The organism is Mesorhizobium sp. B2-5-7, from assembly GCF_006440875.1.
GTDB lineage: Bacteria > Pseudomonadota > Alphaproteobacteria > Rhizobiales > Rhizobiaceae > Mesorhizobium > Mesorhizobium australicum.
This window is the reverse complement of record NZ_VFUO01000003.1, coordinates 682,851-737,699: the sequence shown is the minus strand read 5'-3', so window position 1 is coordinate 737,699 and position 54,849 is coordinate 682,851. Positions and strand designations below refer to the sequence as shown.

Below are 54,849 nucleotides of genomic sequence, written 5' to 3'. Positions count from 1 at the left end.
CGACCTGGCTCGGGCTTGTTATTTCAAGCCAGGGTGATGCCTCGTCCTGACCGATTGAGGCTTGTGATGAGTTTTCAGCGGCGGTGCGTCTGAGGACCGGCTTCCCCCACTCCGTCGCTGCTTCGCAGCGCCACCTCTCCCCCCTCCGGAGGGAGAGGAAAGGAGCCTGGGGCAATCGAGCAACTCCTCCCCCTTTACGCCTGACGCGGGAGAGGGGGAGCTCTAAATATGCAGCGCGTGGCCCAGCGCCTTGAGCGCGGCTTCCGGAAACCCTTCGCCTTGCGTCGGATGGGCATGGATCGTCCCTGCGATGTCCTCCAGCCTGGCGCCCATTTCCAGCGCCAGCCCAAACACCGCCGACAGTTCCGACACACCCTGACCGACGGCCTGGATGCCGAGCACCAGGTGATTGTCGGCGCGCGCCACGACGCGGACGAACCCGTCTTCGCCGAGCTTGGTCATGGCGCGGCCATTGGCGGCGAAGGGGAACAGGCCGATCTTGATCTCGCCGCCCTGCGCCTTGGCCTCTTCGGGCGACAGACCCGCCGTCACCAGCTCGGGATCGGTGAAGCAGACAGCCGGGATCGAGCGCTTGTCCCAGCCGCGCTTGTGGCCGGCGACGATCTCCGCGACCATTTCGCCTTGCGCCATCGCCCGGTGCGCCAGCATCGGCTCCCCGGTGACGTCACCGATGGCGAAGACGCCGCGCATCGAGGTCCGGCACTGGTCGTCGATCCGTATGAACTTTCCGGCCCTGTCGAGATCGATCTGGTCGAGTCCCCAGCCTTCCGTCACCGGCTTGCGGCCGACCGTCACCAGCACCTTGTCCGCGGCGACCTTGGTGCTCTTGCCATCCGATGTCTCGACCAGCAGGGCATCGCCGTTTGTCGACAGCCCTTTGGCCTTGGCGCCCAGCATCACCTCGACGCCGAGCGCGGAGAGCCGCTTGACGACAGGCCGGGTCAGCTCGGCGTCATACTGCGCCAGCACGCGCGGCAAGGCTTCGACCACGGTGACCCCCGCACCCATCTTGGCGAAGGCCATGCCGAGTTCGAGCCCGATATAGCCGCCACCGACGACAGCGAGTTTCCTGGGAACCTCACTCAGGGCCAGCGCGTCGGTGGACGAGATCACAGGCCCGCCGAAGGGAAGAAAAGACAACTCGACCGGCGCCGAGCCGGTGGCGATGACGATCGTCTCGGCCCGGATCACCTGGCTTCCGGTCTCGGTCTCGACCTCGACGGTCTTGCCATCGCGAAACCTCGCCCAGCCATGCACGGTCTTCACCCCGGCCTTCTTCAGCAGGCCGGCGACACCGCTGTTGAGCCGGCTGACGATCCCGTCCTTCCAGGCGATGGTTCTGGCCAGGTCGAGCACCGGTGCGGTGACCGAAATGCCGAGCGGGCTGTTGCCGCCGGCCATGTGCGAGACCTTCTCGAACTCCTCCGCCGCATGGATCAGCGCCTTGGACGGGATGCAGCCGACATTGAGGCAGGTGCCGCCGGGCTTCGCAGCCTCGACAATCACGGTGTCGACGCCGAGCTGCCCGGCGCGGATGGCGCAGACATAACCCCCCGGGCCGGCGCCGACGACGAGCAGCTTGCAGGAGATTTCCTTCATGTTGGCAGCTTCCTTGTCGTGAGAGCCGTCAACGTCCTCCCATCCAACCCAGCGCTGCCCCTCATCCGCCTGCCGGCACCTTCTCCCCGTATAGTTACGGGGAGAAGGGATTGGCCGCGATGTTGGCGCCCTCGTCTGCAACGCTGCCGATTGGCGAAACCATGGATAACGGCGTCTTTCTCCCCGTCACTATACGGGGAGAAATGCCCGGCAGGGCAATGAGGGGCGGCGCGGCGCCCGCCAATGGAAACTCGAGAACGCATCACATCTCCCTCAATCCACGAAAATCAGCGCCGGCGTCTCCAGCAGCGCCTTGATCCGCTGGATGAACACCGCCGCGTCCCAGCCATCGATGACGCGGTGGTCGAAGCTCGACGACAGGTTCATCATCTTGCGCGGGATGAACTGGGTGCCGTCCCAAACCGGCCGCACCATCATCTTGTTGACGCCGATGATCGCCACTTCGGGGTGGTTGATCACAGGCGTCGTCGCCACGCCACCCATGGCGCCGAGCGAGGTGATGGTGATGGTCGAGCCGGACAGCTCGTCCCGTGTCGCCGTGCCTGACTTCGCGGCCTCGGCCAGCCTGGCCACCTCGGTGGCACAGTCCCAGACGTCGCGCGCCTCGGCATGCTTGACGACAGGCACCACCAGGCCCGACGGTGTCTGCGCGGCAATGCCGATATGGATGCCGCCATGCTGGTGGATGATACCAGCCTCGTCGTCGAACAGGGAATTGAGCTGGGGCTGGTCCGCGATCGCCTTGACCATCGCCCGCATCAGGAACGGCAGCAAGGTCAGCTTCGGCCTCTCCGCGCCGCCCTTGGCAACACGCTTTTCCTTGTTGAGCGCGGCGCGCAATTCCTCGAGCGCCGTGACGTCGATCTCCTCGACATAGGTGATGTGCGGGATGCGCGACTTCGACAGCGTCATCTTCTCGGCGATCTTGCGCCGCAGGCCGACCAGTTTGATGTCCTCGACGGTGTCGTCGCGGGCGAGGCCCGGCCCCCTGGCCGCTTGCGGCCCGCGCGCCAGGAACGCCTCCAGGTCCTCGTGGCCGATGCGGCCGACCGGACCGGTCCCCGCCACCTGCCTGAGATCGATGCCCGCCTCTTTCGCCCGCAAGCGGACAGCGGGGGAGGCCAACGGCTTTTCGCCTTCCGGACGCGGCGCGCCCGAAGCCGAGGAGCGCGTCACGGTTTTCGGCGCCGACGACGACGATGCGGGTTTCGCCGGTGTCTCGGCGGGTTTTGCCGGCTTGGGCGGCGAAGCGGCTTCGGGCTTCGGGCTCGGCAGCCTGACGGGCGGCTCGGCCCCGGTCGCCGGTTCAGCCTCCTTGCCGGGTTTCACATTGCCATCGCCCGCCACTTTCAGCCGCACGATCGGTGAACCGATCGCCACCGTGTCGCCGATCTCGGCGCCCAGCCACAGGATTTCGCCATCGACGGGCGACGGGATTTCGACCGTCGCCTTGTCGGTCATCACGGCGGCGAGCACCGTGTCCTCGCGCACGATGTCGCCGATCTTGACATGCCATTCGACGAGCTCGGCCTCGGCGACACCCTCGCCGACATCGGGCAGCTTGATGATGTGTTCGCCCATCTCAGGCCTCCCCCACTCTAGGCTTCCAATGTTTCAAGCAAAGCGCGGCCGACACGCGCGGGACCGGGAAAATACTCCCACTCCTGCGCATGCGGATAGGGCGTGTCCCAGCCGGCGACGCGGGCCACCGGCGCCTCGAGGTGATAGAAGCAGTTTTCCTGCACCAGCGCCGACAGTTCGGCGCCGAAGCCCGAGGTCAGCGTCGCCTCATGCACGACGACGCAGCGCCCGGTCTTCTTGACCGAGGCCACGATCGTGTCGAGATCGAGCGGCAGCAGCGTCCTCAGATCGATGATCTCGGCGTCGATGCCGGTCTCCTCGGCGGCCGCTTGGGCGACATAGACCATGGTGCCGTAGGCGAGCACCGTGACCGCCGCGCCCGCCCTGCGGATGGCGGCCTTGCCCAGCGGTACGGTGTAGTGGCCGTCGGCGACCTCGCCGAGCTCGTGCTTCGACCATGGCGTCACCGGCCGGTCGTGATGGCCGTCGAACGGGCCGTTGTAGAGCCGCTTCGGCTCGAGGAAGATCACCGGATCGGGGTCCTCGATCGCCGCGATCAAAAGCCCCTTGGCATCATGCGGGTTGGATGGAACCACCGTCTTCAGGCCCGACACATGGGTGAACAAGGCTTCCGGGCTCTGGCTATGCGTCTGGCCGCCGAAAATGCCGCCGCCGGTCGGCATACGGACAACGATCGGGCAGGTGAAGTCGCCATTCGAGCGGTAGCGCAGCCTCGCCGCTTCCTGCGTCAACTGGTCGTAGGCCGGATACATGTAGTCGGCAAACTGAATTTCCACGCAGGGCTTCAAACCATAGGCGGCCATGCCGATGGCCGAGCCGACAATGCCGGATTCGTTGATCGGCGCGTCGAAGCAGCGGCTCTTGCCATATTTGGCCTGCAGCCCGTGCGTGACGCGAAAAACGCCGCCGAAGAAGCCGACATCCTCGCCGAACACGACGACCTTGTCGTCGCGCTCCATCGACACGTCCATGGCGTCGCGGATGGCCTCGATCATGGTCCGTCTTGGCATGGCTCAGACTCCCGCCTGCTGGCGCTGGCGCCTGAGATGCGGCGGCATCTCGGCAAACACACCCTCGAACATCTCGCGTGTCGACGGCTTGCCGCCGGCATGCAGCGTGCCGTGGCTTTCCGCTTCCTTCTGCGCCGCGATCACCGTGTCGAGGATTTCGGCCTCGGCCTGCGCATGCCGTTCGTCCGACCAGACACCGAGTTTGATGAGATGGTTCTTCAGCCGCACGACCGGGTCGCCGAGCGGCCAGGCGTCGGACTCGGTCTTCGGCCGGTAGGCGGAGGGATCGTCCGAGCTCGAATGGGCGCCGGCGCGGTAGGTGACATATTCGACCAGCGTCGGCCCGAGGTTGTCCCGCGCCCTTGTCGCCGCCCATTTGGCCACCGCGTGCACGGCCAGATAATCATTGCCGTCGACGCGCAGCGACGGGATGCCGAAGCCGAGCCCCCGGGCCGCGAAGGTGCCGGAGCCGCCGCGCGCGATGCCCTGAAAAGTCGAGATCGCCCACTGGTTGTTGACGACATTGAGCACGACCGGCGCCTTGTAGGTGGAGGCGAACACCAGCGCCGAATGGAAATCGGATTCCGCTGTCGAGCCGTCGCCGATCCAGGCCGCGGCGATCCTGGAATCGTTGGAGATCGCCGACGCCATCGCCCAGCCGACCGCCTGGATGTACTGCGTGGCCAGATTGCCCGAGATCGAGAAGAAGCCGTGCTCCTTCGACGAATACATGATCGGCAGCTGCCGGCCCTTCAGCGGATCGGCCTCGTTGGAATAGATCTGGTTCATCATCGTGACCATCGGATAGCCGTCGGCGATCAGCAGACCGGCCTGGCGATAGGTCGGGAAATTCATGTCGCCGGGCGCGAGCGCCTTGCGGAAGGCGCAGCTCACCGCTTCCTCGCCGAGATGCTGCATGTAGAAGGAGGTCTTGCCCTGGCGCTGCGCCATCTGCATGCGCGCATCGAAGGTGCGCAGCGTCATCATGTTGCGCAGGCCTTCCAGCAATTCCTCGCTGGACAGCAGCCCGGCCCACGGCCCGACGGCCTCGCCATTGCGGTTCAGCACCCGGATGATCGAAAAGGCCATGTCGCGGATGGTGCGCGGATCGACGTCGATATCGGGGCGTGGCACGGAGCCGGCCTCGGCGATGGTCACATTGGAGAAATCAGGCGTCCCGCCCGGCCGCACTTCCGGCTCCGGAACGTGAAACCGCAACATCCCAGCATCGGCCATGACCTCAAGTCCTCCAATGTTGCCTGGCAGGGATATTTGCATATCCGCGCCGCCAGTGCGAACGCGTCGGGGTGTCGGTTCCGGCCGCGCCGGCCGATCCGGCGTCCCCCGCTCAAGATGAAGATATGTCCGCGAAATTTCTTGTCGATGTTGGGCGGCCGCACGCAATTTGGCGCATGGTTGTGCCGTGTTTGTCGCCAGATAAGGTGATTGGCTGGCAAGACTTGGTTCCATGCCTCCTTTTGTGCCTCCGCAAGCAGGGAAAATTGGGGGTTCGCCATCCTTGGCGCCCTTCCTCTCCCCCGTCGATCGCGGGAGAGGTGGCGAGCGAAGCTCGACGGAGTTGGGGGTCGACCTGGCTCGGGGGTCATCTCGAGTCGGGACGACGCCTCGCCCTGAATGAGGCTCTGTGATGAGTGCCAGTGCCGGCGGATTTGAGGACGGGCTTCCCCCACTCCGTCCCGGCTGCGCCGGGCCACCTCTCCCCCCTCCGGAGGGAGAGGAATGGGCCAAGGTTGGCGATCCGAGCAGGAAGACGTTCACTCCATCCCAGCATCATGCTAACCACCCTGCATGGCACAGAAGAAAGCTTTCGAGGTTGACGGTTGGCTGGCGCGGCCTGATCCGCGCATCTCGATCGTCCTGCTTTATGGCCCCGATCGCGGCCTTGTCTCCGAGCGGGCGAAGGCATTTGCCGGAAAGACCGGCCTGCCGCTCGACGACCCGTTCTCGGTGGTCAGGCTCGAGGGTTCGGAGGTCGATCGCGACGAGGGCCGCCTCCTCGACGAGGCCCGCACCGTGCCGATGTTTTCCGACCGGCGGCTGCTCTGGGTGCGCAATGCCAGCGGCCAGAAGGCGCTGGCCGACGACGTCAAGGCACTGACGGCGGAGCCGGTGCGCGACGCCATCATTCTCATTGAGGCCGGCGATCTGAAGAAAGGCGTCGGGCTGCGCGCCGTGGTCGAGGGCGCGGACAATGCCATGGCGCTGCCTTGCTACGCCGATGAGGCCCGTGACATCGACACGGTCATCGACGACGAACTGCGCAAGGCCGGCATGGCGATGACATTGGAGGCCAGACAGGCGCTGCGCCGCAATCTCGGTGGCGACCGGCTGGCCTCGCGCGGCGAGATCGAAAAACTCGTCCTCTACGCCCACGGCCAGAAGGAGATCGGGCTGGAAGAGGTGAGAGCCATGTCCGGCGACGTGTCCGGCGCCTCTTACGACGACGCCGTCGACGCGCTGCTCGAAGGCAAGGTCGGCGACTTCGACACCGCTTTTACGCGCCACTGCCAGGGCGGCGGGCAGCCCTTCCAGGTGCTGTCCTCGGCGATGCGGCAGCTGCAGCAGATCCAGGTCATGCGCGGCCAGATGGAGACGGGCGGCCGCAACGCCGCTTCCGTCGTTGCCGCCGCGCGGCCGCCGGTCTTTTTCTCCAGGCGCAAGCTGGTGGAGAAGACCCTCGACCGCTGGAACAGCGAAGCGCTCGGCCGCGCGCTGACCCGGTTGCATCAGGCCGTGCTGCAGACGCGGCGACGCCCGGACCTGTCCGTCGCGCTCGCAAGGCAGGCGCTGCTCGGCATCGCGGTGGAAAGCGCGAGGCTGGGGCAGCGGTAGAGAAATTGGCCGCCGGCGTTGCAAGAAAGGCGCCGGCGTCGCACACCCAGCCTCTTCTCCCCATCTCTATACGGGGAGAAGGTCCCGGCAGGGGGACGAGGGGCGGCGCCGACCGCCGGGAACAACGCTGTACCGCATAATTTGCCGGCTAAACGTTAATCCTGCTTCAGCCGCCTGCACAGCTCGTCGAGCTGTTCCAGGCTGCGATAGGCGACCCGCAGCACCCCGCCCTTGCCCTTGTGGTCGACCGTCACGATCATGCCGGTCGTGTCGGTGAGCAGCTTTTCCAGCGCCAGCGTGTCGGCGTCTTTTTCGGCGGTAGGCGCGGCTGGTTTGGTGCCGTTGGAACTGGCGCCGGCCGGCATCTGCGCCAGCGCTTCGGCCTGGCGCACCGAAAGTCCCTCTTCGACGATGCGCTTGGCGAGACCGGCCGGATCCTCCGCCGTCACCAGCGTGCGGGCGTGGCCCGCCGACAGTGCGCCGTCGACCAGCATGTCGCGGATCACGTCGGGAAGCTTCAACAATCTCAACGTGTTGGCGACATGGCTGCGGCTCTTGCCGATGACCTGGCCGAGATCGGCCTGGGTGTAGCCATGGTCGTCGATGAGCTGCTGGTAACCCTGCGCTTCTTCGACCGGATTGAGGTCGGCGCGCTGCACGTTCTCGATGATCGCCAGTTCCAGCGCGGTGCGGTCGTTGACGTCGCGGATGATGACCGGGATCTCGGTCAGCCCGGCGCGCTGCGCCGCCCGCCAGCGCCGCTCGCCGGCAATGATCTCGTAGCGGCCGGCCTGCGTCGGCGAAGGCCGCGCCACGACCGGCTGCACCACGCCATGTTCGCGGATCGACTGGGCAAGGTCGGTCAGTTCGGCATCGCCGAAATGCCGGCGCGGATTTTTCGGATTGGCGCTGATGAACTCGATCGGCACCTTGCCGTCGGCGCTCATGCCGGGCTTTTCCGGGGCCGCCGGGCGATCGATCTCGCCGATCAGTGCTGCCAGCCCGCGACCCAGTCTTTTCCTCGAGAGATCTTCGCTCATCTTTATTCCACGTCTATTTCGGCTCGTTTCGGTATCGAATCAGCTGTAATGTGCGTCGGTTCTAATCAAGCGGCGCGCAATTTGCGCTCGCGGCGGATCACTTCGGACGCCAGCTGCAGATAGGCCTGGCTGCCCGAGCATTTCAGGTCATAGAGAATGGCCGGCTTGCCATAGGAGGGGGCTTCGGACACCCGCACATTGCGCGGAATGATCGTTTCGTAGACCTTGTCGCCCATATGCTCGCGCACGTCCTGCACCACCTGGTTGGCGAGATTGTTGCGACCGTCATACATGGTCAGCACGATACCCTGGATGGTAAGGTCCGGATTGATCGAGCGACGCACCTGCTCGACGGTTTCGAGCAACTGGCTGAGACCCTCCAGCGCGAAGAACTCGCATTGCAGCGGCACGAGAACGGAATCGGCCGCGGCCATTGAATTCAAAGTCAAAAGATTGAGCGAGGGCGGGCAATCGATCAGCACATAGCCGAAGGGTGCCCCGCGCTCGGTCGCGGCACGCAGCGCGTTGCGCAGCTTGAGCACCCGGTCGGGTGCCGAGGCGATCTCCATCTCGATGCCGAGCAGGTCCAGCGTCGAAGGCACGATGGAAAGGCCTGGCACCGCGGTCGGAATGGCGGCGGCTTCCAGATCCAGTTCGCCCGTCAGCACGTCGTAGGACGAGACCGTCCGGTCCTTGCGGTCGATGCCGAGGCCGGTGCTGGCATTGCCTTGCGGGTCGAGGTCGACGATCAGCACTTTCTCGCCGATTGCCGCCAGCGCGGTGGCCAAATTGATGGCGGTGGTGGTCTTGCCGACACCGCCCTTCTGGTTGGCTACGGTGATGATTCGAGGGCCGTTCTTCATCATGGGTCTATGCCAGAAATTCATCTTGGGTCGCCGAACACTCAGACCGGTCTCGGTTCAGACAGGTCGCACATTGGACAATTCGAGGATGACGCCGCTGGCGTCGGTCACGCTTGGATGTTCTACCAGATCGAAGGTCCACCGGTTAACGCTTTCTTGCACTTCGGCGCGATAATCCCGGCCTTTGTGGAACAGCGCCCGCGCGCCCGAGGCCAGCCATGGGGCCGACAGGTCCAGCAGCACCGAAAGCGGTGCCAGCGCCCGTGCGGTGACGATTTCCGGCTTCGAAACAAGCACATGGCTGTCCTCGATGCGGCGCGCCACGACCCGCGCCGGCAGACCGAACTGCCCGACGACCGTCTGCAAAAACGACGCTTTCTTGCGGTTGCTTTCGACCAGATCGATGCTGGCGCCCGGGCGGTCGCCGAGCAGAAAGGCCATGACAAGCCCGGGAAATCCGCCACCAGAACCGATGTCGACCCAATGCATGGCATCGGGCTCTATCCCGGCGAGTTGCGCGCTGTCCAGAATGTGGCGCTGCCAGACATCGCCCGAGGTCGACTGCGCCACGAGATTGATGCTGCGGTTCCATTTCTGGAACATCGCTTCGAACGCCACCAGGCGATCGAATGTTTCACGTGAAACCGGGCCGGCTGCCTCCTGCAGCCGCTCACGGGAGAATGAACTCACGCAACGTCCCTCTGCTCGGCTTTCGGCACCGATTCCCAATGGCGGACATGCGCGACGATGATCGCCAACGCTGCCGGCGTCATGCCTTCCATGCGCTGCGCTTCCGCGATGGAGCGCGGCCGCCGCGCGTGCATCTTCTGCTGCAGCTCATTGGACAGGCCGGGCACGCCGGCAAAATCGATGCTGTCCGGAATCAGCCTGCTCTCTTCACGCCGGATCTGAGCGACATCCGTGCTCTGGCGATCCACATAAACCGAATATTTCGCTTCCGTTTCGAGACGCTCCGCGGTCTTGGTATCGACGTGGTGAAATTTCGGTTCGACCCCAGCCAGCCAGGCCACATCGACAGCGGGATAGGCCAGCAGTTCAAAGCCGGACCGGCGCACGCCGTCGCGATTGATCTCCAAACCGTGCCGTGCCGCCTCGTTCGGCGTCATGGTCAATGAAAGCGCCATCTCACGCGCTTCATCCAGCCGCTCCATGACATCGCCATAACGCTGCATCCGCGCAGCCGAGGCGATCCCCAGCGTCTGCGCCAGCGGCGTCAGCCGCTCATCGGCGTTGTCGGCGCGCAGCGAGAGCCGGAACTCGGCCCTCGACGTGAACATCCGATAGGGTTCACTGATGCCGCGACTGGTCAAATCGTCGACCATCACACCGATATAGGCCTGGGTGCGGCTGAGCACGATCGGTGCTCCGCCCGCCGCCCGCCGCGCCGCATTGAGGCCGGCGAGCACGCCCTGGCCGGCGGCCTCTTCATAACCGGTCGTGCCGTTGATCTGCCCGGCCAGAAAAAGCCCGGCAACGCGCCTGGTTTCAAGTGTGGGATGCAGTTCGCGCGGATCGACATGATCATATTCGATGGCATAGCCAGGCTGCAGCATGGCCGCATGCTCCAAACCGGGAATAGTCTTCAATATCTCCAGCTGAACGTCTTCCGGCAGCGAGGTCGAAATGCCGTTGGGATAGACGGTGTGGTCGTCGAGCCCCTCCGGCTCGAGGAAGATCTGGTGCCCGTCCCGGTCGCCGAACTTGACGATCTTGTCCTCGATCGACGGGCAATAGCGCGGCCCAACCCCTTCGATCGAGCCGGAATACATGGCCGAGCGGCCAAGATTGGCGCGGATCAGCTCATGCGTGGCTGTCGTCGTGCGGGTGATGCCGCAATCGATCTGCGGCGTCCCGATACGGTCGGTCATCAGCGAGAATGGCACGGGATTCTCGTCCGCCGCCTGGCTTTCCAGCGACGCCCAATCGATGGTTCGTCCGTCCAGTCGCGGCGGCGTGCCGGTCTTGAGCCGCCCGAGCTTGAAGCCGGCGCGGTCCATCGTTGCCGACAGCCCCATGCTGGCCTTCTCGTTCATGCGGCCCGCGACGATCTTCTTTTCACCGATGTGAATGAGGCCGCGCAGGAAGGTTCCCGTCGTCAGCACCACGGCGCCGCAGGCAAGCCGGCGGCCGTCAGCCAGGAGAACCGCTACGATATTTCCATCGGAGATCTCGAAATCGAGAACTTCGCCCTCCACGACCTCGAGATCGTTCTGCTGCCGAATCGCTTCCTGCATGGCAAGGCGATAGAGTTTTCTGTCGGCCTGTGTGCGCGGGCCGCGCACCGCCGGACCCTTGCGGCGGTTGAGCAGGCGGAACTGGATGCCGGCTGCGTCCGCCACACGGCCCATCAGCCCGTCCATGGCGTCGATCTCGCGCACCAGATGCCCCTTGCCGAGCCCGCCGATGGCAGGGTTGCACGACATCACGCCGATCGTGTCGAAACGCAGCGTCACCAGCGCGGTGCTCGCGCCAGCGCGCGCAGCGGCGCTGGCCGCCTCGCAACCCGCATGGCCGCCGCCCACCACAACCACATCATAGTGATCGGTCATTCCATATAGGTCCCGGACTCGAAGAAGATGAGCGACACATGTCCCCGCGAGGCGGGACTGTCAAGAAAACTTCCACGCAGGCGTTTCACGTGAAACAGCCAAACCCCGCTTCTAGCGGCGTTTCACCGTTTGATTGTTTCACGTGAGTCAACACGAGCTTCGGCAGCCATAATGTTTCACGTGAGTCATTTTCCAATGCAGAACTGGGAAAAGATCACGTCGAGCAAGTCTTCGACCTCCACCGCACCCACTATCCGTCCCAGGCGATCCGCTGCCAGGCGCAGCTCTTCGGCGCGCAATTCCTGAGGCATGCGTTCATCGGCGGCGCGGTGCAGATGCCGGTTCGCCGCGTCGAGCAACTCGACATGGCGTAGCCGTGACGGCAGCACATCGCCGCTAACGCCGGCCGCCTCGGCAGCGCGGCGACCGATCTCCGCCAGCAATCCATCCACACCCGTCCCGTCGACCACCGATATACCAAACTCGTAGAGCCCAGCTGCATCCTGGGTCGCTCCCTTACCGAGCAGGTCGAGCTTGGTGCCGACGCGCAATGCCGGTGTCGACATTGGCAGCGGGCCGGCGTCCTTGGGGTCCGCGGCGTCCTCGAGCAGCAGCAGCAGATCGGCGCAATCCGCCTTGGCTCTTGCCTTCTCGATGCCGATCGCCTCGATTTTGCCAGGCGCTTCCCGCAACCCGGCCGTGTCGGTCAACCTAACGCGCAAGCCCCGGAGATCCAGCACCACCTCCAGCAAATCTCGGGTGGTGCCGGGCTCATCCGTTACAATAGCGGCATCGCGCCGCGCCAAGGCATTGAACAGGCTGGACTTGCCGGCATTGGGCGCGCCAAGAATGACGACCTCGAAGCCGTCGCGGATGATCTCGGCGGCATGGAAGCCGGCAATGTGGCGGTCGATCTCCGATATCATCGACCTCACGTCGGACCAAACCGTATCCGAAACGGAACCCGGTACATCGTCTTCATCGGCGAAGTCGATCTCGGCCTCGATCATGGCCCGCGCATGGATCAGGCGCCGACGCCAGCCGAGGTAGAGCGCGCTCTGCGCGCCCCCGGCGTTCTGGATGGCAAAACGCCGCTGCGCCTCGGTTTCAGCATTGACTAGGTCGGCCAGCGCCTCCGTCTCGACCAGATCGACCTTGCCGTTGAAGAAGGCGCGGCGCGTGAATTCTCCGGGCTCGGCATGCCTGACGCCGTCGAAATCAGCGATCGTTTCCAGCATCCTGGCCACCACGGCGCGCCCGCCATGAACATGGAACTCGGCGACATCCTCGCCGGTGAAGCTCGCCGGACCGGGAAAGAACAGAACCAAGCCGTTATCGAGCACGGTTCCATCCGGAGCCCTGAATCTCCGCAGAACCGCAGCCCGCGCCTTAACCATGCCGCCAACGATCGTTTCGATCACGAATCGAGTCTGCGGGCCGGATATGCGCAGCACCGCGACTCCGGCCGGAAGCCGGCCGCTCGACAGCGCCACGATCGAATCGCCTGAAATCATTTGCCCGCTCTACCGAACCGCCCTAGCTTTCGCTTCATCACCGCCCCGGATTGCTCCTGAAAGTTGGCCATTGTGACATTGCCCGCGCAAAACCTGCTTGCCGACGAGGCCAGCCCCTATCTGCAGCAGCACAGCGGCAACCCCGTACATTGGCGGGGATGGTCACCGGCATCGCTGGAAGAGGCAAAGGCGCTGGACAGGCCTATCCTGCTCTCCATCGGCTATGCCGCCTGCCATTGGTGCCATGTCATGGCCCATGAAAGCTTCGAGAACGACGATGTCGCCGCCGTCATGAACCGTCTGTTCGTCAATATCAAGGTGGACCGCGAGGAGCGACCCGACATTGACCAGATCTATATGGCGGCCCTGTCCTCGATGGGCGAGCAGGGCGGCTGGCCGCTGACCATGTTCCTGACCCCCGACGGCAAGCCGTTCTGGGGCGGCACCTATTTCCCGCGCGAGCCGCGCTATGGCCGTCCGGGGTTCATCCAGGTGATGGAAGCGGTCGACAAGGCATGGCGCGAGAAGCGGGCAAGCCTGCACCAGAGCGCCGACGGCCTGACCTCGCATGTCGAGGCGCGGCTCTCGGCCACGCATTCCAAGGCACTTCTCGATCGCGATATGCTGTCCGACCTTGCCGGCCGCGTCAGTGGCATGATCGACCGCGACCGCGGCGGGCTCGCCGGCGCGCCGAAATTCCCGAACGCGCCGTTCATGCAGACGCTGTGGCTGTCCTGGCTGCGGGACGGCAATGCCGCGCATCGCGACGACGTCCTCGTCAGCCTCGAGCATATGCTGAGCGGCGGCATCTACGATCACATTGGCGGCGGGCTCAGCCGCTACTCGACGGACGCCGAATGGCTGGTGCCGCATTTCGAGAAGATGCTCTACGACAATGCGCAGCTCATCCGCTTCTGCAACTGGGCCCTCGCGGCGACCGGCAATGATTTGTTCCGGGTCCGAATCGAGGACACGGTCGACTGGCTGCTGCGCGAAATGCGTGTCGAAGGCGGCGCCTTCGCCGCCAGCCTCGATGCCGATAGCGATGGCGAGGAAGGCCTGTTCTACACCTGGAGCAGGGAGGAGGTCGAATCTGTTCTGGGAGACGATTCAGCCTTGTTTTTCAACTACTTCACCCTTTCCAGCCCGCCCGGATGGGAAGGCAAGCCGGTGCTCCATCAGACCCTCTCCCAGCAGGCGCTTGGTGTTGCCGACCGGGAACGGCTTGTCCCGCTCAAGGCAAGGCTTCTCGCTGTCCGGGAACAACGCGTCAGGCCGGGCCTGGACGCAAAGACCCTTACCGACTGGAACGGCCTGATGATCGCCGCCCTTGCCGAGGCGGGTCGTTCGCTGGCGCGGCCGGATTGGATCGAGGCCGCGGCCAAGGCCTTTGCCCATATCGGCAAAGCCGGCCGCGACGGTCGCTTGCCGCATTCCATGCTTGGCGTCCGGAAACTGTTTCCCGCACTGTCGAGCGACTATGCCGCCATGGCCAACGCGGCGATCTCGCTGTTCGAGGCCACTGAGGACTGGAGCTATGTCGAGCAGGCCAGCCAGTTCCTTGGACAGCTCGACCGTTGGCACGCCGACGTGGAAGGCACGGGCTATTATCTGACTGCCTCGGACAGCACCGACGTGCCGATCCGCATCCGGGGCGATGTCGACGAGGCCATCCTGTCGGCCACCAGCCAGATCATCGAGGCGCAGGTCCGGCTGGCTTCTATTACCGGCAACCTCGACTTGCAGGAGAAGGCGTGGAAAACGGCCGAGCATGCCGCCGGCCGCGCTGCGCACCAGGCCTATGGCCAGACGGGAATCGTCAATGCCTGCGCGCTTGCCCTCGAGCCGCTGAAACTGGTCATCGTCGACGGCCTGGAGGATCCGAAGCTCATTCCGGTGGCGAATCGAAACCCGGATCCGCGTCGCGTCGATATCGTCGTGCCAATCGGTACGGCGGCGAATCGACCCTTGCTCCCCGGCGGGATCCTGCCTCCGACCAACCGGCACGGCGCCTGGTTGTGCACCGGCCAGGTCTGCCTGCCGGTGGTTACGGATGTTGACGAATTGGAAGGATTGTTGCGGCGAAAGTGATTCGTCATCCTCGGGCTTGATCCGAGGATGACGAAGATAAGGCTCTGCCGCGCCTCGATTACGTGTTCATCGAATCGAAGAAATCGCCATTGGTCTTGGTCTGCTTCAGCTTGTCGATCAGGAACTCGATCGCGTCGGTGGTTCCCATCGGCGCCAGGATGCGGCGCAGCACGAAGATCTTCTGCAGGTCCTGGCGCGACACCAGCAGGTCTTCCTTGCGGGTGCCGGATTTGAGGATGTCGATGGCCGGATAGATGCGCTTGTCCGCCACCTTGCGGTCGAGCTGGATTTCGCAGTTGCCGGTGCCCTTGAACTCTTCGAAGATGACTTCGTCCATGCGGCTGCCGGTGTCGATCAGCGCGGTGGCGATGATGGTGAGCGAGCCGCCTTCCTCGATGTTGCGCGCGGCGCCGAAGAAACGCTTCGGGCGCTGCAGCGCATTGGCGTCGACACCACCGGTCAGCACCTTGCCGGAGGACGGCACGACGGTGTTGTAGGCGCGGCCCAGGCGAGTGATCGAATCCAGAAGGATCACCACATCGCGGCCGTGCTCGACCAGCCGCTTGGCCTTCTCGATGACCATTTCGGCGACCTGGACGTGGCGCACCGCCGGCTCGTCGAAGGTCGAGGAGATGACTTCGCCTTTGACCGAACGCTGCATATCGGTGACTTCCTCGGGCCGCTCGTCGATCAGCAGCACGATCAGGTAGCATTCCGGATGATTGGCGGTGATCGAGTGCGCGATGTTCTGCAACAGCACCGTCTTGCCGGTGCGCGGCTGTGCGTTGATCAGCGCGCGCTGGCCCTTGCCGATCGGCGCCACCAGGTCGATGACGCGAGGCGAGATGTCCTTGCCGGGCGGATTGTCGACCTCCATCTTCAGCCGCGAGGTCGGGTAGAGCGGCGTCAGATTGTCGAAGTGGATCTTGTGGCGGATCTTCTCGGGATCGTCGAAATTGATCGTGTTGACCTTGAGCAGCGCGAAATAGCGCTCGCCCTCCTTCGGGCTGCGGATCGGCCCTTCGACCGTATCGCCGGTCTTCAGCGAAAAGCGCCGGATCTGCGACGGCGAGATGTAGATGTCGTCGGGACCTGGCAGATAATTGGCATTGGCGGAGCGCAGGAAGCCGAAACCGTCCTGCAGCACCTCGACCACGCCGTCACCGATGATCTCGATGTCCTGGGCGGCGAGCTTCTTCAGGATCGCGAACATCAGTTCCTGCTTGCGCATGACGCTGGCGTTCTCGACCTCGAGCGATTCGGCATAAGCGATCAGCTCTGGCGGCTTCTTGTTCTTGAACTCGGTGAGTTTCATTTCTTGCATTAGACGGACTCTGGGTAGGCTTTGGGGGAAAGATCGGCGGGATGCGACAAATGCCGGGCGCGGCCGAAAGCAATGACGGGCGGCGCATGACGGGAAGGAAGACCCGTCTTGTATCGTCGGTCGGCTGAAAGAGCAAGCCGCCTTTTGAGCGGGTCCGATGAAGCCTCAGAAGGGCTTCACGACGACCAGGATCACGATTGCGATCATCAGCAATGTGGGGATCTCATTGACGATCCGCCAGTGCCTTGCCGGCTTTTCGTTGCGGTCCTCGGCGAATTTGCGCACCGCGCCGGCCAGATAGCCGTGAATGCCCGACAAAATCAGCACCAGGCCGATCTTGGCATGCAACCAGCCGCCCTGGAACGCAAAGATCTTCCAGGCCAGCCACAGCCCGAACACCCAGGTGAGGATCATCGCCGGATTGATGATGCCGCGCAGCAGGCGCCGCTCCATCACTTTGAAAGTCTCCGACTGCACGGAGCCTTTCTGCGCATCGACGTGATAGACGAACAGCCGCGGCAGATAAAGCATCCCGGCCATCCAGGAGATGACGGCGAGGATATGGATCGCCTTTGCCCAGGGGTAGAAGCTTTCCGGCGCGAAGAAAAACAAAAGCGCGGTGAGAACGATCAGGACAGCGATGCCAACGACCATGCGCTTCATCGCCTGGCCGGTGCTGTTGGTGTTATCTCTGTCAGCCATCAGCGTGCCGCGCTCCGAACCTGTTTCACCATCGCCTCGACATGCGCCACCGGCGTCTCCGGCGTGATGCCGTGGCCGAGATTGAAGACCAGCGGCCCATTCCCCAGCGCCTGGAGGATCGCCTCGACGCCATCGGCCAACGCTTGCCCGCCGGCGACCAGCCGCAAGGGATCGAGATTGCCCTGGACGGCGCCTTGCCGCTGCAACGCCTTCGCGGCCTCCAGCGGCACCGTCCAGTCGATGCCCAGTCCCGTCACGCCGGTCTTCTCGCGATAGCTCTGGTAGCGGGCGCCGGCGCCCTTGGGAAAACCGATGATCGGCACATCGGGATGGACCGCCCGAACCTGCCTGACGATCTCGGCCACCGGCTCGACGCAGAAGCGTTCGAACGAGGCATCGTCGAGCACCCCCGACCAGGAATCGAAAATCTGCACGACATCCGCCCCGGCCTCGATCTGCCGGATCAGATAGGACGCCGAATGGTCGGCGAGCACTTTCAGCAGCTGCCGAAACGCCGCCGGCGCGCGGTAGGCGAACAGCCGCGCCGGTGCCTGGTCCGGGGTGCCGTGGCCGGCGATCATATAGGTCGCCACCGTCCACGGCGCGCCGCAAAAGCCGATCAGCGTCGTCTCGTCGGGCAATTTCGCCCGCAGCCGGCGAAGCGTCTCGTAGACCGGTTCGAGATTCACGTGAAACACATCGCTTTCCAGCGCCGGAATCTCGGCCGCCGAAATCGGCGTCAGCAGCGGCCCACGCCCTTCCTCGAAGCGCACGTCGCGACCAAGCGCATGGGGAACGACAAGGATGTCCGAAAACACGATCGAAGCGTCGAAGCCAAAGCGCTCGATCGGCTGCAGCGTCACTTCCACGGCAAGCTCGGGATCGTAGCAGAGATCAAGGAACGAGCCGGCCCGTCTTCGCGTCTCACGATATTCCGGCAGATAGCGCCCGGCCTGTCGCATCATCCAGAGCGGAGGAGGAAACACCGCCTCGCCTTTCAGCACATCCAGCATGATCCGTCTTGCAGGCATCGAGCGCTCGCCTCTCCCGGCTTCCTCTTAATCAAATATCTTATTTTTAAAGAGTCTTCTGATTCTAAGAGTCTGTTGGTTGTGGTGGTTGTCACCTGTCCCGCTTTGGCCACCAAAACGCCAGCAAGCATATTGTCGCGCACTCCCGATCGCGGCTGGCAGGGTTCTGGGGACAATCAGGAATCCGCCACTGGAGTCAATGCGCTAGGTCAGATGCTCTCGAGACCTGCCCTGTGGACGAGCAAAAGGCAAAATGCTTCGTCCACGGACTTGTCCCCAGCCGCCAGGAGAAGCTGACAGCGCACCGAATTGTGGACAAACCGGCATCTGATACAGTCGCCTCCGGCCGGCCCGTCGGCCCGTCCGATCTTATCCACATCCGCCCACAGCCCCAGGTGATCCCTGTGAACAAACCCCAGAGCTTCTTCCACCTGCATCTGATTTCCGATGCCACGGGCGAAACCCTGCTCGCCGCCGGCCGCGCGGCTTCAGCGCAATACAAGGATGCACGCGCCATCGAGCACATCTACCCGCTCATCCGCACCGAAAAGCAGATAGCCAAGGTCTTCGAGGACATAGAGGAGGAGCCGGGCATCATCCTTTACACGGTGGTCGACCAGAAGCTGGCACGCGGCATCGACGAACGCTGCGCGGCCATGGGCCTGCCCTGCGTGTCCGTGCTGGAGCCGGTGCTGACGGTCTTCCAGTCCTATTTGGGGACGCCGGCCGGCCGCCGCGTCGGCGCCCAGCATGTTCTCGACGCCGAATATTTCCGGCGCATCGATGCGCTCAACTTCACCATGGACCATGATGACGGCCAGCTGCCGGCAAACATGGATGACGCCGATGTCGTGCTGATCGGCATATCGCGCACCTCGAAGACGCCGACCAGCATCTATCTCGCCAACCGCGGCATCAAGACCGCCAACATACCGATCGTGCTCGGCGTGCCGGTGCCAGAAAGCCTGATCAACGCCAGGGCGCCGCTGGTCGTCGGGCTGATCGCCACCGCCGAGCGCATCTCGCATGTGCGCCAGAACCGCATCCTCGGCAATTCGAGCACCTATGTGCCAACCGAGTATGTCGACCGCGCCGCCATCAACGAGGAACTCGCCTATGCCCGCCAGATCTGCACCCGCCACGGCTGGCCGATGATCGACGTAAGCCGCCGCTCGATCGAGGAAACGGCGGCGGCGATCGTTGCCCTGCGGGGGAAGACGCGATAGATCAGCCAAGAGGTTTTCCGAGGCTTGCCGCGGAAGGTTAGCGCCGCCCCTCACCTGCCTGCCGGCATCCTCTCCCCGTATAGAGACGGGGAGAGGGGGCCTGTCATCGATGGCTTCGCCAATCACCAGCGTGGCCGAAAAGAGGGCCCGCGTTGAAGCTGCCCTTTCTCCCCGTCTCTATACGGGGAGAAATGTCCGGCAGGACAATGAGGGGCGGCGCTAACTTTACAAAGTAAAACAGCTCACACTCCAACCGCGCCTGTGTCTGCGCCCGAGTGCAAAATGACAGAAAAAATCATCCTCGCTTCAGGCAGCCCGTTCCGCAAGGCGATGCTGGTCGATGCCGGTGTCGACATCGAGGCGGTTCCCGCGACGCTGGACGAGCGGGCGCTCGAGGCGCCGTTGCAGGACAGCGGCGCCTCGCCCGAGGACGTCGCCCTGGTGCTCGCCGAAGCCAAGGCCACCGAAGTCAGCGAGCGCCGGCCCGGGGCACTGGTGCTTGGCTGCGACCAGACGCTGTCCTTGGGTGACGAGGTCTTCCACAAGCCGGCCGACATGGAGGGCGCGCGCCGCCATCTCCTGGCGTTGTCGGGCAAGACCCATCAGCTCAACAGCGCCGCCGTTCTGGTGCGCGACGGCAAGGTGCTGTGGGGCCATGTCGGCATCGCCTCGATGACCATGCGCAAGCTCGACCCCGCCTTCATCGGCCGGCATCTGGCCCGGGTCGGCGTCAAGGCATTGTCGAGTGTCGGCGCCTACCAGGTCGAGGGCGAAGGCATCCAGCTGTTCGAAAAAATCGAAGGCGACCATTTTACCATTGTCGGCCTGCCGCTGCTGCCGTTGCTGGCGGAGCTGCGCGCACTGGGAGCCATCGATGGCTGAAACCCCGAAAAAGGCCTTCGTCACCGGCCACCCCATAAAACATTCGCGCTCGCCGAAGATCCACGGTCACTGGCTGGCCAAGCACGGCATTGACGGCACTTATCAGGCGATCGATGTCGCGCCCGAAAACTTCGCCGAATTCCTGGCGACGCTGCAGGCAAACGGTTATCGTGGCGGCAACGTCACCATCCCGCACAAGGAGGCGGCTTTTGCCGGGGTCGCGCGCCGCGACCATGCGGCCGACGAGATCGGCGCCGTCAACACGCTCTGGTTCGAGGACGGCACTTTGTGGGGCGGCAACACCGACGGCCATGGCTTTGCCGCCAATCTCGACGACCACGCTCCGGGCTGGGCGGCCAACGGCCCGGCCGTGGTGCTGGGTGCCGGGGGGGCCGCCCGTGCCGTCATCCATGCGCTGAAGGCGCGCGGCCTCCGTGATATCCGCATCGTCAATCGCACGCTCGCCCGGGCAATCGAATTGCGCGACCGCTTTGGCGCCGGGGTGTCCGCGCATCCCCTGGCGGCGACCGGCGAATTGCTGCGCGACGCCGGCCTGCTGGTCAACACCACGGCGCTGGGCATGCAGGGCAACGGGGATCTGGCCGCCGACCCCAGGGGTCTGCCCGCCCACGCCGTGGTCAACGACATCGTCTATGTGCCGCTCGAGACCCCACTGCTCGCTGCCGCGCGGGCACGGGGGCTGAAGACGGTCGACGGGCTCGGCATGCTGCTCAACCAGGCGGTGCCCGGCTTCGAACGCTGGTTCGGCGTCAGGCCGAAGGTGACGGCTGAACTGCGCGCACTCATCGTTGCCGATCTGGTGCCCAAATCCCGAGTGCCGAAATCATGATCGTGCTCGGCCTCACCGGCTCGATCGGCATGGGCAAGTCGACCACGGCCAGGATGTTCGCCGAGGCAGGCGTTCCGGTGCATGATTCCGACGAGACGGTGCACCGCCTCTATGCCGGCAAGGCGGCCCCGCTGGTCGAGGCCGCCTTTCCCGGCACCACGGTTGGCGGAAGCGTCGACCGCGCAAAACTCGGCGCTCGCGTGCTCGGCGATGCCGCGGCGCTGAAAAAACTCGAAGCCATCATCCACCCGCTGGTCCGTGCCGATGCCGATGCCTTCCTGGCCAGGCATCGTGAAGCGGGCGAATCGCTCGTGGTCCTCGACATCCCGCTGCTGTTCGAAACCGGCGGCCGTGGCCGCGTCGACAAGGTCGTCGTGGTGACGGCGCCGGCCGAAGTCCAGCGCCAGCGCGTGCTGGCGCGGCCCGGCATGAGCGAGGAAAAACTGGCGTCGATTCTGGCGAGGCAGGTGCCGGATGCCGAAAAGCGCCGGCTGGCCGATTTCGTCATCGACACCGGCGAGGGGCTGGCCGCCGCGCGTGCGGCGGTTGCTTCGATTGTTGCCGAAATCAAGGATAAGTCGGGCTGCTGACGGCAGGCCGTCAGCATTGCCCATTGCCATTTTGTTCCGGTCTGGCGATTCTGCTCCCAGGAGCGACCTGATTCGATGCGTGAGATCATTTTCGATACGGAAACCACCGGCCTCGATTCGCGTGACGACCGCGTGATCGAGCTTGGCGGCGTCGAGCTGGTCAATCGCTTTCCGACCGGCAGGACCTTCCATCATTATATCAACCCGCAAGGCCGCGCGATCCATGCCGAGGCGCAGTCCGTGCACGGCATCAGCGCGGCCGATCTCGCGGGCAAGCCGAGCTTCGCCGAAATTGCCGAGGAATGGCTGAAATTCACGGAAGGCGCCAAGCTGGTCGCCCACAACGCCACCTTCGATATCGGCTTCCTCAATGTCGAATTCGGGCGGCTCGGCCACCCGCCTGTCGATAACGGGCTTGTCGTCGACACGCTGGCCCTGGCGCGCCGCAAGCACCCGATGGGACCCAATTCGCTCGACGCGCTGTGCCGGCGCTACGGCATCGACAATACCAAGCGCACCAAGCACGGCGCCCTGCTCGATTCCGAATTGCTGGCAGAAGTCTATATCGAGCTGATCGGCGGCAAGCAGGCCGCATTGATCCTCGACAGCGCCACCGCGCCGGCCCAGGGCGGCAACAATGTCAGGCATATCGAGATCATCGTTGCCGAGCGTCCGGCGCCGCTGCTGCCCCGCCTGACCGAAGCGGAGCGCGCGGCGCACGCTGCCATGGTCGCGACGCTCGGCGAAAAGGCGCTGTGGCTGAAAACCTCCCCCCAGGAAGCAGCCCAGGCGCTGTCCTCATAAAGCCGTCCGAGGAGTGGTCTCAGTAGGGCCATTCCCCCCGGCCCAGCGCGGCAACGGCCGCGATGATGCGTGCAAAAGCCTCCGCCGCGGCCGGCACGGTCGTGCGGGCGCGCAGGAAACTGTGCACGAGGCGGGGCTCCTCGTGCCACCAGGCCTTGCCGCCGGCCTCCAGGATATGGTCGCGATAGACTTCGCCGTCCGACGACAGCGGATCGCATTCGGCCGTGATGATCACCGTTGGCGGCAGGTCGGAAAAGTCGCGGTCGCGCAGCGGCGAGAAGGTCGGATCGCCGGGCGATTGCTTCCGGGCTGAGCGGACGTCGCGGTAGAAGGCGGCGTCGCTTGTCGACAGCAGCGGCGCATCGGCGTGTTCCACGTAGGAGCCGATCGCCTCGTTGCCGCCGAGGTCGGGATAGATCAGCACCTGGCCGATCGCGGCGCGCGGATGGCGACGCGTGGCCTGTGCCACCGCCGCCGCCAGATTGCCGCCCGCGCTTTCACCGCAGAGCACGAGCGGCGGCTCGCTGGTCGCCGCCGCCCATTCCAAAGCCACCAGCGCATCGTCGAAGGCGGCGGGGTGGAGATGCTCGGGCGCCAGCCGGTAATCGACCGACACAACGTCGAAGCCGGTGCCGGCACAGATTTCGGCGCAGATGTCGTCATGGCTTTCGAGCCCGCCGAGGATGAAACCGCCGCCGTGGAAATAGAGCACTGTCGCACGCGGTGTGGAGCCGGCGAGCCGGTAACGGCGAACCGGGACATCATGGTTCGAAGCGCCGACCAGGCTGTCGGTGGCCTTGACCCCGGGCGGTCGGCCCTGGTGGAAGGCCCGGCACATCCTGGCATAGACCGCGCGCTGCTTGTCGATCGGCAGGCCGGCAATCTCCGGCGGGTACCAGGCGTTGACGCTGTCGATATAGGCCCAGAGCGCCGGGTCGAGCCATGGTCCGTATTTGCCGCGGCTGGTCATTTCAATCCGAGGGGTACGTCAAAGCTCGGCATACAGACGGGCGGCGTTTTCAAAAGTGAAGCGCAGGGGTACCGAGCCTTCGACCTGCCAGACGGTGACCGGCTCGCCGGCCAGCAGCCGGCAGGCGCCGTCGGTGTCGGTAACCGCGCCGCCATAGAGCCGGTTGGCAAGGTTGAGGATGCCGGTCTGGTGCATGGCCGCGCTGCCGCTGCCGCAGGCATCCTTGACCAAAAGCACGCGAAAGCCCCTTGCCACGGCATCCCTGACCGACGCGTCGATGCAGGCCTCGGTCCACACGCCAGCCATGACGAGCCATTCGATGCCGGAAGCCTTGAGCCGGTCGCCAGCCGGACCGGAGCGGAAGGCGCTGGCCTCGGCCTTGATCAGCAGCGCCTCGCCATTCGCCGGCGCCACCTCGTGGCAGATTTCGGTCAGCGGATCGCTCTTGTCGGAAAAGGCCGACTTGCCGTCTTCGCCGACCGGATGAAAGGGCCGGTCCTGGCTGTCGAGATCGACGATATAGGCCCAGTGATGAAGCGGCACATGGTTTTGACGCGCCGCCGCCTGCAGGCGCTGGACGTTGGCGAGGATCTTTTCATAGCCCTCGACGAGGTAGCGCTTGTCCCGCCGGTGCTCTTCCTGCAGGTCGATGAACACAGCGGCCACCGTGTCGGGGCGGATGGAAATGGGGGCTTTCATGCGGATAGGGTCCGGGCCAACACGGTTCCTTTCAGCGCGCTGGCGCAGGCCCTGGCGATTGGCCGGCGCCTCCCCACCTTCGTCATCCACGGGCGGAGCAGGAGCGAAGCTCCGTCGCGGAGACCCGAGGATCCATGCCGTGACGTTGATCGACTGGTGCAACGGAGCAGAATTCGGACCATTGCTGCGCTTCTGTGTCGCGGAGCGGATCCTAGGGTCTGCGCCGCGTCGCTTCGCTCCTTGCTCCGCCCTAGGATGACGAAGCGAGAGGCGTGGCGGCTAATCTCGAATGCTGGCAGTACCGCGTGTAGGCCAGCGGCGGAGACCACCATCAAATCTCTTTCTCCAGAAACTCATCCTCATACGGAAAGCGCGACAGAAGCTCGGTGCCGGTCTCGGTGATCAGGATTTCGTCCTCCAGCTTGACGCCCTCGCGGCCGCCCTTCTCGCCAATATAACTTTCCACGCTCACCACCATGCCTGGCACGATATGGCCGTCACGGCCATAGGTCTCGTAATCCATGGCATGCGCGATGAACGGTGTCTCGCCATGCATGCCGACGCCGTGCATGACCGAGGTGTAGCGCTGGTCGACGAAGCGGTCCGGAATTTTCCACGCCTTCTCGGCGATCTCGCGGAACGCCATGCCGGGCTTCACGATCGAAATATTGTGCTGAACCTGATCGTGCGCCATGCGGTAGAGCGATTTCTGATAAGGCGTCGGTCTGCCCGGCCCGCAGCGGAAGGTGCGCGAAAAATCCGAATAATAACCGTAACAGCCGATCGTGTCGGTATCGAGCGCCAGCAATTCGCCGGGCCTGATCTTGCGGCCGCTGGCCTCGTTGAACCAGGGATTGGTGCGCTGGCCCGAGGTCAGTAGCCGCGTCTCGATGAATTCGCCGCCCTGGCGGATGACCTCGCCATACATGATGGCGAACAGATCGTTTTCGGAAACGCCGGGCTTGATCGCCTCGCGCACCGCATAGACGGCCGCTTCCGCGCCGGCCATCGATACCTGCAGGCATTTGACTTCCTCCGGCGTCTTGACGGCGCGCACCGCCAGGATCTCGCCCTGGCAATCGCGGACCTCGCAGCCGCGCTTCTCCAGCGCCAGCGCCTGCAGATGGCTGCACCGGTCGAGCCCCAGCTTCATCGAGCCGCCGCCATGCTGCTTCAGCAGTTCGGCGATCTCGTCGGCGAAGGGACCGGCGGTCTCGTCGTCGCGGCCCGAGACCGACGACCAGACGAGCTTGGAAGGACGCGCCTCGTCGATCGTGTCGAGCACCATGGAGACATGGTAGCTCTGCGGATATTCGAACAGCACGATCGGACCGTCGGTCGGAATGAAGAAATAACGGGTCGAGTTGCGCAGGAAATAGCCGAACATGTTGCGTGAGCCGGTGGCATAGCGCTGGTTGTAGGGGTCGAACAAAACGACGCCGCCATAGCCGGCCTCGCGCATCCAGCCGCGCAGTTTGTTGAGCCGGCCTTTGCGCAGGGCATCGGCATCGATGAAGGACGGCTCGGTGTCCGACAGCCACATGCCGCCGGCCGGATCGGCCGCCGCCGGGTGGCGCATGCGGTCCTTGAAGTCAACGTCCTCGGTGCTGTCGGGGTCGAAAACGACGATGCTCATGGTGTCTGGCCTTTGGCTGGGTGTAGGGCCAGAGCATGGCGCAGGAGGATCGGGGCAATTGTGCGGAAAACCGCGTGGGTTGTGCGGGATACCGCTGCACGACAGAGGGGGCGCTGTCCCGCCAACGCCTCCCGCGTCAACGCTCGCCCTAATGCCTTCTCGCCATCTTCGGCGCATGGCCATGCTCCTCTCGAAAAGCCCGGGCAAAGCTCGACATCGAGGCAAAGCCGCAGGCCAGCGCCACGTCTCGCACGGCAAGCGTCGAATGCGCCAGCAGGTCGGCGGCGCGTTTCAGCCTGAGCCGTCGGTAATAGCCATTGGGCGAGATGGCGAGTTCGGAGCGGAAGGAGCGCTCGAGCTTGTCGGAGGAAACGCCGAGCTTCGCCGTCAGCTCGGCCATGCCGAGCTTCTCCTCCACCGCGTCTTCCATGATGGCAATGGCCGACAGCACCAGCTCGTTCTGCACGCCGGTGCGCAGGCGCAGCGGCATCAGCTTGCGGTCGACGCTCGAGCGCAATTGGCTGTGCACGAACCATTCGGCGACGCCCGCGGCAAGCTCGGCGCCGTAGTCGCGGGTGACGATCTCCAGCATCATGTCGAGGCTGCCGACGCCGCCGGCCGAGGTAAAACGCTTGCGGTCGATGACGTAGAGATCGCGGCGCAGCTCGATGTTGGGGAACGCCTCGGTGAAGGCGGCCTGGCTGGTCCAGTGCAAGGTGCAGGCATGGCCGTCGAGCAGGCCCGCGCGGGCGAGGAAGAACGCCGCGTCCGCGACCGCGCCGATATGAGCGCCGGCGCGCAGGCTGCGGCGGATCCAGCTCGCGGCGTCCTCGGCGACGAGATGGTCGGCGTCGCCGCCCGAGCAGACCACGATGCGGTCGACCTTGGGCGCTGCCTCGGCGTAAAAGCCTGGCTGGATGACGACGCCGTTCGAGGCCTCGACCGTCCCTTGGGTCGCCCCGACGATGATCCAGCGGTAGCATTCCCGCTTCGCCAGTATGTTGGCGGCGCGCAGTGGCTCGATGACGGAACTGAACGCCATCATCGGAAAGCCGGGGAACACCAGCACCGCGAAGGTGAGCGGGGCGTCCGTGGGTTTGGGTGGTTCGCGTGTGGCCATGACGTCCGGAGCCGGGAGGATCGGGGGCTACAATTCGGGCAGATGGGCTTCGGGGTCAACGGTGTTCGGCCAAAGGCGAAGGGGCGAACGCAAGCGCTCAGTCCAGATACCGGGACACGCGCGCCTTCAGAAGCGCGATCAGCTCCGGGTCCATGAATTCATAATCGTCGGGGATATCGAGGCAGATCACCTTGGCCGCCTTCAGGCTGGCCTTGAATTGCTTCCGCAGTTTCGTCCGGTGGGTTTTCTCCATGACAAAGATGATGTCCGCCCAGCCGACGAGCTCGTGCGTCAGCGGCGTGTCGGCGTCATGATTGGTGCCAGCCGAGGCGACTTCGATGTCGCGCCGCGTGGAAAACACCTGTTCGGCGGTCGGGCTGCGCAAGCGGTTCTGGCTGCAGACGAAGAGGACGTTTTTCAAGGTTTAGCGCGCCAAGTCCGCCACCACGGCGTCGAGCACGATCATGCCGGCCGGCGTGGCGCGCAGGCGGGCGTTGCCGATCGGCGCCACCAGGCCCTCGCCCTGCAGCACCGACAGGCGAGCGCTCGACAGCTCGCGCCCGGAAAAGGCCTCGTAGCGCGAGAGGTCGATGCCTTCGGCGAGCCTCAGCCCCATCAAAAGAAATTCGTCCGCCTCTTCGGAGCGCGTCAGCAGCTCGCCGCCGGTGATGCCATGGCCCTTGGCCTCGACCAGATTGGCCCAGGTCTCCGGCATCCGTTCGGCGATGGTCACCACACGGTGGCCGTTCTCCACGAAGCGGCCATGCGCGCCGGGGCCGACGCCGACATATTCGCCGTAGCGCCAATAGGTCAGATTGTGCCGGCTCTCGGCCCCCGGCCTGGCGTGGTTGGAGATCTCGTAGGCCGGCAGGCCGTGCGCCGACGTGATTTCCTGCGTCAGTGCATAGAGATCGGCGGCGTGGTCGTTGTCGGGAACGACGAATTTCTTCGCCGCGTGCAGCGCATGGAAGGGCGTGCCTTCCTCGATGGTCAGCTGGTAGAGCGACAGGTGGTCGGCGGCATGGCCGATCGCCTGTTCGAGTTCCGCCTGCCAATCCTCCGGCGTCTGCCCAGGCCGCGCATAGATCAGGTCGAAGGACAGGCGCGGAAAGATTTCGCGCGCGAGCCCGATGGCGTGCAAGGCTTCGCTTACATTGTGCAGCCGGCCGAGAAAGCGCAAATCCTTGTCGTTCAGCGCCTGCACGCCGAGCGAGACGCGGTTGACACCGGCGGCGCGGTAACCGCGAAACCGCTCCGCCTCGACCGAGGACGGGTTGGCCTCGAGCGTCACCTCGATGCCGTCAGGCACTGTCCAATTCCTGGCCACGGCGTCCAGAACCCTGGCCACGGTTTCCGGCTTCATCAGCGACGGCGTGCCGCCGCCGAGGAAGATGCTGGTCACTTCGCGTGGCCCGGTGCGCTGGCGCATCGTCGCCAACTCGGCCTCGAAGGCGGCGGCGAAGCGCTCCTGGTCGACCGGCTGGTGGCGGACATGGCTGTTGAAGTCGCAATAGGGGCACTTGGCCGCGCAGAACGGCCAATGGACATAGACGCCGAAGCCGGGACCGCGGTCGAGCGCCATGGTGGTGCCGGGTCCGATCATGTCGAGCCAGGCCTCACCGAACCAAGCCGGGCTTGGGCGAATTTCTGGAAGGCGCGGGCGCGGTGCGACAGCGCCGTCGCCTGGCCGGGTTTCCACCCGTGCTTTTCCTCCGCGCTCATCTCGCCGAAGGTCTTGTCGAAGCCATTGGGCAAAAACACCGGATCGTAGCCGAAGCCGAGCTCGCCGCGCGGCGGCCAGACCAGCGTGCCCTCGGCCTCGCCGCGATAATATTCGGCCTCGCCGTCGGGAAAGGCGAGGCAGATGACGGCGACAAAGCGGCCCGTGCGCCGTTCGGGCGTGGCCGCGCCGACTTCCTGCATCGCCACTTCGGTGCGCTGCATGGCCATGGCGAAATCGCGCGAACCGTCCGGAGTCTCGGCCCAGTTCGCGGTATAGACGCCGGGCGCGCCGTCGAGCGCGTCGACACAGAGGCCGGAATCGTCCGAGAGTGCCGGCAGGCCAGTCGCCTTTGCGGCGGCAAAGGCCTTGATGTAGGCGTTTTCCTCGAAGGTGGTGCCGGTTTCGTCCGGTTCGGGCAGGCCATACGCCTTGGCCGATTTCGCCTCGAAACCGAACGGCCCCATCAGCTCGGCGAATTCGCGCAGCTTGCCTTCATTGTGGCTGGCGACGACGATCTTCTTGCCATCAAGCGTATGGAGGTTTGGCGAATGCATCAAAGGCCCCAGATTCTCGGCTCGGCGAACTCGATCGAATTGCCCGAAGGGTCGCGTATATAGATCGAACGGCCGCCTTGCGGCCATTCGAATTCGCTTTCGACGGCGATTTTCTTCGCCAAGAGATGGGCTTTCCAGCCGTCGATTTCAGCGGCGTTTGCGGCAAAGCACAGATGGCCTTCGCCGACCGTGCCGTGCGGCGGCACCTTCAGCCGCGCATCGGACGCCGGCGGAATCTTGGTCGCCTCGGCGTTGAAGATCAGCAGCACGCCCGGGCCACAGCGGAAGAAAAGGTGGCGGCCGTCGACCTTGCCGAGGAGAGTGAGGCCGAGGATATCGGTGTAGAAGACCTCTGCTTCAGCGAGGTCGGTGACGTAGAGGGCGGATTCAAGAATGGCAGAGGGAGTCAGGAGGCACCCCCCTCTGGCCTGCCGGCCATCTCCCCCGCAAGGGGGGAGATTGGCGGCGTGAGCGCCGGCTCATGGTATTCTATGCTGATTATTGGCGAAGCTCTCGACAACATCCGATCTCCCCCTTTGCGGGGGAGATGCCCGGCAGGGCAGAGGGGGGTGCCCAGGCTCCGCATGAATAAACTAAGCCACCGCCATCTGCTGCAGGCTGACCAACCGGGAAATGCCCTTCTTGGCCAGGCCCATCAAGGCCGCGAACTGCTCTTCGGAGAAAGGCTCGCCCTCGGCGGTGCCCTGGATCTCGACGATGCCGCCCTTGCCGGTCATGACGAAATTGGCGTCGGTGCCGGCCGAGGAATCCTCGATATAGTCGAGATCGATGACCGGCTGGCCGTCATGGATGCCGCAGGAAATTGCCGCGACATGATCCTTCAGCACTTTCGAAACACTGGCCATCTGCCGCGCTTCCATCCAGCGCAGGCAGTCATACAGCGCCACCCAGCCGCCGGTGATCGAAGCGGTGCGGGTGCCGCCATCGGCCTGGATGACGTCGCAGTCGACGGTGATCTGCTGTTCGCCCAGCGCCTGCAGGTCGACCACGGCGCGTAGCGAACGGCCGATCAGCCGCTGGATCTCCAGCGTGCGGCCGCCCTGCTTGCCGGCGGAGGCCTCGCGGCGCATGCGCTCGCCGGTCGAGCGCGGCAGCATGCCATATTCGGCCGTCACCCAGCCCTTGCCGGAATTGCGCATCCAGCCAGGCACCTTTTCCTCAAGGCTGGCGGTGCACAGGACATGCGTGTCGCCGAACTTCACCAGGCACGAGCCTTCGGCATGCTTGGAGACGCCGCGCTCGAAGGATATGGCGCGCATTTCGTCGAATTGGCGTTTGGAGGGGCGCATTCGGCCTGCTTTCTTGTCATTTTTTGAATCGTGGCCGGCTTGTAGCCCCACCAAGCCCATGGCGCAAAGGAAAATGGCCGAGCGATCCGACACAGACACCGGGTTGCGCGCGGCCCACCGAAGTCTATATCCTTGAACCGGAGGTTTTTAGCCGAATGACCAAGGCAGTCGATCCCGCCTCGCAGTCGCTGGCTCTTCAGTCGCTCGACATGCGCTCGCGCGACATCTTCCGGCGCATCGTCGATTCCTATCTGCGGGACGGCGAACCCGTGGGCTCGCGCAGCCTGTCGCGCATCCTGCCGTCCTCGCTGTCGCCCGCCACCATCCGCAACGTGATGAGCGACCTCGAGCATCTCGGGCTGATCTACGCGCCGCACATCTCGGCCGGGCGCCTGCCGACCCAGGCTGGCCTGCGTTTCTTCGTCGATGCCTTCATGGAGCTTGGCGACCTCTCCGACGAGGAGCGCCGCACCATCGAGGCGCAGGTGCGGGCCTCCGGCTCCGGCGCGACGCTGGAGCATATGCTGACCGAGGCCAGCCAGATGCTGTCGGGCATGTCGCGCGGCGCCGGCCTGGTGCTGGCGGCCAAGAACGAGGTGGCGCTCAAGCATATCGAATTCATCCAGCTGGAGCCGACCAAGGCGCTTGCCGTGCTGGTATCGCAGAATGGCGATGTCGAAAACCGTGTCGTCGAGCTGCCCGCCGGCATCACCGTCTCGCAACTGCACGAGGCCTCGAATTTCCTCAATGCGCATATCCGTGGCCGCACGCTGGCCGAGGCGCGCACCGAGATCGCCCGCATCAAGGAAGAGACGAGAGCCGCCCTCGACACGCTGTCGCAGGACCTCGTCGAGAAGGGGCTTGCGGTGTGGGCGGGGGCCGAAAGCGGCCTGCCGGCGCGGCTCATCGTGCGCGGCCGCGCCAATCTGCTGGAAAACGTCACCGCCCAGGCCGACATCGAACTCTTGCGCCACCTGTTCGAGGACATGGAGACGCAGGACGGGCTGATCCAATTGCTCGACCTCGCCGAGCAGGGATCGGGCGTGCGCATCTTCATCGGCTCGGAAAACAAGCTGTTCTCGCTGTCGGGCTCGTCGCTGGTGGTGGCGCCCTATCGCGACAAGGACGCCCGCGTCGTCGGCGCGCTCGGCGTCATCGGCCCGACAAGGCTGAACTATGCCCGCATCGTGCCGATGGTGGATTATACGGCACAGCTGATTTCCCGCATGCTGAGGTAAGGAATCCAGGAATTATTGCCTTGGCTTCCATGCCGGAATTCGACCGCGAACGACTTTCCTGGCGGGACCGTAAATCCAGACAGGCTGCAAAGGAGAAAAAGAATGGCGCTGGAATCGTTCAAGGCCCAGATCAGTCTGTTGCTCGAGGAGATGGTCAACCAGCCGGAGGACCAGCACGAAATTCAGGAACAGCTGCGCGAAAAACTGCGCGAGATGCGCGCCATGGGCCTGCCATTGCCGGCCGATCTCGTTGAATTGGAAAAACGCCTGGACGACGATTTTTACGCAGCCGGGACATGATCCGAGAGGTTTTGCGCATCGTGCGCAACGGAACCCACGGGCAAACCGATCGTTGCTTTCCTTCATGACGGATTGGAGGAAGTGATGCGATTGGCCGGACTGGCGATGTCCGCACTGTTTGTCACGACCGCGGCGCTGGCCCAGCAAGCCGACCAGCCTGTGCTCAAAGGCCCGGCCGCCTTCGGCGACTGGAGCGCCGACAGGCCCGGCGTGCGCCGGCTGATCAAGCGGGAAGACCTGCCGAAACCCTATGTCACCAAATCCGCGTCCAACAGCGCCGGCGTGATCGACATGCCGGCGGACGCAAAGCCGCATTTGCCGCCGGGGTTTTCGGCCGAGTTAATCGCCTCGGGGATCGACAATCCGCGCGTCGTGCGCATCGCACCCAACGGCGACCTGTTCGTTGCCGACAGCAAGGCCAACCAGGTTCGGGTCTATCGCCTGGCAAAGGGCAGCGCGAAAGCCGCGGAGAAAAGCATCTTTGCCGGCGGTCTCAACCGGCCCTATGGCATTGCCTTCTATCCCCCTGGCAAGGACCCGCAATGGGTCTACGTCGCCAACAGCGACAGCATCGTGCGTTTTGCCTACGGCAATGGCGACCTGAAGGCCTCGGGCGAGCCGCAAACCATCGTCGCCGACATTCCTTCGACCCACCACTGGACCCGCGACATCGCCTTCTCGCCCGACGGCAAGACACTTTATCTTTCCGTCGGCTCCGGCTCGAATGTCGCCGAGGACATGGGCAAGAGGCCCAGGGGCGGGCTCGACTCCTGGGTCAAGGCTAAGCCGCTCGGCGCCAGTTGGGGTTCCGAGGCGGGCCGGGCCGAGGTCCGGGCCTTCGATCCCGACGGCAAGAACGGCCGCACAGTCGCCACCGGCTTGCGCAACTGTTCGGGCATGACCGTCCAGCCGGCGACCGGCGCGCTATGGTGTGTCGTCAACGAGCGCGACGGGCTCGGCGACAATGTGCCCGCCGAATACGCGACATCGGTCAGGGAAGGCGCCTTCTATGGCTGGCCCTGGTATTATATCGGCGACAATGAGGACCCGCGCCACAAGGGCGAGCGGTCCGATCTCGCCGGCAAGGCTGACAGTCCCGACGTGCTGATGCAGGCGCATTCGGCGCCGCTCAACATCGCCTTCTACGATGGCAAGGATTTGCCCGCCGACACCGGCTTTCCCCAGGCGTATCGAGGCGACGCCTTCGTTGCCCTGCACGGTTCGTGGAACCGCGGCAACAGGACCGGCTACAAGGTGGTCCGGCTTCTGTTCAAGGACGGCAAGCCAACCGGCGAATACGAGGATTTCATGACCGGCTTCGTCGTTTCCAATGGCGAGGTGTGGGGCCGCCCGGTCGGCGTTGCGGCGGCCGGCGACGGATCCTTGATCGTCTCCGAGGACGGCAACGGCACGATCTGGCGCGTGACTTATAGTGGCGACCGCTCCTGACCCTTGCTTGCGAACCGGGCCATTGCCGTCTGGTGCAAGCGAATCCCGCGCTCAGGGCGTTCTCCTGGAGGCCGCCTCATGCGACAACGGGCGCGACCGCCCTTGGACGCCAACGCCAATGACCCTCACCGGATTCTTCGCCTATAGCGCCGCTCTTGGTATCGCCGCCGCCATTCCTGGCCCCGGCATCACCGCGCTGGTCGCGCGTGCGCTGGGCTCGGGCTTTCGCTCGTCGCTGGCCATGTCCTTCGGACTCATGCTGGGCGATCTCACCTACCTGACCGCCGTGGTGCTGGGCCTCGCCTTCGTCGCGCAGGAATTCGGCATGGTTTTCCTGGCCATCAAATGGGCCGGCGTCGCCTACCTGGCTTTCCTCGGCTGGCGCTTCTGGACCGCCGGCATCACACCCGAAACCATCGAAGCCAGGAAGGGAAAGGGCGGCTTGCTGTCGAGCTTCGTCGCCGGCCTCACCGTGACGCTCGGCAACCCCAAGACGATGATCTTCTACCTCGCCATCACGCCGACCATCGTCGACCTGAAGACGATCACGCTTGCCGATTACGGCATTCTCGTCGCGCTGACGGTCGTCGTCCTGTTCGTCGTGCTGGTGCCTTACCTGGCGCTGGCGGCCAAGGCGCGCTGGTTCCTGAAGTCGCCGCGCGCGCTGAAGGTGCTGAACCGCACCGCCGGCGCCTTCATGGTTGGCGCAGCGGCGGCGATCGCCGCTCGTCAGTAGGTCGTTTCGGCCAAACCATTCCCTGCCCCGGCTGTTTCGGGAAATGCTTTTCCGAGGGCCAGGCGTTTTCAGCACGCGCCCCACTCGGATATTTTCCAGCCGCAGCCTATCTTGCGCGGTTGAAAGCCCTATTCTGTCGGCTACTGCCAATTGCCTGAAATCCAGGGAGCGAAACCAATGAACAAGCCCGTCACTTCAGCCCGCGTACCCGGCCGCGGCCGTATCTACGATTCCATCACCGACACGATCGGCGACACACCCCTGGTACGGCTCGACAAGTTCGCCAAGGAGAAGGGCATCGTCGCCAATCTGGTCGCCAAGCTCGAATTCTTCAATCCGATCGCCTCGGTCAAGGACCGTATCGGCGTGGCGATGATCGAGGCGCTGGAAGCGGCCGGCAAGATTGCCCCCGGCAAGACCACGCTGATCGAACCGACATCCGGCAACACCGGCATCGCGCTCGCCTTCGCCGCCGCCGCCAAGGGCTACAAGCTGATCCTGACCATGCCGGAGACGATGTCGGTCGAGCGCCGCAAGATGCTGGCGCTGCTCGGCGCCGAGCTGGTGCTGACCGAAGGCCCGAAAGGCATGAAGGGCGCCATCGCCAAGGCCGACGAACTGGCCGCGACGATCCCCAACGCCATCATTCCGCAGCAGTTCGAAAACCCGGCCAATCCAGAGATCCATCGCAAGACGACGGCGGAGGAAATCTGGAACGACACCCAGGGCGGGATCGACATCTTCATCGCCGGCATCGGCACTGGCGGCACCATCACCGGCGTCGGCCAGGTCTTGAAGAAGCGCAAGCCCGCGCTGCATGTCGTCGCCGTCGAGCCGGATGCTTCGCCGGTGCTGTCGGGCGGCCAGCCCGGCCCGCACAAGATCCAGGGCATCGGCGCCGGCTTCGCGCCAAAAATCCTCGACACCACGGTCTATGACGAGATCGTCAAGGTCTCGAACGAGGATTCGGTCGCCAATGCGCGCCTCATCGCCCGCCTCGAAGGCGTGCCGGTCGGCATCTCGTCGGGCGCGGCCCTGCAGGCGGCCATCGTCGTCGGCTCGCGCCCGGAGAACAAGGGCAAGACCCTGGTCGTGGTCATCCCCGATTTCGCCGAGCGGTATCTGTCGACGATCCTGTTCGAGGGGCTGGGGGCTTAGGCTTCGATACCCAAGAACAGCAGCGCTGGCGGGCCAGCGCCCTCAGGGGGGAGATTGGCAGTTTCAGCCCCGCGTCCTTTCTTCAGCGCCAAAATTGACGAAAACGTTCGTGACATCCGATCTCCCCCCTTGAGGGGGAGATGTCCGGCAGGACAGAGGGGGGCGCTGGCCCGCTAGCGTGGCTTGTTTTGCGTCCTGAGCCAGAAAAACCTGCCGTGGAGTCCTTACCCGACTTGAGTAGCCCCTGCTTCCGGTGCAAATCTCGAGCGCGCCCTGGTTCGGGCCGGGGGAGGATTTCATGTACAAGCTCTACACGCGTCCGGGCAGCGGCGGCTTTGTCGTCGAGGCGGCGCTGGCGCTGATCGATGCGCCTTTCCAGCAGATCGACGTGCTGAAGAGCGAGGCGCCCGATCCGGCCTTCCTCGCCATCAGCCCGTTGAACCAGGTGCCGGTGCTGACCTTGCCGGACGGACGCTCGGTCACCGAATCGGCGGCGATCTGCATCCTGCTCGCCGAGCGCCACCCGCAAGCCGGCCTGGCACCGACCGCCGATGAACCGGCGCGCGCGGAGTTCCTGCGCTGGATGGCGTTCATGTCCTCGGTGCTCTACCCGGCGATGCTGCGGCTCTACTACGCCCATCGCTACACGACGGATGCCGAGGGCACGAAGGCGGTGAAACAGGCGGCGGTCGCCGAGATGGACCGCGGGTTTGCCGTCGTCGATGCAGCCTTGCGCAACCGCGACTGGCTCGCCGGCGATCAGATGTCGCTGGCCGACATCTATCTCGTCATGCTGGTGGCCTGGCATCCCGACGTCGACATGGCGCGGGCGGCCTGGCCCGGTATCGAACGCCTGTGGGCGCGGTTGCGCGAGCATCCGCTCATGAAGACGCTCAACACGTCGCACGAGATGTGGCCGGCCTGAACGAGGTGGTCCGAAATGCCGCCCGCGCCCGGGAGCTCATTGGATGAGAGCGGCGCGTCTTGCCTGCAGGAAGCGGCGCACCGCCGGATCGCGCTCTAAGCCGATCGCCCGATCATAGGCCTCGAGCGCCTGCGGTGCCTGGCCGAGCCTGGCCAGCAGGCCGGCCCGCGCGGCCCAGTAGGGCTGGTAGTCATTGAGCCGCTTGTCGTCTCCCAGCACGTAAAGAGCCGCCAACCCCGCCACCGCGCCCTCGGTCTCTGCGATCGCCACCGCGCGGTTGATCGCCACGACCGGTGATCCCGCGATCGAAAACAGCGCTTCGTAGAGCGCGCGGATCGCCGCCCAGTCGGTGCGGCCGCTCAGTCGTCGCGCCACATGCGCCGACTGGACCGCCGCCTCGAGCTGATAGCGGCCGATCGTGCCCATGGCGGCGGCACGGCGGAGCAGGGCTTCGGCCTCGTCGACCAGGGCGTGATCCCACAGTGCATGGTCCTGCTCGGCGAGCGCCACATACTCTCCGGCCGTGTCGCGACGCGCGGCGCGGCGCGCTTCGGCGAACAGCATCAGCGACAGCAGGCCCAGCGCTTCCGGCTCTTGCGGCAGCAGCGAGGCCACCAGCCGGCCGAGCCAGATGCCTTCGGTGGCGAGGTTCCGGCGCCGCGTCTCGGTACCGGCCGGGTCGGACCAGCCCTCGGCGAAAGCGGCGTAGATTGCCTCCAGCACCGCGTCCAGCCTTTCGCCGAGTTCGGCTCGCTCCGGTACGCGGAACGGAATGCCGGTCTCGCGGATGCGGCTCTTGGCGCGCACCAGGCGCTGCCCCATCGTTGACGGCGAGAGCAGGAAAGCGGAAGCGATCGTCGCGGCATCGAAGCCGAGGATGGTCTGCAGGATCAGCGGCGCCCGCACGCCCGGTTCGATCGCCGGATGGGCGCAGGCGAACATCAGCCGCAATCGTTCGTCGGGCAGGTCCTCATCGGTCATGCGCGCCTCCGCCTCCTCGGCAATCAGCTTGAGATGGTCGCGGCCGGCTTCGCCGGTCAGCCGCCGCCGCACCGCATCGACACGCCGCCGCCTTGCCACGGCGAGCAACCAGGCTTCCGGCTTTTCCGGCACGCCGGTGCGCGGCCAGCGCTCAAGCGCCGCCGCAAAGGCGTCGGCCAGCGCATCCTCCGCGGCAGCCACGTCGCGCGTGCGCGCCGCCAGCCAGGCGACCAGCTTGCCGTAGCTCTGCCGGGCGGCCGTCTCGGCGGCCACCCGGGCGATTTCGGGGCGTGTGTCCATCACGCCGTCATTTCCTGGGCAGATAGTCGGCCATTTCCCAGATCGGCCGCACCTCGACAGTCCCGGTGCTGGCCGCCGGACAGCGCGCCGCCCAGGCGATCGCGGCGTCGGCGTCCTCGGCCTCGATCATGTAGAAGCCGGCAAGCTGCTCCTTGGTGTCGGCATAGGGGCCGTCGAGCACGCTGGTCTTACCGTCAGTCATCCGGACCAGGGTGGTCGCCTGGCTCGGGCGCAGCCTGTCGCCGGCCAGCCAGGTGCCGGACTTCTTCAGCGCTTCCGTGTAGGCGTCATAGGCGGCGCTCATCTGATAGGTCGCCTCGGTCGGCACGTTCGCCATCGCGGCTTCGTCGGCGTAAATCATAAGCATGTATCGCATGGGTCTTCTCCCGTGGTTTCGAAGGCCGCTTCGTTGCGGGCCGAACGTATGTCGCGCGACCTTGGCCGATTTCGACAGGCGCTGGAAAAACTTTCGGCTCCGGCCGCGCCTTGTGCAAGCGGGCATATGTTTGGCGACACTCTCAACCATTCGTCTAACGAGCGGAATTGCGGGTTGGCATTTCCCCTCCGCTGTCTAAACTCGCCCGGTTCGCGTCAGGGAGGCGATGCGGCCAATATTTCAGGGAGGAAACCGGATGTTGAACTTCAGAAAGACGTTTATTGCTGCCGGCGCGATGGCGCTTTCCCTTGGCCTTGGTGCGGTGTCCGCCACCGCGCAGGAATTCATCAATGTGCTGACCGGCGGCACTTCGGGCGTCTATTATCCGCTCGGCGTGGCACTGTCGGAAATCTACGGCAAGGGCATCGAGGGCGCCCGCACCCAGGTGCAGGCGACCAAGGCCTCGGTCGAGAACCTCAACCTCCTGCAGCAGGGCAAGGGCGAGATCGCGTTCGCGCTCGGCGATTCCGTCAAGATGGCCGCCGAGGGCAATGCCGAGGCCGGCTTCCCCGGCAAGCTGGACAAGCTGCGCGGCATCGCCGCCATCTATCCCAATTACATCCAGATCGTCGCCAGCCAAGAATCCGGCATCAAGACGCTCGCCGACCTCAAGGGCAAGAGCTTGTCGGTCGGCGCGCCGGCATCGGGCACCGAGCTCAACGCGCGGGCCATCTTCGCCGCCGCCGGGCTGAAATACGAGGACCTCGGCCGCGTCGAATATCTGCCCTTCGCCGAATCGGTCGAGCTGATCAAGAACCGCCAGCTCGACGCCACGCTGCAATCGGCCGGGCTGGGCGTCGCCTCGATCCGCGATCTCGCCACCTCCTTGCCGATCAATGTCGTTGCGGTGCCGGCCGAAGACGTCGCCAAGATCGGCTCGCCCTATCTGTCGGTGGTCATTCCCAAGGGCACCTATGCGGGCCAGACGGAGGATGTCGCCACCGCCGCCGTCGGCAACTTCCTCATCACCCGTGCCGATGTCTCGGATGAGACCGCCTACCAGATGACCAAGCAGATGTTCGAGCATCTCGACCAGCTTGCCGCCGCCCACGCCGCCGCCAAGGCGATCGACCCGGCCAAGGCCCTCGACGGCATGCCGGTGCCGCTGCATCCGGGCGCGGAGCGGTATTACAAGGAGAAGGGTCTGCTGAAGTAGGCGAGGACTATCTGAGATGTCTTCGCGACGCGCCTCGCACTATCATTCGCTCATTTTGGAGTGCGTCGGATGAGCGAAGCAGTCGACGGCAAATCCCACACCTTCCATCTCCCCGTCGCCGAAGAGCAGGTAGAAGGACTGCCGCCGGGTTTCGGCGACGGCATCGCCGGCAAGGCGGCCTTCGCCATCGCGGTCGCTTTTTCCGCCTTCCAGATCTACATCGCCGCCTATGGCAGCCTGCCGAGCCAGGTGGTGCGGGCCATGCATGTCGGCTTCCTGCTGCTGCTCGGCTTCGCACTGATCGCCAATCTGCGCGCCACCAGCCTGCCGGCCAAGGCCGCGTTCTGGACGCTGGGAGTGCTCGGCTTCGGCACCGGCCTGTACAATTGGGTGTTCTATACCGACCTCATCCGGCGCTCCGGCTTCCTCACCACGCCGGACCTGATCGTCGGCGCGGTGCTGGTGGTGCTGGTCTTCGAGGCGGCGCGCCGGCTGATGGGGCTGCCGCTGGCGGCCATCGCCTTCATCTTTCTCGCCTATTGCTTCGTCGGCAATCATCTGCCGCCGCCCTTCATCCATCGCGGCTATGACTTCGCCCAGCTGGTCGACACCTTCGCCTACGGCACCGAAGGCATTTACGGCACGCCGATCTATGTCTCGGCCGCCTATATCTTCATCTTCGTCGTCTTTGCCGCCTTCCTTGAACGCGCCGGGATGATCGCGCTGTTCAACGATTTCGCGCTCGGCCTGGTAGGCACCTGGCGCGGCGGCCCGGCGCAGGTCTGCGTGCTGTCCTCGGCGCTGATGGGCACCATTTCCGGTTCCGGCGTCGCCAATGTGGTGGCCAGCGGCCAGTTCACGATTCCCTTGATGAAGCGCTTCGGCTTCCGCTCGGCCTTCGCCGGCGCCGTCGAGGCGACCTCCTCGATGGGCGGCCAGATCATGCCGCCGGTGATGGGCGCGGTCGCCTTCATCATGGCCGAGACGCTGAACATCCCCTATGCCGACGTGGTCAAGGCGGCCATCATCCCGGCGCTGCTCTATTTCGGCGCCTGTTTCTGGCAGGTGCATCTGGAGGCAGGCAAGGCCGGCCTGCGTGGCATGGCCAAGGCGGACCTGCCCAACCCCTGGGACGCGGTGCGACAGCACTGGCCGCTGGTGCTGCCGCTGGCGGCGCTGATCTATCTGCTGTTCGCCGGCTACACACCTGTCTTCGCGGGTACGATGGGCCTGGCGCTGACCATCGTGCTGATCCTCGGCACGCCGCTGGCGGCGCTGATCGGGCCGCTCGCCTTCCGCGTCGTCTTCTGGCTGGCGCTGGGGCTTGCCGCCGCCTCCTTCATGAAATTCGGCGTCAACATCCTCAGCCTTGTCATCGCCGCACTCGTCATTGCCTGCCTTGCCTTCAGGGGTGGCCGCGAGACGCTGCGGATCTGCATCGTTTCGCTTGCCGAAGGCGCCAAGAACGCGCTGCCGGTCGGCATTGCCTGCGCCATCGTCGGCATCGTCATCGGCACGCTGACGCTGACCGGCATCGCCTCGACCTTCATCGGCTGGATCATCTCGATCGGCGAGAACAATCTGTTCCTGTCGCTGGTGCTGACCATGCTGACCTGCCTGGTGCTCGGCATGGGCATCCCGACCATCCCCAACTACATCATCACCTCGTCGCTGGCCGGGCCGGCGCTGCTATCGCTCGGCGTGCCGCTGGTGGTCAGCCACATGTTCGTCTTCTATTTCGGCATCATGGCCGACCTGACGCCGCCGGTGGCGTTGGCCGCCTTTGCCGCCGCACCCATGGCCAAGGAGAGCGGCCTCAAGATCGGTATCCAGGCGACAAAACTAGCCATTGCCGGTTTCGTCGTTCCGTTCATGGCGGTCTACACGCCGGCGCTGATGCTGCAGGACGCCGGACCGATCGCCGCCCAGTTCGGTTATCCCGTCGAGGTCGCCTACATCGTTCTCAAGGCCTGCATGGGCATCGTGCTGTGGGGCGCCGCCGCCGTCGGCTTCCTTGCCACGCGCATGGCCTGGTGGGAACGGCTGGTCGCCTTCGCCGCCGGCGTGCTGCTGGTGGCGGCGGTGCCGCTGACCGACGAGACCGGCTGGGCGCTGTCGCTGGCCTGGATCGGCTGGCATGTCTGGCGTGCCCGGCAGGCGCCGGCCAGGGCATGATCCCGAAGCGAAGGTCGGCGAACGCAAAAAGCGGCACCCGGCTGGCGGCGGCGATCCTGCTCAGGCGAGAAACCGCATGAGCCTGTGCATCCTCGCCGCCGGCAAGAGCGTGACGCTCGGCGTTGCCGCCTTCACATTGTCCTGGGCGCATTCGGTGGAGCGGACGCGCTGGGAGGAAGACTGGAAGGTGACGCCCTCCGGCCTGCAAGTAGTCGAGGCCCGTATCAAGGGCTCGGGTGCCGGCATGGAGCCGCCGGAAGGTGCGGTGCTGAAGGATGGCTGGTGGGCCTATTCGCCCAAGGTCGGGCCGCAGCCCCGTCTCGTGCTGGCGGCCTCCGGCGCGACGGCCGGTGGCTGGACGCTGTGCACGTCCCAGGATTGCCGCGAACTGGGTAAGGCGGCGGGCGGCGCGATTGTGCTCCAACCCTGTGTGGCCGATCGCTTGAGCCGGCCGCGGTAGCGCGCATTCATCCGATTGGCCGCAACCAGGCGCGACGCTCTCGAAGAGGATCAGCGGCTGCACCGAAGGGTTCAGAGGGGCGGCTTGCCTGGGGAGGGCTCGTCCGCGGCGGTCACGCTGGCCTCGGCTGCTTATGTCCTATGACACCAAGCCGGCCGATGGCGGCATCAAAGACGCGGCGTTGCCGCACGCCGCCGGTCGGCCAGGACAGGGCGTTCGGCGCGATAGGCGGTGGCGCGGCTGTCGGCGTCCGGCCTGCAGATGCGGCTGTTGTGTCGGCTTTCGAAGCTCATGGTCAGTGTGCGCCCAGCGACGTGCCGCGACGGGCGCAGGCCGGACCGGGGCCACGCATGTAATAGCGCTCGGGCCGATAGGTCGGCGCGACGAATTCGCGGATGGCGGCGGCATAGCCGATGAGTTGCGTGAGGAAGTTCATTTTACCTGGTCCCTGTCCCGATTTTCGGACGTCCCTTCCGAAGTGCGAGAACGATAGCATCGAGGCGTGAATACTCAGTGAACGTGATGTTAATTTTTGGTCGAAAACCCGTCGCTTCATGGCCGGATTGCGGCTGATTCGGGGTGTTTCGACGCCTTTTGTCACCATTTCGGTTGGTGTGACTTTTGCATCACATATGTTTCGTTTGAATGTCGCCTTGGTGCGCTTGTGTTTCAACTTTCGTGCCGTCCGGGAATTTCGTTGCCGTGCGGCCGCGAGCGTTCGGAACCGGCCCCACCAATGGACGTTGAGTCGCAGGACCGGCATTGCCGGCTCACAGGCACTGCCCAGGCAGGGCGGGATCTCCCGAACAAGCAAGAGCAATGGAAAGGCTGAAATCATGGGCTTCTTTTCGAAGGACATCAAAACGCTGGACGACCTCTTCGTGCACACGCTGCGCGACATCTATTATGCCGAAAAGCAGATCGAGAAGGCGCTGCCGAAGATGGTCGACAAGGCAACCGATCCGCAATTGAAGGCCGGCTTCGAAAAACACCTCGAGCAGACCAAGGGCCATATCGAACGCGTCGAGCAGGTGTTCGAGCTGCATGGCGTCAAGGCCAAGCAGGTCAACTGCCCGGCCATCGACGGCATTCTCGAGGAGGCCGACGACGTCAGCGGCGATGTTGACGACAAGGACGTTCTGGATGCCGCGCTGATCGCCTCCGCGCAGGCCGTCGAGCACTATGAAATGACCCGCTACGGCACCTTGATCGCCTGGGCCAAGCAGCTCGGCCGCAGCGACTGCGCCAATGTGCTGGCCAAGAATCTCAAGGAAGAGCAGGCGACGGATCGCAAGCTGACCGAAATCGCGGAAAGCAAGATCAACCTGCAGGCCGCTGAATAGGGGCTGAAAGCCGGGGCCGGCGGCAACCGCGCCGGCCCTGGCCGACCGGGTTGGAACCGAGCGGGGTGGTCGCCCGTTCCAGCTGATCTTTCTCAAGGGGAAATCATCATGGCGCCGCGCCCGGCCTGGAAAGGCTATCTGAAGCTCTCGCTGGTCACCTGCGCCATCGAACTGACCAACGTGGTCACCCATGCCGACAAGGTCTCGTTCCACATTTTGAACCGCAAGACCGGCAATACGGTGAAGCGGATCTATGTCGACGCCGAGACCGGCAAACCGGTGGAGGACGGCGACGAGATCAAGGGATACGAGATCGAAAAGGGCGACTTCGTCCATATAGAGGAGGACGAGATCGAGGCGGTGCAGATCGAAACCTCGCACACGATGAGCCTCGACGGCTTCGTCGACAAATCCTCGATCCGGCAGATCTATCTCGACACCCCCTACTATGTCGCGCCGGCCGACAAGGTTTCGGAGGAGGCGTTCGCCGTCATCCGCGACGCGATGGCGGGCAAGAAGATGGCCGGGCTGGCGCGCATCGTCCTTTATCGACGCGAGCGTCCGGTGGTCATCGAGCCGCTCGGCAAGGGCATGGTGCTGACCACGCTGCGCTACGACAACACGGTGCGCCAGCCGGAGACCGTCTTCGGCGACATCGAGGCGGTGAAGACCGACCAGGAGATGACCGATCTGGCCGAGCTCATCATCGACAAGAAGAAGACCAAGTTCGATCCCTCGAAATTCGACGACAAATATGAGGAAGCCCTGCTCGAGCTGATCCGCGCCAAGAAGGCGGGGCACAAGGCGCCCAAGGCCAAGGAGGCGCCCAAACCCTCCAATGTCGTCAACCTGTTCGACGCGCTGAAGAAGAGCTTGTCGTCGGATTCGGGTTCAGGACAAACCAAGTCGTCCCCGGCGAAAGCCAAGCCGGCGGCCAAACGTGCCAAGGCGAAAAGCGTTGCGCCGAAGCGCAAATCGGCCTGAGGATACGAGATGGCCAGCAGCCTCGAACAGTATCATTCGAAGCGCGACTTCAAGAAGACCGCCGAGCCGGCCGGCAAGGTTGCGCGCGGCAAGAAGGCCGGCGGCATCTTCGTCGTCCAGAAGCATGCCGCCACAAGGCTGCATTACGATTTTCGCCTTGAGCATGACGGCGTGCTGTGGAGCTGGGCGGTGACGCGCGGTCCGAGCCTCGACCCGCACGAAAAGCGGCTGGCCGTGCATGTGGAGGATCATCCCATCGACTATGCCGGCTTCGAAGGCACCATCCCCAAGGGCGAATATGGCGGCGGCTCGGTCCTCGTCTGGGACGAGGGCGCCTGGATGCCCGACGGCGATCCGGCCAAGATGATGGCGAAGGGCCACATCAACTTCGAGCTCGAGGGCCACAAGCTGCGTGGCAAATGGCATCTGGTGCGGCTGCGGCCGCGGCCCGGCGAAAAACGCGACAACTGGCTGCTGATCAAGTCGGACGATGCCGCCGCACGCCCCGGCGAGGATATTCTGCAAGACGAGCCGAAATCGGTGAAATCAGGCCTGACGATCGAGGAGGTCGGCGAAGGCAAGGCGGCCAAGGGCGAGAAGCCGAAGGTCTGGCATTCGAACAAGCCGGCCGCCGGCAAGGCCAAGACCGGCGGCAAGAAGCTCGATTTCATCGAGCCACAGCTCGCCACGCTGGAGCGCGACGCACCGTCGGGCCAGGACTGGCTGCATGAGGTGAAGTTCGACGGCTACCGCATGCAGGCACAGATCGCCGGCACCGACGTTCGGCTACTGACCCGCACCGGGCTGGACTGGACGGAAAAATTCGGCGGCGAGATTGCGGCCGAACTCGCCGGGCTGAAATGCAGCGACGCCATCCTCGACGGCGAGATCGTCGTGCTGGCCGACAGCGGCGTGTCGTCCTTCGCGCTGCTGCAGCAGGATCTGTCGGCGAAGCGGACGAACCGCTTCATCTATTACGTCTTCGACCTGATGCGGCTCGACGGCAAGGATTTGCGCCGCGAGCCGCTTGTCGAGCGCAAGCAGGCCCTGCAGGCGCTGCTCGGCGAGCCGTCCGACACCGCGGCGGTGCGTTTTTCCGACCATTTTGCCGAACCCGGCAAGATCATGCTGGAACATGCCTGCCGCATGGGGCTGGAAGGCGTCGTCTCAAAACGCGCCGATGCGCCCTATCGCAGTGGGCGCGGTCCGGCATGGGTCAAATCGAAATGCACGGCACGGCAGGAATTCGTCATTGGCGGCTATCTGCCGTCGGACAAGACCGGACGCGGCCTGCGCTCGCTGCTGGTCGGCTATTTCGAAGGCGGCAGCCTGCACTATGCCGGCCGTGTCGGCACCGGCTTCTCCACCAAGAGCGCCAACGACTTGAAGAAGAAGCTCGATGCGCTGAAGGCGGACGCCTCGCCCTTCGATGCGGCCGTGCCGAAGGGCAAGGGCCTGGTCTGGGTCAAGCCGGAACTGGTCGGTGAAGTGGAGTTTCGCAGCTGGACGTCGGACCGTATAATACGCCATGCTTCGTTCCAGGGGCTGCGCGAGGACAAGCCGGCGGAGGAAGTCGTGCAGGAAAAGCCCAATGCAACGGGAACAGGGGCAACGGGAACCAAAACAGCGACAGGCAAAAGCCCCGCCAAGGCCAAGCCTGCGGCAGGCAGCGCCAATACGGCAGCAACGGCGGCGAAAACGACCGTGAAGCTCTCCCACCCGGACAAGCTTCTGTGGCCCGACGAAAAGATCTCGAAGCAGGCGCTGCTCGATCATTACGCGCTGGTATGGCCGCGCATGAAGCAATTCGTGGTCGACCGCCCGCTCAGCCTGGTCCGGGCGCCCGATGGTGTCGGCGGCCAGCGCTTCTTCCAGAAGCATGCCTCGCCGGGCATGCATGCGAAGATCGAGAAGACCAAGGATCCCACGGATGGCGAGGAAATCCTGTTCATCCGCGATTTCGACGGCATCGCGGCGCTGGTCCAGCTCGGCGTGGTCGAGATCCACATCTGGGGCTGCACCATCGACAAGCTTGAACAGCCCGACCAGATCGTCTTCGACCTCGACCCCGACGAGGGCGTCGACGTGAAGGCGGTGCGCGAGGCGGCGCTCGACATCAGGGGCAAGCTCGACGAGCTGTCGCTGCCCAATTTCGTCAAGACATCGGGCGGCAAGGGCTTTCACATCGTCGTTCCGCTGAAGCCGTCGGCGGATTGGGCCGAGGTCAAAGGCTTCGCCCATGATTTCGCCAGGGCGCTGGAGCAAGGCGCACCGGACCGCTACACCGCGACGCTGTCGAAGAAGGCGCGCACGGGGAAGATCTTCATCGACTACCTGCGCAACGGCAGCGGCGCGACCACCGTCGCGCCCTACTCCTCGCGCGCCAAGAAGGGCGCGACGGTGTCGATGCCGGTGACCTGGGCCGAGATCGAGGCCGGCCTGCCGCCGAACGCCTTCCCGATCGGCGACAAGACGACGCTGAAACGGCTCTCGGAAGCCGATCCATGGGTGGATTTCTTCAAGAAGGGTAAGGTGCTGAAGCGCGGCTAGCTCGACTTTCGGCGCCGCCGACCTCACCCCAAAAACACCCTGTCGAACGCCTGCTTGCCCGGCGGCGAGAAAATCACCGCGCGGCTGTCCTTCTCGCGGCGCGCCCATTTCTCGGCAAGGATCTTGTCGAGGATGGCGGCGCCAAGCGTCCCGGCGAGGTGCGAGCGCCGCACGCTCCAGTCGAGGCAGGCGCGGCACACCGGCCGCCGCGGCTTGGTGTAGACATCAATGCCGATCGCCGCGAAATGCGATGCGGCGGACGGCCCGAGCCTGATCTCCTTGTCGTCGCGGACCAGTATGTTTTTCTCGACGAGGCGTTCCAGCATAGCAACGGCCTGCTCGCCGGCGAGGTGATCGTAGCAGACGCGCGCGACGCGCATCGCGCCGTCGCGCGGACCCGGCCGCACGCGCCTGGGGCCAACGGCTTCCGCCACGCCGGTGATGGCCTCGATCATGCCGGCCACTTGCGGGCCGGCCAGACCGTAATAGCGATGCCGGCCCTGGCTGGCCAAGGTCAACAGCCCGCCCTCCATCAGCTTGGACAGATGCGAGGAGGCGGTCGGCAGCGACACGCCGGCCTCCAGCGCCAGTTCGCTCGCGGTCAATGCCGTGCCGCCCATCAGGGCGTTCAGCATGTTGGCGCGGGCCGGATCGCCGACCAGGCTGGCGATGCGGGCAATGTCGGGTCCTTCACGCATGGTTTGATCCTCATCGAAGCATTCTTGTCAGATAACCATTATTCTCCGACGGGATCAAGGAGACGAGGATGGCCGCACGAACCGCTTTCACCCCCGAACCGGTGCCCCGCCGCCAATCGTTCCCGTTCGTCACCTGGGTCCGCTCACGGCTGCTGGCCCGCTGGTACGACCGCCATTCGCAGCGCCGCGACCTCTCGGAGATCGACGACCACCTACTGCGTGACCTCGGCCTGACACGGGAGGACGTGCGCCGCGAATGCGCGAAATCCTTCTGGCAGGCGTGATCGCCAAATCATCTGCCTAGCAGATCGGGTGGCACGACGTTTCGACGCCGCCCGAACTGTCGCCGCTAAACACCAAGGAGCCGACCATGACCATCACCTGCTTCATCCGCTATGAGATCGACCCGTTCGGCAAGGCCGCCTTCGAGGAGTATGCCCGCAACTGGGGTCAGGCCATTCCGCGCTGCGGCGCCGATCTGATCGGCTATTTCGCGCCGCATGAGGGCTCGGCCACGACGGCCTATGCCGCCTACAACATCGAAAGCCTCGCCGCCTATGAAGCCTACCGCGCCCGGCTTGCCGCAGACCCCGCCGGCAAGGCAAACTATGAATTCGCCAAGCGCGAACGCTTCATCCTCAAGGAGGACCGCATGTTCCTGAAACTGGCTTCCGGCCCGCATGCGCCGCTGGTGAGGACATGATCGCCGTCATCTTCGAGGTGCAGCCTGCGGAGGGCCGGCGCGAGGCCTATCTGGGCATAGCCGCCGACCTGCGGCCGCTGCTCGACGGCATTGACGGCTTCATCTCCGTCGAGCGCTTCCAGAGCCTGGCCGACCCGGACCGGGTGCTGTCGCTGTCGTTCTGGCGCGACGAGGAGGCGGTGAAGGCCTGGCGCAACACCGAAGAGCACCGGCAGGCGCAGCGGGCCGGGCGCGGCGGTATCTTTGCCGGCTATCGATTGCGGATCGCGCACGTGGTGCGCGACTACGGATTGACCGAGAGGGACGAGGCGCCAGCGGACAGCCGGGCCGTGAATGGGTGAGAGTTATTGGGCTGACGTTGGCGCCGCCCAGCGTTGGGAGCCAGCGCCGCAGCCAGCCTCCTTCTCCCCGTCACTATACGGGGAGAAGTGCCCGGCAGGGCGATGAGGGGCAGCGTCGATCTTCGCCACTTTGTTTACGCATTCCCGATCAGCACGCCCGCCGCGAACACCAGGGCGCCGCCCAGCACCACCTGGAAGGCGGCGCGCAGGAACGGGGTCTGCATGTAGCGGTTCTGGACGAAGGCGATGGCCCACAGTTCGAAGAACACCACCACGGCGGCTACCGCCGTCGCGGTCCAGAAATGCGGGATGAGATAGGGCAGCGCGTGGCCGAGGCCGCCGAGCGTCGTCATGACGCCGACGGTCAGGCCGCGCTTGATCGGCGAACCCCTGCCCGACAGCTTGCCGTCGTCGGAAGCGACCTCGGTGAAACCCATCGAGATACCGGCGCCGATCGAGGCGGCGAGACCGACCAGAAGCGTCTGCCAGGTGTCATGGGTGGCAAAGGCGGCGGCGAAGATCGGCGCCAGCGTCGACACCGACCCGTCCATCAGCCCGGCCAGGCCCGGCTGCACATAGGTGAGGATGAACTGGCGCTGCTCGGCGGTCGCCTCCTCGACCTTGACTTCGCCCGGCACGTGTTTCTGCTCCAGCGCATGCGCCGAGCTTTCATGGCCCTGTTCGGCCGCGGCCAGATCGTCGAGCAGCTTGCGGGTCGAGGCGTCGGTGGTGCGCTTGGCCGCCTCGACATAGAACAGATAGGCCTGCCGCTCCATCGCCTCGGCCTGGCGGCGCACGGCCTCGATGCCGAGCGGCCGCACAAGCCAGTCGGGCTTGCGCTCGAAATAGCCCCTCACATGTTCACGGCGGATCAGCGGAATGCGCTCGCCGAAACGCTTGCGGAAGAGTTCGATCAGCGAGTCGCGATGGCCGTCTTCTTCCTCGGCCATGGCCTCGAAGAGTTTGGCCGATTGCGGAAAAGTCTCGGACAATCCGTCCGCATAGGCTCGGTAGATACGCCCGTCATCCTCCTCCGATGAAATGGCCAGCGCCAGGATCTCCTGTTCGGAGAGCGATTCGAAGGAGCGGCGGCCGAAGCCGAAAACACGGGAAAGCATGAGGAAATCACCCTAGTTTAGAATTGTTCTAAACTATGATTTGCAACGTCCTTGGTCAATCGTGCGCTTGGCCACGGTCAAGAATAGTTGAGCCGCACCGGGCATCACTCTTCATTATCAGCGAATGTTAACCTATATATCGGGTCAAGCCAAAAAAGGAACGAGCTGATGACGGCCAAGAAGCCTCCGCACCCCTACGACCCGAAACCGGTCCTCGATCTCATCGCCAGCATCGAGGCCGACCTGCAGCGCCTGAAGGGGCTGGTCGAGCAGCAGATCGAGAAATTCGACCCCGCCAACCCGCACAACAAGGCACCCGACGGCAAGCTGACCGAGGAAGGCGTCGAGTGCTGCTACCGCATGTTCGACGAGGGCAAGTCGCGCTATTCGGTCGCCCAGCAGATGAAGATCTCGTTTGCCGCCGCCACGCATCGGTTCAACAATTGGCGCAAGCTGGGCGGCAGCAAGCGGCAGCGGACATTGCTGGGGTGAATTTCGATATGCGGGCGTGATGGCCGCAACGCTGGATGTGTTTGTGTCTTGATCACAATCGCGAACTTTGTCCCGGTCACATCTTTTCGTTGGCATCGAGCGCGCCTTTGCGTGCACCATGGCCGGATCGCATCGCCACAGGACCCGCCATGACCACCCCTCCCGGCATCGCCGACATCCATGCCGCCGCAGCGCGCCTCTCGGGCCTGATCGTCGAGACCCCCTTGATCGAATCGCAGGAACTGAACAGGCAGTTCGGCGGCCGCATCCTGTTCAAGCCGGAGACGCTGCAGCGCACCGGCTCGTTCAAGTTCCGCGGTGCCTACAACAAGCTGTCGACGCTGAGCGAGGCGGAGCGCTCGCGTGGCGTCGTCGCTTTCTCTTCGGGCAATCACGCGCAAGGCGTGGCGGCTTCCGCCGCCATGTTCGGCGTCAAGGCGGTCATCGCCATGCCGGCGGATGCACCTGACATGAAGATCGCCAATGTCCGCAAGATGGGCGCCGAGGTGGTGCCCTTCGACCGTTTCAAGGACGATTGCATGACGGTGGTGCGCCCCTATCTCGACAAGGGCATGGCGTTGGTGCCGCCCTTCGACGATCCGGCCATCATTGCCGGCCAGGGCACGATCGGACTGGAGCTGGTGAGGCAGGCGCGGGCGCTGGGTGTCTCGCTCGACGCGGTCGTCATCCCCTGTGGCGGCGGCGGCCTGACCAGCGGCATCTCGGTTGCCGTGAAGGATACCTCGCCCGGCACCGCGATCTGGGCGGTCGAACCCGAGCATTTCGACGACACGCGCCGCTCGCTGGCGGCGGGCGCCAGGGTTTCGAACGAGCCTGGCCACAGTTCGATCTGCGACGCCATCCTCACCGCCGAGCCGGGCGCGATCACCTTCGAGATCAACCGCCGCAACCTCGCCGGCGCCGTCGCCGTCTCAGAGGATGCCGTCAGGCGGGCGATGCGCGACGCCATGGCCTATCTCAAGCTGGTGGTCGAGCCCGGCGGCTGCGTCGCGCTGGCGGCGCTGTCGTCGGGCGAGATCGAGCTGTCGGGCAAATGCGTCGCCGTGGTGCTGTCCGGCGGCAATGTCGATTTCGGCACCTATGCCGGGATCATGGCGGCGTAGGGCGGCACAGGTCAGCTCTCGTCAGTCCAGCGTGCGCCTGAACCGCACCAGCGCCACGCCGGCGAACAGCGCCACGAAAACCGCCAGCCAGCCGATCTCGGTCGCCACCGCCGGCAGTTGCGCGCCCTTCAGCATCACCGCGCGGGTGATGCGCAGAAAATGCGTCAGCGGGAAGATCTCGCCGAAGGTCTGCGCCCAGTCCGGCATGCCGCGATAGGGGAACATGAAGCCCGACAGCATGATCGAGGGCAGGAAGAAGAAGAAGGTGAGCTGAAGCGCCTGCATCTGCGTGCGTGCGATCGTCGAGATCGTGTAGCCGAGCAGCACCAGCGACAGCACGAACACCAGCACCGCCGACAAAAGGAGCGTCATCGAGCCGGTGAAGGGGATGGCGAACAGAAGCTTCGACGCCGCCAGCACCACCACCACCTGCACCGCGCCGACCGCCAGGTAGGGCAGCACCTTGCCCATCATGATCTCCAGCGGGCTCGACGGCATCGCCAGGAGATTTTCCATCGTGCCGCGCTCGGTCTCGCGCGTCAGCGCGATCGAGGTCATCATCACCATGGTCATCTGCAGGATGACGCCGAGCAGGCCGGGCACGATGTTGTATTGCGAGATGCCTTCGGGGTTGTAGCGACGGTGGACGACGACATCGAGCTGGCCCCGGGCGGCTTCCGCCGCGGCTTCCTGCGTGCCCTGCGCTCTCAGCAGCGCCTGGCCGGCGATGGTGCCGAGCGTCGAGATGGCGCCGCTGGCCACCGCCGGATCGGTGGCGTCGGCCTCGATCAGGATTTGCGGCTTGTCGCCGCGCTCGACGCGCCGGGCGAAATCGGCCGGGATGGTGACGACGAAGGCGACGTCGCCGCGCGCCATCAGGAACTCGGCCTCCTCGGCGCTTTGCGCGACATGGTCGAAGCGGTAGTAACCGGTGGTCTGCAGCGCCGCGACCATGGCGCGGGTATAGGGATCGCTGCTGGTCGCCACCAGGGCCGCCGGCAGGCTCTTCGGGTCGTTGTTGATGGCGTAGCCGAACAGGACGAGCTGGATCAGCGGCACGCCCAGCATCATGGCGAAGGTGATGCGGTCGCGCCGCATCTGGATGAACTCCTTGATCAGCAGGGCGCCGAGCCTGGCGAAGGAAAAGACGCTGTTCATGCCATGTTGTCCTTCGATCCCGACATGAACTGGATGAAGACATCCTCCAGGCTGGTTTCGCCCGGCGTCACCGTTACGCCCTTGTGCTCTCTCTCGACGTCGGCAAGCGCGGCCTCGAGCTTCTCGCGGTCGGAACCGACGACGTGCAGCGTCGCGCCGAACGGCGCCACCTGGTCGACGCCGGGGCGGCCTTGCAGCGCTTGCGCCACCTCGTCGAGCTTTGGACCCTGCAGCACGAAGGTGGTCAGGCCTGCATTCTTCACCACCTCGGCGACGGTGCCGGTGGCCAGCATCCTGCCATAGGAGATGTAGCTGATGCGGTGGCAGCGCTCGGCCTCGTCCATGTAATGAGTGGAGACCAGCACGGTCAGCCCGCCGCTCGCCAGGCGATGGATCTCGTCCCAGAACTCGCGCCGCGCCTTCGGATCGACGCCGGCCGTCGGCTCGTCCAGCAGCAGCAGTTTCGGCTTGTGCATGATGCAGGCGGCCAGCGCCAGCCGCTGCTTCCAGCCGCCGGACAAGGTGCCGGCCAGCTGGTTGCGGCGCGTCGTCAGGCCGAGCTCCTCCAGCGTGCGCGAGACATAGTCCTCGACCGGCCGCAGCCGGTAGAGCCGCGCCACGAATTCGAGGTTCTCGCCAATCGTCAGATCCTCGTAGAAGGAGAATTTCTGCGTCATGTAGCCGACTTCGCGCTTGATCCTGAGGCTGTCGGTGCGGATGTTGAAGCCCAGCACCGTGCCTTCGCCCTCGTCCGGCGTCAGCAGGCCGCACATGATGCGGATGGTGGTGGTCTTGCCCGAGCCGTTGGGGCCGAGGAAGCCGACGATCTCGCCCTCGGCGACCGACATCGTCACATGGTCGACGACGGTCTTGTCGCCGAAGCGTTTGACCAGGCCGTGAACGTCGATGGCGTTCATTTTCCCGTATCCGCGAGATCGACATCGACGATCTGGCCGGGCTGCAGCGGCCCCGCATCGCCCTCCGGCCGCGCCTCGACGAGGTAGACCAGCTTCTGCCGGTTCTCCAGGGAGTAGATCACCGGCGGGGTGAATTCGGGATCGGGCGAGACATAGCTGACGCGCGCCTTCACCTCCGGGCCACAGCCGTCGCAATGGACGCTGAGCAGGCTGCCGACCTTGACCGAGGAGAAGGCGCTTTCCGGAATATAGACGCTGAGCTTCACCGCGCCGTCGGGAAGCACCGAGATGACCGGCGCGGTCGGACCCGCCGTGTCGCCGGGATTGCGGATGACGTCGTTGACGCGGCCGGGCGAAGGCGCCGCCAACACCCGTTTGGAGAGCCGCCATTGCGCCTGATCCAGCGCCGCCTGCGCCTGTTTGACCTGATTGTCGGCGGCCTTGATCGTCTCGGCGCGCGCCGGCAGCCCGCCGACCGCCAGGTTGGCCTCCGACTGGCCGACCTGCGCATTGGCCGTCTCCAGCGTCGCGGAAGCCGTGTCGAAATCTGCTTGCGTGCCGGCGCCCCGTTTGAACAGGTCGCTGGCGCGGTCGAATTTTCGCTTGGCGTCGGCGGCCTGTGCCTTGGTCATGTCGACCTCGGCCTTCAGCACGGCGATCTCTTCCGGCCGCTTGCCGACCTGGAGATCGGCATACTGCGCCTGCGCCTGGGCCAGCGCCGCCTGCGCTTGCGCCACCGCGATCTTGGCGTCGGCATTTTCGAGTGTCACCACGGTGGCTCCCGGCGTGACGCGGTCGCCTCGCTTCACCGCCACCGTCTCGACCTGCGCCACCTCGATCGGCGCCAGGAGCACATAATCGCCCTCGACATAACCGACGGCGAGCGGTGCCGCCGGCGCGCAGGCACCGAACAATTGCGCGGCGAGCGGCAGCGAACACAGAAAGCTCATTGTTTTAATCCCTTCATCCCTGGCCCCTTCCGGGCGGCCAGTATGGCGCCGAGATTGTCCGTGGTGACCGCCACCACCTTGGCGACCTCGGCGGCGCCGATGTCGCGCCAGCCCATGCGGCGCATGACAGCCTCGCGGCCGATGCGGAAATAGATGACCTGGCCGATCAACGTGAACACGGTGAGCCGGGTGCGTTCACTCTCGGCCGGCTCGCCGGTGGCCTGCTCCCACATCTGGCACAGCCGGCGGTGCGTCGGCTCGAAGACACCGTCATAGATGCGGTCGAGCGCCGCCGTCGGATGCGACAGCTCGCGCAGCACGAATTGCACGATTTCTCCGGCCTGCGGCTGTGCCACGATGAAGCCGACCATCCGCTCGAGTGCCGTGAAGAGCTGCGCGCGCGCCGCCTCAGGATCGCTTGCCGCCGCCTGTCCGTGGCCGAGCCCCTCGCCGGCGCCCAGTGCCTGCCCTGCGACGCCCTGGATGGTCTCGACGATGAAGTCGGCGGCAGCGGCGCGAAGACCTTCCTTGCCGCCGAAATGATAGGCGATC

General features: G+C 65.0%; 55 protein-coding genes (1 of these 55 cut by a window edge). 24 read left to right on the top strand and 31 right to left on the bottom strand.

Going from position 1 to position 54,849, the window contains the following annotated elements; translation table 11 throughout:
- Window positions 1-222: 222 nt before the first annotated feature.
- The 4 genes from lpdA to FJ543_RS17490 form a co-directional block, all read right to left on the bottom strand.
- Window positions 223-1,620: a dihydrolipoyl dehydrogenase gene (lpdA, locus tag FJ543_RS17510; protein WP_140876128.1), complete on the bottom strand. Its 1,398-nt coding sequence runs from the start codon at window positions 1,618-1,620 to the stop codon at window positions 223-225.
- Window positions 1,621-1,893: 273 nt separating this feature from the next.
- Window positions 1,894-3,222 carry a dihydrolipoamide acetyltransferase family protein gene (locus FJ543_RS17500; protein ID WP_140876126.1) on the bottom strand — a complete coding sequence of 443 codons (1,329 nt, stop codon included), beginning with the start codon at window positions 3,220-3,222 and terminating at the stop codon, window positions 1,894-1,896.
- A 17-nt stretch (window positions 3,223-3,239) separates the two neighbouring features.
- Window positions 3,240-4,253: an alpha-ketoacid dehydrogenase subunit beta gene (locus FJ543_RS17495; protein ID WP_015314819.1), complete on the bottom strand. Its 1,014-nt coding sequence runs from the start codon at window positions 4,251-4,253 to the stop codon at window positions 3,240-3,242.
- Window positions 4,254-4,256: 3 nt separating this feature from the next.
- Window positions 4,257-5,489 (bottom strand): 3-methyl-2-oxobutanoate dehydrogenase (2-methylpropanoyl-transferring) subunit alpha, encoded by a 1,233-nt coding sequence (locus tag FJ543_RS17490; RefSeq protein WP_015314818.1) that lies wholly within the window; start codon window positions 5,487-5,489, stop codon window positions 4,257-4,259.
- Window positions 5,490-6,062: 573 nt separating this feature from the next.
- Here FJ543_RS17490 and holA point away from each other — a divergent pair.
- A complete protein-coding gene (holA, locus tag FJ543_RS17485) occupies window positions 6,063-7,106 on the top strand; it encodes a DNA polymerase III subunit delta (protein ID WP_140876124.1) in 1,044 nt (347 codons plus the stop codon).
- A gap of 155 nt (window positions 7,107-7,261) precedes the next feature.
- On the opposite strand, the gene FJ543_RS17480 is transcribed toward holA, so the two are convergent.
- The 5 genes from FJ543_RS17480 to mnmE form a co-directional block, all read right to left on the bottom strand.
- Window positions 7,262-8,146: a ParB/RepB/Spo0J family partition protein gene (locus FJ543_RS17480; RefSeq protein ID WP_140876122.1), complete on the bottom strand. Its 885-nt coding sequence runs from the start codon at window positions 8,144-8,146 to the stop codon at window positions 7,262-7,264.
- Between the two features lie 65 nt (window positions 8,147-8,211).
- Entirely contained in the window at window positions 8,212-9,012 is an 801-nt protein-coding gene (locus FJ543_RS17475; protein ID WP_031251964.1) for a ParA family protein, read from the bottom strand.
- 54 nt (window positions 9,013-9,066) lie between these two features.
- Window positions 9,067-9,699, bottom strand: a complete 633-nt coding sequence (rsmG, locus tag FJ543_RS17470; RefSeq protein ID WP_140876120.1) for a 16S rRNA (guanine(527)-N(7))-methyltransferase RsmG — start codon at window positions 9,697-9,699, stop codon at window positions 9,067-9,069.
- On the bottom strand, window positions 9,696-11,579 hold the full coding sequence (gene mnmG, locus FJ543_RS17465) for a tRNA uridine-5-carboxymethylaminomethyl(34) synthesis enzyme MnmG (protein WP_140876118.1): 1,884 nt from the start codon (window positions 11,577-11,579) through the stop codon (window positions 9,696-9,698). The genes rsmG and mnmG overlap by 4 nt, the downstream gene beginning before the upstream one ends.
- 185 nt (window positions 11,580-11,764) lie before the next feature.
- On the bottom strand, window positions 11,765-13,093 hold the full coding sequence (mnmE, locus tag FJ543_RS17460; RefSeq protein ID WP_140876116.1) for a tRNA uridine-5-carboxymethylaminomethyl(34) synthesis GTPase MnmE: 1,329 nt from the start codon (window positions 13,091-13,093) through the stop codon (window positions 11,765-11,767).
- Between the two features lie 72 nt (window positions 13,094-13,165).
- Here mnmE and FJ543_RS17455 point away from each other — a divergent pair, with 72 nt between their 5' ends.
- Window positions 13,166-15,184, top strand: a complete 2,019-nt coding sequence (locus tag FJ543_RS17455) for a thioredoxin domain-containing protein (RefSeq protein ID WP_140876213.1) — start codon at window positions 13,166-13,168, stop codon at window positions 15,182-15,184.
- Between the two features lie 58 nt (window positions 15,185-15,242).
- On the opposite strand, the gene rho is transcribed toward FJ543_RS17455, so the two are convergent.
- From rho to hemE, 3 genes are all read right to left on the bottom strand, one after another.
- Entirely contained in the window at window positions 15,243-16,508 is a 1,266-nt protein-coding gene (gene rho / locus FJ543_RS17450; protein ID WP_015314810.1) for a transcription termination factor Rho, read from the bottom strand.
- Window positions 16,509-16,673: 165 nt separating this feature from the next.
- On the bottom strand, window positions 16,674-17,210 hold the full coding sequence (gene hemJ / locus FJ543_RS17445) for a protoporphyrinogen oxidase HemJ (protein ID WP_140719578.1): 537 nt from the start codon (window positions 17,208-17,210) through the stop codon (window positions 16,674-16,676).
- Window positions 17,210-18,241, bottom strand: a complete 1,032-nt coding sequence (gene hemE, locus FJ543_RS17440) for a uroporphyrinogen decarboxylase (protein ID WP_140876114.1) — start codon at window positions 18,239-18,241, stop codon at window positions 17,210-17,212. The genes hemJ and hemE overlap by 1 nt, the downstream gene beginning before the upstream one ends.
- Window positions 18,242-18,645: 404 nt before the next feature.
- Between hemE and FJ543_RS17435 the strand changes: the two genes are divergently transcribed.
- The 5 genes from FJ543_RS17435 to dnaQ all read left to right on the top strand — a co-directional run bounded on the left by FJ543_RS17435 (window position 18,646) and on the right by dnaQ (window position 22,593).
- The gene (locus FJ543_RS17435; RefSeq protein WP_140719574.1) at window positions 18,646-19,467 is read left to right on the top strand and encodes a pyruvate, water dikinase regulatory protein; all 822 of its coding nucleotides are present in this window, start codon (window positions 18,646-18,648) and stop codon (window positions 19,465-19,467) included.
- Window positions 19,468-19,749: 282 nt separating this feature from the next.
- Window positions 19,750-20,349 (top strand): Maf-like protein, encoded by a 600-nt coding sequence (locus FJ543_RS17425; RefSeq protein ID WP_140876112.1) that lies wholly within the window; start codon window positions 19,750-19,752, stop codon window positions 20,347-20,349.
- Window positions 20,342-21,199 carry a shikimate dehydrogenase gene (locus FJ543_RS17420; protein WP_140876111.1) on the top strand — a complete coding sequence of 286 codons (858 nt, stop codon included), beginning with the start codon at window positions 20,342-20,344 and terminating at the stop codon, window positions 21,197-21,199. Before FJ543_RS17425 ends, FJ543_RS17420 begins: the two co-directional genes overlap by 8 nt.
- Complete coding sequence (gene coaE / locus FJ543_RS17415; RefSeq protein WP_140876109.1) at window positions 21,196-21,789, top strand: dephospho-CoA kinase; 594 nt, start codon at window positions 21,196-21,198, stop codon at window positions 21,787-21,789. The genes FJ543_RS17420 and coaE overlap by 4 nt, the downstream gene beginning before the upstream one ends.
- Before the next feature lie 75 nt (window positions 21,790-21,864).
- Window positions 21,865-22,593, top strand: coding sequence for a DNA polymerase III subunit epsilon (dnaQ, locus tag FJ543_RS17410; protein WP_140660362.1), 729 nt, complete (start codon window positions 21,865-21,867; stop codon window positions 22,591-22,593).
- A 19-nt stretch (window positions 22,594-22,612) separates the two neighbouring features.
- On the opposite strand, the gene FJ543_RS17405 is transcribed toward dnaQ, so the two are convergent.
- From FJ543_RS17405 to rph, 9 genes are all read right to left on the bottom strand, one after another.
- Entirely contained in the window at window positions 22,613-23,563 is a 951-nt protein-coding gene (locus FJ543_RS17405; RefSeq protein ID WP_140876107.1) for an alpha/beta hydrolase, read from the bottom strand.
- An 18-nt stretch (window positions 23,564-23,581) separates the two neighbouring features.
- A complete protein-coding gene (locus FJ543_RS17400; protein ID WP_140876106.1) occupies window positions 23,582-24,262 on the bottom strand; it encodes an isochorismatase family protein in 681 nt (226 codons plus the stop codon).
- Window positions 24,263-24,593: 331 nt separating this feature from the next.
- Window positions 24,594-25,898: a Xaa-Pro peptidase family protein gene (locus FJ543_RS17390; protein WP_140876104.1), complete on the bottom strand. Its 1,305-nt coding sequence runs from the start codon at window positions 25,896-25,898 to the stop codon at window positions 24,594-24,596.
- A gap of 148 nt (window positions 25,899-26,046) precedes the next feature.
- On the bottom strand, window positions 26,047-27,018 hold the full coding sequence (locus FJ543_RS17385) for a GlxA family transcriptional regulator (RefSeq protein ID WP_140876102.1): 972 nt from the start codon (window positions 27,016-27,018) through the stop codon (window positions 26,047-26,049).
- Between the two features lie 97 nt (window positions 27,019-27,115).
- Window positions 27,116-27,439, bottom strand: a complete 324-nt coding sequence (locus FJ543_RS17380) for a low molecular weight protein tyrosine phosphatase family protein (RefSeq protein WP_015314798.1) — start codon at window positions 27,437-27,439, stop codon at window positions 27,116-27,118.
- A gap of 3 nt (window positions 27,440-27,442) precedes the next feature.
- Window positions 27,443-28,621 (bottom strand): radical SAM family heme chaperone HemW, encoded by a 1,179-nt coding sequence (gene hemW, locus FJ543_RS17375; RefSeq protein WP_140618144.1) that lies wholly within the window; start codon window positions 28,619-28,621, stop codon window positions 27,443-27,445.
- Window positions 28,618-29,295: an RdgB/HAM1 family non-canonical purine NTP pyrophosphatase gene (gene rdgB / locus FJ543_RS17370; protein ID WP_140876101.1), complete on the bottom strand. Its 678-nt coding sequence runs from the start codon at window positions 29,293-29,295 to the stop codon at window positions 28,618-28,620. Before rdgB ends, hemW begins: the two co-directional genes overlap by 4 nt.
- Window positions 29,295-29,705 carry a VOC family protein gene (locus FJ543_RS17365; RefSeq protein ID WP_140876099.1) on the bottom strand — a complete coding sequence of 137 codons (411 nt, stop codon included), beginning with the start codon at window positions 29,703-29,705 and terminating at the stop codon, window positions 29,295-29,297. The genes rdgB and FJ543_RS17365 overlap by 1 nt, the downstream gene beginning before the upstream one ends.
- 183 nt (window positions 29,706-29,888) lie before the next feature.
- On the bottom strand, window positions 29,889-30,605 hold the full coding sequence (rph, locus tag FJ543_RS17355) for a ribonuclease PH (RefSeq protein WP_015314794.1): 717 nt from the start codon (window positions 30,603-30,605) through the stop codon (window positions 29,889-29,891).
- Window positions 30,606-30,760: 155 nt separating this feature from the next.
- Between rph and hrcA the strand changes: the two genes are divergently transcribed.
- The 6 genes from hrcA (at window position 30,761) to FJ543_RS17325 (ending at window position 36,411) form a co-directional block, all read left to right on the top strand.
- Complete coding sequence (gene hrcA / locus FJ543_RS17350) at window positions 30,761-31,843, top strand: heat-inducible transcriptional repressor HrcA (protein WP_015314793.1); 1,083 nt, start codon at window positions 30,761-30,763, stop codon at window positions 31,841-31,843.
- 102 nt (window positions 31,844-31,945) lie between these two features.
- Window positions 31,946-32,143 carry a hypothetical protein gene (locus tag FJ543_RS17345; protein WP_015314792.1) on the top strand — a complete coding sequence of 66 codons (198 nt, stop codon included), beginning with the start codon at window positions 31,946-31,948 and terminating at the stop codon, window positions 32,141-32,143.
- Window positions 32,144-32,227: 84 nt separating this feature from the next.
- Entirely contained in the window at window positions 32,228-33,592 is a 1,365-nt protein-coding gene (locus FJ543_RS17340) for a sorbosone dehydrogenase family protein (protein WP_181173991.1), read from the top strand.
- Between the two features lie 118 nt (window positions 33,593-33,710).
- A complete protein-coding gene (locus FJ543_RS17335; RefSeq protein ID WP_140876093.1) occupies window positions 33,711-34,328 on the top strand; it encodes a LysE family translocator in 618 nt (205 codons plus the stop codon).
- 177 nt (window positions 34,329-34,505) lie between these two features.
- On the top strand, window positions 34,506-35,486 hold the full coding sequence (gene cysK / locus FJ543_RS17330) for a cysteine synthase A (protein ID WP_140618137.1): 981 nt from the start codon (window positions 34,506-34,508) through the stop codon (window positions 35,484-35,486).
- Window positions 35,487-35,784: 298 nt separating this feature from the next.
- Entirely contained in the window at window positions 35,785-36,411 is a 627-nt protein-coding gene (locus FJ543_RS17325) for a glutathione S-transferase family protein (protein ID WP_140876091.1), read from the top strand.
- A gap of 36 nt (window positions 36,412-36,447) precedes the next feature.
- On the opposite strand, the gene FJ543_RS17320 is transcribed toward FJ543_RS17325, so the two are convergent.
- Together FJ543_RS17320 and FJ543_RS17315 are read right to left on the bottom strand one after the other, a co-directional pair.
- Window positions 36,448-37,692: a DUF6596 domain-containing protein gene (locus tag FJ543_RS17320; RefSeq protein WP_140876211.1), complete on the bottom strand. Its 1,245-nt coding sequence runs from the start codon at window positions 37,690-37,692 to the stop codon at window positions 36,448-36,450.
- 7 nt (window positions 37,693-37,699) lie between these two features.
- Entirely contained in the window at window positions 37,700-38,068 is a 369-nt protein-coding gene (locus tag FJ543_RS17315) for a YciI family protein (protein ID WP_015314786.1), read from the bottom strand.
- A gap of 256 nt (window positions 38,069-38,324) precedes the next feature.
- Here FJ543_RS17315 and FJ543_RS17310 point away from each other — a divergent pair, with 256 nt between their 5' ends.
- From FJ543_RS17310 to FJ543_RS17300, 3 genes are all read left to right on the top strand, one after another.
- Window positions 38,325-39,284: a TAXI family TRAP transporter solute-binding subunit gene (locus tag FJ543_RS17310; protein ID WP_140876089.1), complete on the top strand. Its 960-nt coding sequence runs from the start codon at window positions 38,325-38,327 to the stop codon at window positions 39,282-39,284.
- A gap of 69 nt (window positions 39,285-39,353) precedes the next feature.
- The gene (locus FJ543_RS17305; RefSeq protein WP_140876088.1) at window positions 39,354-41,459 is read left to right on the top strand and encodes a TRAP transporter permease; all 2,106 of its coding nucleotides are present in this window, start codon (window positions 39,354-39,356) and stop codon (window positions 41,457-41,459) included.
- A gap of 76 nt (window positions 41,460-41,535) precedes the next feature.
- The gene (locus FJ543_RS17300; protein ID WP_140618416.1) at window positions 41,536-41,919 is read left to right on the top strand and encodes a DUF1850 domain-containing protein; all 384 of its coding nucleotides are present in this window, start codon (window positions 41,536-41,538) and stop codon (window positions 41,917-41,919) included.
- Window positions 41,920-42,086: 167 nt separating this feature from the next.
- Here FJ543_RS17300 and FJ543_RS32200 read toward each other — a convergent pair whose 3' ends face one another.
- On the bottom strand, window positions 42,087-42,212 hold the full coding sequence (locus FJ543_RS32200) for a hypothetical protein (RefSeq protein WP_263484918.1): 126 nt from the start codon (window positions 42,210-42,212) through the stop codon (window positions 42,087-42,089).
- Between the two features lie 2 nt (window positions 42,213-42,214).
- Window positions 42,215-42,355, bottom strand: a complete 141-nt coding sequence (locus FJ543_RS17295; protein ID WP_015314782.1) for a hypothetical protein — start codon at window positions 42,353-42,355, stop codon at window positions 42,215-42,217.
- Between the two features lie 400 nt (window positions 42,356-42,755).
- Between FJ543_RS17295 and FJ543_RS17290 the strand changes: the two genes are divergently transcribed.
- The 3 genes from FJ543_RS17290 (at window position 42,756) to ligD (ending at window position 46,796) form a co-directional block, all read left to right on the top strand.
- Window positions 42,756-43,262 (top strand): ferritin-like domain-containing protein, encoded by a 507-nt coding sequence (locus FJ543_RS17290; RefSeq protein WP_015314781.1) that lies wholly within the window; start codon window positions 42,756-42,758, stop codon window positions 43,260-43,262.
- A 108-nt stretch (window positions 43,263-43,370) separates the two neighbouring features.
- Window positions 43,371-44,246, top strand: coding sequence for a Ku protein (locus FJ543_RS17285; RefSeq protein WP_140618129.1), 876 nt, complete (start codon window positions 43,371-43,373; stop codon window positions 44,244-44,246).
- Window positions 44,247-44,255: 9 nt separating this feature from the next.
- The gene (ligD, locus tag FJ543_RS17280; RefSeq protein ID WP_140876086.1) at window positions 44,256-46,796 is read left to right on the top strand and encodes a DNA ligase D; all 2,541 of its coding nucleotides are present in this window, start codon (window positions 44,256-44,258) and stop codon (window positions 46,794-46,796) included.
- 23 nt (window positions 46,797-46,819) lie between these two features.
- Here ligD and FJ543_RS17275 read toward each other — a convergent pair whose 3' ends face one another.
- A complete protein-coding gene (locus FJ543_RS17275; RefSeq protein ID WP_140876084.1) occupies window positions 46,820-47,494 on the bottom strand; it encodes a winged helix-turn-helix domain-containing protein in 675 nt (224 codons plus the stop codon).
- Between the two features lie 68 nt (window positions 47,495-47,562).
- Here FJ543_RS17275 and FJ543_RS17270 point away from each other — a divergent pair, with 68 nt between their 5' ends.
- From FJ543_RS17270 to FJ543_RS17260, 3 genes are all read left to right on the top strand, one after another.
- A complete protein-coding gene (locus tag FJ543_RS17270; RefSeq protein WP_140876083.1) occupies window positions 47,563-47,778 on the top strand; it encodes a DUF1127 domain-containing protein in 216 nt (71 codons plus the stop codon).
- 86 nt (window positions 47,779-47,864) lie between these two features.
- Window positions 47,865-48,197, top strand: a complete 333-nt coding sequence (locus FJ543_RS17265) for an NIPSNAP family protein (protein ID WP_140876081.1) — start codon at window positions 47,865-47,867, stop codon at window positions 48,195-48,197.
- The gene (locus FJ543_RS17260) at window positions 48,194-48,538 is read left to right on the top strand and encodes an antibiotic biosynthesis monooxygenase (RefSeq protein ID WP_140876079.1); all 345 of its coding nucleotides are present in this window, start codon (window positions 48,194-48,196) and stop codon (window positions 48,536-48,538) included. Before FJ543_RS17265 ends, FJ543_RS17260 begins: the two co-directional genes overlap by 4 nt.
- Window positions 48,539-48,672: 134 nt before the next feature.
- Here the strand turns inward: FJ543_RS17260 and mbfA are convergent, their stop codons facing one another.
- A complete protein-coding gene (mbfA, locus tag FJ543_RS17250; protein ID WP_140618116.1) occupies window positions 48,673-49,656 on the bottom strand; it encodes an iron exporter MbfA in 984 nt (327 codons plus the stop codon).
- 168 nt (window positions 49,657-49,824) lie between these two features.
- Between mbfA and FJ543_RS17245 the strand changes: the two genes are divergently transcribed.
- Both FJ543_RS17245 and FJ543_RS17240 read left to right on the top strand, forming a co-directional pair.
- Entirely contained in the window at window positions 49,825-50,148 is a 324-nt protein-coding gene (locus tag FJ543_RS17245; RefSeq protein ID WP_140712067.1) for a hypothetical protein, read from the top strand.
- Between the two features lie 149 nt (window positions 50,149-50,297).
- Entirely contained in the window at window positions 50,298-51,272 is a 975-nt protein-coding gene (locus tag FJ543_RS17240; RefSeq protein WP_140876077.1) for a threonine/serine dehydratase, read from the top strand.
- Window positions 51,273-51,293: 21 nt separating this feature from the next.
- Here the strand turns inward: FJ543_RS17240 and FJ543_RS17235 are convergent, their stop codons facing one another.
- The 4 genes in view from FJ543_RS17235 to FJ543_RS17220 are tightly spaced (each overlapping or abutting the next) and all read right to left on the bottom strand, a layout consistent with a single transcriptional unit that may run on beyond the window.
- Entirely contained in the window at window positions 51,294-52,430 is a 1,137-nt protein-coding gene (locus tag FJ543_RS17235; RefSeq protein WP_015314771.1) for an ABC transporter permease, read from the bottom strand.
- On the bottom strand, window positions 52,427-53,347 hold the full coding sequence (locus FJ543_RS17230; RefSeq protein ID WP_140618109.1) for an ABC transporter ATP-binding protein: 921 nt from the start codon (window positions 53,345-53,347) through the stop codon (window positions 52,427-52,429). The genes FJ543_RS17235 and FJ543_RS17230 overlap by 4 nt, the downstream gene beginning before the upstream one ends.
- Window positions 53,344-54,297, bottom strand: coding sequence for an HlyD family efflux transporter periplasmic adaptor subunit (locus FJ543_RS17225; protein WP_140876075.1), 954 nt, complete (start codon window positions 54,295-54,297; stop codon window positions 53,344-53,346). The genes FJ543_RS17230 and FJ543_RS17225 overlap by 4 nt, the downstream gene beginning before the upstream one ends.
- Window positions 54,294-54,849: the 3' portion of a CerR family C-terminal domain-containing protein gene (locus tag FJ543_RS17220; RefSeq protein ID WP_140876073.1), read on the bottom strand. The gene runs 164 nt beyond the window's last position; the window shows 556 of its 720 coding nt (coding positions 165-720); the start codon falls outside the window, past its right edge; it ends in the stop codon at window positions 54,294-54,296. Before FJ543_RS17220 ends, FJ543_RS17225 begins: the two co-directional genes overlap by 4 nt.

Excerpts from the sequence above, each read along its gene's own strand:
- FJ543_RS17300 (WP_140618416.1), top strand. The coding sequence starts at position 41,536 with ATGAGCCTGTGCATCCTCGCCGCCGGCAAGAGCGTGACGCTCGGCGTT.
- FJ543_RS17400 (WP_140876106.1), bottom strand. The coding sequence starts at position 24,262 with ATGAAAGCCCCCATTTCCATCCGCCCCGACACGGTGGCCGCTGTGTTC.
- FJ543_RS17285 (WP_140618129.1), top strand. The coding sequence starts at position 43,371 with ATGGCGCCGCGCCCGGCCTGGAAAGGCTATCTGAAGCTCTCGCTGGTC.
- ligD (WP_140876086.1), top strand. The coding sequence starts at position 44,256 with ATGGCCAGCAGCCTCGAACAGTATCATTCGAAGCGCGACTTCAAGAAG.
- FJ543_RS17390 (WP_140876104.1), bottom strand. The coding sequence starts at position 25,898 with ATGAGCATCGTCGTTTTCGACCCCGACAGCACCGAGGACGTTGACTTC.
- FJ543_RS17335 (WP_140876093.1), top strand. The coding sequence starts at position 33,711 with ATGACCCTCACCGGATTCTTCGCCTATAGCGCCGCTCTTGGTATCGCC.
- hrcA (WP_015314793.1), top strand. The coding sequence starts at position 30,761 with ATGACCAAGGCAGTCGATCCCGCCTCGCAGTCGCTGGCTCTTCAGTCG.
- rph (WP_015314794.1), bottom strand. The coding sequence starts at position 30,605 with ATGCGCCCCTCCAAACGCCAATTCGACGAAATGCGCGCCATATCCTTC.
- FJ543_RS17230 (WP_140618109.1), bottom strand. The coding sequence starts at position 53,347 with ATGAACGCCATCGACGTTCACGGCCTGGTCAAACGCTTCGGCGACAAG.
- FJ543_RS17265 (WP_140876081.1), top strand. The coding sequence starts at position 47,865 with ATGACCATCACCTGCTTCATCCGCTATGAGATCGACCCGTTCGGCAAG.
- FJ543_RS17310 (WP_140876089.1), top strand. The coding sequence starts at position 38,325 with ATGTTGAACTTCAGAAAGACGTTTATTGCTGCCGGCGCGATGGCGCTT.
- hemE (WP_140876114.1), bottom strand. The coding sequence starts at position 18,241 with ATGCCTGCAAGACGGATCATGCTGGATGTGCTGAAAGGCGAGGCGGTG.
- mbfA (WP_140618116.1), bottom strand. The coding sequence starts at position 49,656 with ATGCTTTCCCGTGTTTTCGGCTTCGGCCGCCGCTCCTTCGAATCGCTC.
- FJ543_RS17345 (WP_015314792.1), top strand. The coding sequence starts at position 31,946 with ATGGCGCTGGAATCGTTCAAGGCCCAGATCAGTCTGTTGCTCGAGGAG.
- rdgB (WP_140876101.1), bottom strand. The coding sequence starts at position 29,295 with ATGCATTCGCCAAACCTCCATACGCTTGATGGCAAGAAGATCGTCGTC.
- dnaQ (WP_140660362.1), top strand. The coding sequence starts at position 21,865 with ATGCGTGAGATCATTTTCGATACGGAAACCACCGGCCTCGATTCGCGT.
- FJ543_RS17305 (WP_140876088.1), top strand. The coding sequence starts at position 39,354 with ATGAGCGAAGCAGTCGACGGCAAATCCCACACCTTCCATCTCCCCGTC.
- FJ543_RS17260 (WP_140876079.1), top strand. The coding sequence starts at position 48,194 with ATGATCGCCGTCATCTTCGAGGTGCAGCCTGCGGAGGGCCGGCGCGAG.
- FJ543_RS17315 (WP_015314786.1), bottom strand. The coding sequence starts at position 38,068 with ATGCGATACATGCTTATGATTTACGCCGACGAAGCCGCGATGGCGAAC.
- FJ543_RS17295 (WP_015314782.1), bottom strand. The coding sequence starts at position 42,355 with ATGAACTTCCTCACGCAACTCATCGGCTATGCCGCCGCCATCCGCGAA.
- coaE (WP_140876109.1), top strand. The coding sequence starts at position 21,196 with ATGATCGTGCTCGGCCTCACCGGCTCGATCGGCATGGGCAAGTCGACC.
- cysK (WP_140618137.1), top strand. The coding sequence starts at position 34,506 with ATGAACAAGCCCGTCACTTCAGCCCGCGTACCCGGCCGCGGCCGTATC.
- holA (WP_140876124.1), top strand. The coding sequence starts at position 6,063 with ATGGCACAGAAGAAAGCTTTCGAGGTTGACGGTTGGCTGGCGCGGCCT.
- FJ543_RS17420 (WP_140876111.1), top strand. The coding sequence starts at position 20,342 with ATGGCTGAAACCCCGAAAAAGGCCTTCGTCACCGGCCACCCCATAAAA.
- rho (WP_015314810.1), bottom strand. The coding sequence starts at position 16,508 with ATGCAAGAAATGAAACTCACCGAGTTCAAGAACAAGAAGCCGCCAGAG.
- FJ543_RS17405 (WP_140876107.1), bottom strand. The coding sequence starts at position 23,563 with ATGACCAGCCGCGGCAAATACGGACCATGGCTCGACCCGGCGCTCTGG.
- FJ543_RS17340 (WP_181173991.1), top strand. The coding sequence starts at position 32,228 with ATGCGATTGGCCGGACTGGCGATGTCCGCACTGTTTGTCACGACCGCG.
- FJ543_RS17385 (WP_140876102.1), bottom strand. The coding sequence starts at position 27,018 with ATGGCCACACGCGAACCACCCAAACCCACGGACGCCCCGCTCACCTTC.
- hemW (WP_140618144.1), bottom strand. The coding sequence starts at position 28,621 with ATGATCGGACCCGGCACCACCATGGCGCTCGACCGCGGTCCCGGCTTC.
- FJ543_RS17270 (WP_140876083.1), top strand. The coding sequence starts at position 47,563 with ATGGCCGCACGAACCGCTTTCACCCCCGAACCGGTGCCCCGCCGCCAA.
- FJ543_RS17275 (WP_140876084.1), bottom strand. The coding sequence starts at position 47,494 with ATGCGTGAAGGACCCGACATTGCCCGCATCGCCAGCCTGGTCGGCGAT.
- FJ543_RS17235 (WP_015314771.1), bottom strand. The coding sequence starts at position 52,430 with ATGAACAGCGTCTTTTCCTTCGCCAGGCTCGGCGCCCTGCTGATCAAG.
- FJ543_RS32200 (WP_263484918.1), bottom strand. The coding sequence starts at position 42,212 with ATGAGCTTCGAAAGCCGACACAACAGCCGCATCTGCAGGCCGGACGCC.
- FJ543_RS17475 (WP_031251964.1), bottom strand. The coding sequence starts at position 9,012 with ATGATGAAGAACGGCCCTCGAATCATCACCGTAGCCAACCAGAAGGGC.
- hemJ (WP_140719578.1), bottom strand. The coding sequence starts at position 17,210 with ATGGCTGACAGAGATAACACCAACAGCACCGGCCAGGCGATGAAGCGC.
- FJ543_RS17225 (WP_140876075.1), bottom strand. The coding sequence starts at position 54,297 with ATGAGCTTTCTGTGTTCGCTGCCGCTCGCCGCGCAATTGTTCGGTGCC.
- mnmG (WP_140876118.1), bottom strand. The coding sequence starts at position 11,579 with ATGACCGATCACTATGATGTGGTTGTGGTGGGCGGCGGCCATGCGGGT.
- FJ543_RS17245 (WP_140712067.1), top strand. The coding sequence starts at position 49,825 with ATGACGGCCAAGAAGCCTCCGCACCCCTACGACCCGAAACCGGTCCTC.
- FJ543_RS17320 (WP_140876211.1), bottom strand. The coding sequence starts at position 37,692 with ATGGACACACGCCCCGAAATCGCCCGGGTGGCCGCCGAGACGGCCGCC.
- FJ543_RS17325 (WP_140876091.1), top strand. The coding sequence starts at position 35,785 with ATGTACAAGCTCTACACGCGTCCGGGCAGCGGCGGCTTTGTCGTCGAG.
- FJ543_RS17480 (WP_140876122.1), bottom strand. The coding sequence starts at position 8,146 with ATGAGCGAAGATCTCTCGAGGAAAAGACTGGGTCGCGGGCTGGCAGCA.
- FJ543_RS17240 (WP_140876077.1), top strand. The coding sequence starts at position 50,298 with ATGACCACCCCTCCCGGCATCGCCGACATCCATGCCGCCGCAGCGCGC.
- mnmE (WP_140876116.1), bottom strand. The coding sequence starts at position 13,093 with ATGATTTCAGGCGATTCGATCGTGGCGCTGTCGAGCGGCCGGCTTCCG.
- FJ543_RS17425 (WP_140876112.1), top strand. The coding sequence starts at position 19,750 with ATGACAGAAAAAATCATCCTCGCTTCAGGCAGCCCGTTCCGCAAGGCG.
- FJ543_RS17290 (WP_015314781.1), top strand. The coding sequence starts at position 42,756 with ATGGGCTTCTTTTCGAAGGACATCAAAACGCTGGACGACCTCTTCGTG.
- FJ543_RS17490 (WP_015314818.1), bottom strand. The coding sequence starts at position 5,489 with ATGGCCGATGCTGGGATGTTGCGGTTTCACGTTCCGGAGCCGGAAGTG.
- lpdA (WP_140876128.1), bottom strand. The coding sequence starts at position 1,620 with ATGAAGGAAATCTCCTGCAAGCTGCTCGTCGTCGGCGCCGGCCCGGGG.
- FJ543_RS17495 (WP_015314819.1), bottom strand. The coding sequence starts at position 4,253 with ATGCCAAGACGGACCATGATCGAGGCCATCCGCGACGCCATGGACGTG.
- FJ543_RS17500 (WP_140876126.1), bottom strand. The coding sequence starts at position 3,222 with ATGGGCGAACACATCATCAAGCTGCCCGATGTCGGCGAGGGTGTCGCC.